This is a genomic window from uncultured Brevundimonas sp. (assembly GCF_963974615.1).
GTDB lineage: Bacteria > Pseudomonadota > Alphaproteobacteria > Caulobacterales > Caulobacteraceae > Brevundimonas.
The window spans coordinates 1-54,131 of sequence record NZ_CAXBDH010000011.1 but is presented as its reverse complement, the minus strand read 5'-3'; the positions used below and the strand labels follow the sequence as shown (position 1 = coordinate 54,131).

57 protein-coding genes, 2 tRNA genes and 1 other RNA gene (1 of these 60 running past the window's edge) are annotated in these 54,131 nt (G+C 66.4%); 30 read left to right on the top strand and 30 right to left on the bottom strand.

Annotation, left to right across the window (positions count from 1 at the left end; translation table 11 throughout):
- The 4 genes from AAC050_RS09100 to AAC050_RS09085 all read left to right on the top strand — a co-directional run.
- Window positions 1–682, top strand: partial view of a GAF domain-containing sensor histidine kinase gene (locus AAC050_RS09100; protein WP_339914766.1) — the 3' portion only. It extends 530 nt beyond the left edge of the window; the window shows 682 of its 1,212 coding nt (coding positions 531–1,212); its start codon lies off the left edge, out of view; its stop codon occupies window positions 680–682.
- A gap of 68 nt (window positions 683–750) precedes the next feature.
- The gene (gene putP / locus AAC050_RS09095) at window positions 751–2,265 is read left to right on the top strand and encodes a sodium/proline symporter PutP (RefSeq protein ID WP_339914765.1); all 1,515 of its coding nucleotides are present in this window, start codon (window positions 751–753) and stop codon (window positions 2,263–2,265) included.
- Between the two features lie 19 nt (window positions 2,266–2,284).
- Window positions 2,285–3,037 (top strand): ribonuclease T2, encoded by a 753-nt coding sequence (locus tag AAC050_RS09090; protein ID WP_339914764.1) that lies wholly within the window; start codon window positions 2,285–2,287, stop codon window positions 3,035–3,037.
- Between the two features lie 43 nt (window positions 3,038–3,080).
- The gene (locus AAC050_RS09085; RefSeq protein WP_339914763.1) at window positions 3,081–3,458 is read left to right on the top strand and encodes a hypothetical protein; all 378 of its coding nucleotides are present in this window, start codon (window positions 3,081–3,083) and stop codon (window positions 3,456–3,458) included.
- On the opposite strand, the gene AAC050_RS09080 is transcribed toward AAC050_RS09085, so the two are convergent.
- The 3 genes from AAC050_RS09080 to AAC050_RS09070 all read right to left on the bottom strand — a co-directional run bounded on the left by AAC050_RS09080 (window position 3,455) and on the right by AAC050_RS09070 (window position 6,071).
- Window positions 3,455–4,261 carry a hypothetical protein gene (locus tag AAC050_RS09080; RefSeq protein ID WP_339914762.1) on the bottom strand — a complete coding sequence of 269 codons (807 nt, stop codon included), beginning with the start codon at window positions 4,259–4,261 and terminating at the stop codon, window positions 3,455–3,457. The genes AAC050_RS09085 and AAC050_RS09080 overlap by 4 nt on opposite strands.
- Window positions 4,262–4,365: 104 nt before the next feature.
- Window positions 4,366–5,133, bottom strand: coding sequence for an ABC transporter permease (locus AAC050_RS09075; RefSeq protein ID WP_339914761.1), 768 nt, complete (start codon window positions 5,131–5,133; stop codon window positions 4,366–4,368).
- Window positions 5,130–6,071, bottom strand: coding sequence for an ABC transporter ATP-binding protein (locus AAC050_RS09070; RefSeq protein ID WP_339914760.1), 942 nt, complete (start codon window positions 6,069–6,071; stop codon window positions 5,130–5,132). The genes AAC050_RS09075 and AAC050_RS09070 overlap by 4 nt, the downstream gene beginning before the upstream one ends.
- 277 nt (window positions 6,072–6,348) lie before the next feature.
- Here AAC050_RS09070 and AAC050_RS09065 point away from each other — a divergent pair, with 277 nt between their 5' ends.
- Window positions 6,349–7,656: a sorbosone dehydrogenase family protein gene (locus AAC050_RS09065; RefSeq protein ID WP_339914759.1), complete on the top strand. Its 1,308-nt coding sequence runs from the start codon at window positions 6,349–6,351 to the stop codon at window positions 7,654–7,656.
- Between the two features lie 64 nt (window positions 7,657–7,720).
- On the opposite strand, the gene AAC050_RS09060 is transcribed toward AAC050_RS09065, so the two are convergent.
- Together AAC050_RS09060 and AAC050_RS09055 are read right to left on the bottom strand one after the other, a co-directional pair.
- Window positions 7,721–8,281, bottom strand: a complete 561-nt coding sequence (locus tag AAC050_RS09060; RefSeq protein ID WP_339914758.1) for a hypothetical protein — start codon at window positions 8,279–8,281, stop codon at window positions 7,721–7,723.
- Window positions 8,282–8,426: 145 nt separating this feature from the next.
- Window positions 8,427–8,885, bottom strand: a complete 459-nt coding sequence (locus AAC050_RS09055) for a peptidase S1 (protein ID WP_339914757.1) — start codon at window positions 8,883–8,885, stop codon at window positions 8,427–8,429.
- Between the two features lie 276 nt (window positions 8,886–9,161).
- Here AAC050_RS09055 and AAC050_RS09050 point away from each other — a divergent pair, with 276 nt between their 5' ends.
- The 6 genes from AAC050_RS09050 to AAC050_RS09025 all read left to right on the top strand — a co-directional run bounded on the left by AAC050_RS09050 (window position 9,162) and on the right by AAC050_RS09025 (window position 15,162).
- A complete protein-coding gene (locus tag AAC050_RS09050; RefSeq protein WP_339914756.1) occupies window positions 9,162–10,961 on the top strand; it encodes a long-chain-acyl-CoA synthetase in 1,800 nt (599 codons plus the stop codon).
- An 82-nt stretch (window positions 10,962–11,043) separates the two neighbouring features.
- Entirely contained in the window at window positions 11,044–11,916 is an 873-nt protein-coding gene (gene motA / locus AAC050_RS09045) for a flagellar motor stator protein MotA (RefSeq protein ID WP_339914755.1), read from the top strand.
- Between the two features lie 145 nt (window positions 11,917–12,061).
- On the top strand, window positions 12,062–12,301 hold the full coding sequence (locus AAC050_RS09040) for a hypothetical protein (protein ID WP_339914754.1): 240 nt from the start codon (window positions 12,062–12,064) through the stop codon (window positions 12,299–12,301).
- Between the two features lie 189 nt (window positions 12,302–12,490).
- Window positions 12,491–12,754, top strand: a complete 264-nt coding sequence (locus tag AAC050_RS09035) for a hypothetical protein (RefSeq protein WP_339914753.1) — start codon at window positions 12,491–12,493, stop codon at window positions 12,752–12,754.
- A gap of 115 nt (window positions 12,755–12,869) precedes the next feature.
- Window positions 12,870–14,714 (top strand): tRNA (5-methylaminomethyl-2-thiouridine)(34)-methyltransferase MnmD, encoded by a 1,845-nt coding sequence (mnmD, locus tag AAC050_RS09030; RefSeq protein ID WP_339914752.1) that lies wholly within the window; start codon window positions 12,870–12,872, stop codon window positions 14,712–14,714.
- A gap of 28 nt (window positions 14,715–14,742) precedes the next feature.
- Window positions 14,743–15,162, top strand: coding sequence for a DUF6491 family protein (locus AAC050_RS09025; protein WP_339914751.1), 420 nt, complete (start codon window positions 14,743–14,745; stop codon window positions 15,160–15,162).
- On the opposite strand, the gene scpA is transcribed toward AAC050_RS09025, so the two are convergent.
- The 5 genes from scpA to AAC050_RS09000 all read right to left on the bottom strand — a co-directional run bounded on the left by scpA (window position 15,159) and on the right by AAC050_RS09000 (window position 19,906).
- Window positions 15,159–17,306 carry a methylmalonyl-CoA mutase gene (scpA, locus tag AAC050_RS09020; RefSeq protein WP_339914750.1) on the bottom strand — a complete coding sequence of 716 codons (2,148 nt, stop codon included), beginning with the start codon at window positions 17,304–17,306 and terminating at the stop codon, window positions 15,159–15,161. The two genes, AAC050_RS09025 and scpA, sit on opposite strands and share 4 nt — an antisense overlap.
- Complete coding sequence (locus tag AAC050_RS09015; protein WP_339914749.1) at window positions 17,303–18,703, bottom strand: methylmalonyl-CoA mutase family protein; 1,401 nt, start codon at window positions 18,701–18,703, stop codon at window positions 17,303–17,305. The genes scpA and AAC050_RS09015 overlap by 4 nt, the downstream gene beginning before the upstream one ends.
- A gap of 98 nt (window positions 18,704–18,801) precedes the next feature.
- Window positions 18,802–19,224: a BLUF domain-containing protein gene (locus tag AAC050_RS09010; RefSeq protein WP_339914748.1), complete on the bottom strand. Its 423-nt coding sequence runs from the start codon at window positions 19,222–19,224 to the stop codon at window positions 18,802–18,804.
- 112 nt (window positions 19,225–19,336) lie between these two features.
- Window positions 19,337–19,411, bottom strand: a tRNA-Val gene (locus tag AAC050_RS09005).
- A 135-nt stretch (window positions 19,412–19,546) separates the two neighbouring features.
- Window positions 19,547–19,906, bottom strand: coding sequence for a response regulator (locus AAC050_RS09000; RefSeq protein WP_339914747.1), 360 nt, complete (start codon window positions 19,904–19,906; stop codon window positions 19,547–19,549).
- Between the two features lie 126 nt (window positions 19,907–20,032).
- On the opposite strand from AAC050_RS09000, the gene AAC050_RS08995 reads away from it, so the two are divergent.
- Window positions 20,033–20,899, top strand: coding sequence for an N-formylglutamate amidohydrolase (locus tag AAC050_RS08995; RefSeq protein WP_339914746.1), 867 nt, complete (start codon window positions 20,033–20,035; stop codon window positions 20,897–20,899).
- A 217-nt stretch (window positions 20,900–21,116) separates the two neighbouring features.
- On the opposite strand, the gene AAC050_RS08990 is transcribed toward AAC050_RS08995, so the two are convergent.
- Window positions 21,117–21,803 carry a DUF599 family protein gene (locus AAC050_RS08990; RefSeq protein ID WP_339914745.1) on the bottom strand — a complete coding sequence of 229 codons (687 nt, stop codon included), beginning with the start codon at window positions 21,801–21,803 and terminating at the stop codon, window positions 21,117–21,119.
- A gap of 134 nt (window positions 21,804–21,937) precedes the next feature.
- Here AAC050_RS08990 and ppa point away from each other — a divergent pair, with 134 nt between their 5' ends.
- Genes ppa through AAC050_RS08975 form a run of 3 tightly spaced genes read left to right on the top strand, consistent with a single transcriptional unit; the run spans window position 21,938 to window position 25,413 of the window.
- Window positions 21,938–22,495: an inorganic diphosphatase gene (gene ppa, locus AAC050_RS08985; RefSeq protein ID WP_339914744.1), complete on the top strand. Its 558-nt coding sequence runs from the start codon at window positions 21,938–21,940 to the stop codon at window positions 22,493–22,495.
- A gap of 39 nt (window positions 22,496–22,534) precedes the next feature.
- Complete coding sequence (gene cobT / locus AAC050_RS08980) at window positions 22,535–24,415, top strand: cobaltochelatase subunit CobT (RefSeq protein ID WP_339914743.1); 1,881 nt, start codon at window positions 22,535–22,537, stop codon at window positions 24,413–24,415.
- Window positions 24,412–25,413, top strand: coding sequence for an esterase-like activity of phytase family protein (locus AAC050_RS08975; protein ID WP_339914742.1), 1,002 nt, complete (start codon window positions 24,412–24,414; stop codon window positions 25,411–25,413). The genes cobT and AAC050_RS08975 overlap by 4 nt, the downstream gene beginning before the upstream one ends.
- Here AAC050_RS08975 and AAC050_RS08970 read toward each other — a convergent pair.
- From AAC050_RS08970 to AAC050_RS08960, 3 genes are read right to left on the bottom strand one after another with little or no spacing between them, the layout of a single operon-like run.
- A complete protein-coding gene (locus tag AAC050_RS08970; protein ID WP_339914741.1) occupies window positions 25,391–25,981 on the bottom strand; it encodes a demethoxyubiquinone hydroxylase family protein in 591 nt (196 codons plus the stop codon). The genes AAC050_RS08975 and AAC050_RS08970 overlap by 23 nt on opposite strands.
- On the bottom strand, window positions 25,959–26,495 hold the full coding sequence (locus AAC050_RS08965; protein ID WP_339914740.1) for a disulfide bond formation protein B: 537 nt from the start codon (window positions 26,493–26,495) through the stop codon (window positions 25,959–25,961). The genes AAC050_RS08970 and AAC050_RS08965 overlap by 23 nt, the downstream gene beginning before the upstream one ends.
- A 43-nt stretch (window positions 26,496–26,538) precedes the next feature.
- Window positions 26,539–27,114 carry a YqaA family protein gene (locus AAC050_RS08960; RefSeq protein WP_339914739.1) on the bottom strand — a complete coding sequence of 192 codons (576 nt, stop codon included), beginning with the start codon at window positions 27,112–27,114 and terminating at the stop codon, window positions 26,539–26,541.
- A gap of 182 nt (window positions 27,115–27,296) precedes the next feature.
- On the opposite strand from AAC050_RS08960, the gene hppD reads away from it, so the two are divergent.
- From hppD to AAC050_RS08915, 9 genes are all read left to right on the top strand, one after another.
- On the top strand, window positions 27,297–28,400 hold the full coding sequence (hppD, locus tag AAC050_RS08955; RefSeq protein ID WP_339914738.1) for a 4-hydroxyphenylpyruvate dioxygenase: 1,104 nt from the start codon (window positions 27,297–27,299) through the stop codon (window positions 28,398–28,400).
- Between the two features lie 251 nt (window positions 28,401–28,651).
- Window positions 28,652–29,725 carry an isoaspartyl peptidase/L-asparaginase gene (locus AAC050_RS08950; RefSeq protein WP_339914737.1) on the top strand — a complete coding sequence of 358 codons (1,074 nt, stop codon included), beginning with the start codon at window positions 28,652–28,654 and terminating at the stop codon, window positions 29,723–29,725.
- Window positions 29,722–30,192, top strand: a complete 471-nt coding sequence (locus tag AAC050_RS08945; RefSeq protein ID WP_339914736.1) for an isoprenylcysteine carboxylmethyltransferase family protein — start codon at window positions 29,722–29,724, stop codon at window positions 30,190–30,192. The genes AAC050_RS08950 and AAC050_RS08945 overlap by 4 nt, the downstream gene beginning before the upstream one ends.
- A complete protein-coding gene (locus AAC050_RS08940; protein ID WP_339914735.1) occupies window positions 30,189–30,461 on the top strand; it encodes a hypothetical protein in 273 nt (90 codons plus the stop codon). Before AAC050_RS08945 ends, AAC050_RS08940 begins: the two co-directional genes overlap by 4 nt.
- Window positions 30,462–30,548: 87 nt before the next feature.
- Window positions 30,549–31,196, top strand: coding sequence for a hypothetical protein (locus AAC050_RS08935; protein ID WP_339914734.1), 648 nt, complete (start codon window positions 30,549–30,551; stop codon window positions 31,194–31,196).
- A 46-nt stretch (window positions 31,197–31,242) separates the two neighbouring features.
- Window positions 31,243–32,253, top strand: coding sequence for a fumarylacetoacetate hydrolase family protein (locus AAC050_RS08930; RefSeq protein WP_339914733.1), 1,011 nt, complete (start codon window positions 31,243–31,245; stop codon window positions 32,251–32,253).
- An 88-nt stretch (window positions 32,254–32,341) separates the two neighbouring features.
- A complete protein-coding gene (locus AAC050_RS08925) occupies window positions 32,342–33,163 on the top strand; it encodes a hypothetical protein (RefSeq protein ID WP_339914732.1) in 822 nt (273 codons plus the stop codon).
- Between the two features lie 216 nt (window positions 33,164–33,379).
- Window positions 33,380–33,916 (top strand): DUF1453 domain-containing protein, encoded by a 537-nt coding sequence (locus AAC050_RS08920; protein ID WP_339914731.1) that lies wholly within the window; start codon window positions 33,380–33,382, stop codon window positions 33,914–33,916.
- An 83-nt stretch (window positions 33,917–33,999) separates the two neighbouring features.
- Window positions 34,000–34,084, top strand: a tRNA-Leu gene (locus AAC050_RS08915).
- 31 nt (window positions 34,085–34,115) lie between these two features.
- Here AAC050_RS08915 and AAC050_RS08910 read toward each other — a convergent pair.
- The 3 genes from AAC050_RS08910 to AAC050_RS08900 are packed head-to-tail and all read right to left on the bottom strand — an operon-like array spanning window position 34,116 to window position 36,329.
- Window positions 34,116–34,919 carry a sulfite exporter TauE/SafE family protein gene (locus AAC050_RS08910; RefSeq protein ID WP_339914730.1) on the bottom strand — a complete coding sequence of 268 codons (804 nt, stop codon included), beginning with the start codon at window positions 34,917–34,919 and terminating at the stop codon, window positions 34,116–34,118.
- Between the two features lies 1 nt (window position 34,920).
- Window positions 34,921–35,343 carry a TIGR01244 family sulfur transferase gene (locus AAC050_RS08905; protein ID WP_339914729.1) on the bottom strand — a complete coding sequence of 141 codons (423 nt, stop codon included), beginning with the start codon at window positions 35,341–35,343 and terminating at the stop codon, window positions 34,921–34,923.
- Between the two features lie 44 nt (window positions 35,344–35,387).
- Window positions 35,388–36,329, bottom strand: a complete 942-nt coding sequence (locus AAC050_RS08900) for an MBL fold metallo-hydrolase (protein ID WP_339914728.1) — start codon at window positions 36,327–36,329, stop codon at window positions 35,388–35,390.
- Between the two features lie 127 nt (window positions 36,330–36,456).
- Between AAC050_RS08900 and AAC050_RS08895 the strand changes: the two genes are divergently transcribed.
- Complete coding sequence (locus AAC050_RS08895; RefSeq protein WP_339914727.1) at window positions 36,457–37,104, top strand: peroxiredoxin; 648 nt, start codon at window positions 36,457–36,459, stop codon at window positions 37,102–37,104.
- A gap of 23 nt (window positions 37,105–37,127) precedes the next feature.
- The gene (locus AAC050_RS08890; RefSeq protein ID WP_339914726.1) at window positions 37,128–37,523 is read left to right on the top strand and encodes a metalloregulator ArsR/SmtB family transcription factor; all 396 of its coding nucleotides are present in this window, start codon (window positions 37,128–37,130) and stop codon (window positions 37,521–37,523) included.
- On the opposite strand, the gene AAC050_RS08885 is transcribed toward AAC050_RS08890, so the two are convergent.
- Genes AAC050_RS08885 through AAC050_RS08875 form a run of 3 tightly spaced genes read right to left on the bottom strand, consistent with a single transcriptional unit; the run spans window position 37,520 to window position 42,183 of the window.
- Window positions 37,520–40,759, bottom strand: coding sequence for an efflux RND transporter permease subunit (locus AAC050_RS08885; protein ID WP_339914725.1), 3,240 nt, complete (start codon window positions 40,757–40,759; stop codon window positions 37,520–37,522). The genes AAC050_RS08890 and AAC050_RS08885 overlap by 4 nt on opposite strands.
- The gene (locus tag AAC050_RS08880) at window positions 40,756–41,811 is read right to left on the bottom strand and encodes an efflux RND transporter periplasmic adaptor subunit (protein ID WP_339914724.1); all 1,056 of its coding nucleotides are present in this window, start codon (window positions 41,809–41,811) and stop codon (window positions 40,756–40,758) included. The genes AAC050_RS08885 and AAC050_RS08880 overlap by 4 nt, the downstream gene beginning before the upstream one ends.
- 18 nt (window positions 41,812–41,829) lie before the next feature.
- A complete protein-coding gene (locus AAC050_RS08875) occupies window positions 41,830–42,183 on the bottom strand; it encodes a rhodanese-like domain-containing protein (RefSeq protein WP_339914723.1) in 354 nt (117 codons plus the stop codon).
- Between the two features lie 153 nt (window positions 42,184–42,336).
- Between AAC050_RS08875 and AAC050_RS08870 the strand changes: the two genes are divergently transcribed.
- Window positions 42,337–43,626, top strand: coding sequence for an FAD-dependent oxidoreductase (locus AAC050_RS08870; protein WP_339914722.1), 1,290 nt, complete (start codon window positions 42,337–42,339; stop codon window positions 43,624–43,626).
- Between the two features lie 32 nt (window positions 43,627–43,658).
- Window positions 43,659–43,862 (top strand): DUF2892 domain-containing protein, encoded by a 204-nt coding sequence (locus AAC050_RS08865; protein WP_339914721.1) that lies wholly within the window; start codon window positions 43,659–43,661, stop codon window positions 43,860–43,862.
- Window positions 43,863–43,948: 86 nt separating this feature from the next.
- On the opposite strand, the gene AAC050_RS08860 is transcribed toward AAC050_RS08865, so the two are convergent.
- From AAC050_RS08860 to ffs, 9 genes are all read right to left on the bottom strand, one after another.
- On the bottom strand, window positions 43,949–44,923 hold the full coding sequence (locus AAC050_RS08860) for a TraB/GumN family protein (protein ID WP_339914720.1): 975 nt from the start codon (window positions 44,921–44,923) through the stop codon (window positions 43,949–43,951).
- A gap of 283 nt (window positions 44,924–45,206) precedes the next feature.
- The gene (locus AAC050_RS08855; protein WP_339914719.1) at window positions 45,207–46,184 is read right to left on the bottom strand and encodes a TraB/GumN family protein; all 978 of its coding nucleotides are present in this window, start codon (window positions 46,182–46,184) and stop codon (window positions 45,207–45,209) included.
- Between the two features lie 50 nt (window positions 46,185–46,234).
- The gene (locus AAC050_RS08850) at window positions 46,235–46,423 is read right to left on the bottom strand and encodes a helix-turn-helix transcriptional regulator (RefSeq protein ID WP_339914718.1); all 189 of its coding nucleotides are present in this window, start codon (window positions 46,421–46,423) and stop codon (window positions 46,235–46,237) included.
- 9 nt (window positions 46,424–46,432) lie between these two features.
- A complete protein-coding gene (locus tag AAC050_RS08845; RefSeq protein ID WP_339914717.1) occupies window positions 46,433–46,876 on the bottom strand; it encodes a hypothetical protein in 444 nt (147 codons plus the stop codon).
- 147 nt (window positions 46,877–47,023) lie between these two features.
- Window positions 47,024–48,274 (bottom strand): DNA recombination protein RmuC, encoded by a 1,251-nt coding sequence (locus tag AAC050_RS08840; RefSeq protein WP_339914716.1) that lies wholly within the window; start codon window positions 48,272–48,274, stop codon window positions 47,024–47,026.
- A gap of 142 nt (window positions 48,275–48,416) precedes the next feature.
- Window positions 48,417–49,025 carry a recombination mediator RecR gene (gene recR / locus AAC050_RS08835; RefSeq protein WP_339914715.1) on the bottom strand — a complete coding sequence of 203 codons (609 nt, stop codon included), beginning with the start codon at window positions 49,023–49,025 and terminating at the stop codon, window positions 48,417–48,419.
- A gap of 1 nt (window position 49,026) precedes the next feature.
- Window positions 49,027–49,356 (bottom strand): YbaB/EbfC family nucleoid-associated protein, encoded by a 330-nt coding sequence (locus tag AAC050_RS08830; protein ID WP_339914714.1) that lies wholly within the window; start codon window positions 49,354–49,356, stop codon window positions 49,027–49,029.
- 48 nt (window positions 49,357–49,404) lie between these two features.
- Complete coding sequence (locus AAC050_RS08825; RefSeq protein WP_339914713.1) at window positions 49,405–51,282, bottom strand: DNA polymerase III subunit gamma/tau; 1,878 nt, start codon at window positions 51,280–51,282, stop codon at window positions 49,405–49,407.
- A 78-nt stretch (window positions 51,283–51,360) separates the two neighbouring features.
- An RNA gene (gene ffs / locus AAC050_RS08820) (signal recognition particle sRNA small type) lies at window positions 51,361–51,456 on the bottom strand.
- Between the two features lie 76 nt (window positions 51,457–51,532).
- Here ffs and nudC point away from each other — a divergent pair.
- On the top strand, window positions 51,533–52,465 hold the full coding sequence (nudC, locus tag AAC050_RS08815) for an NAD(+) diphosphatase (RefSeq protein ID WP_339914712.1): 933 nt from the start codon (window positions 51,533–51,535) through the stop codon (window positions 52,463–52,465).
- On the opposite strand, the gene AAC050_RS08810 is transcribed toward nudC, so the two are convergent.
- Complete coding sequence (locus tag AAC050_RS08810) at window positions 52,462–53,193, bottom strand: 3-deoxy-manno-octulosonate cytidylyltransferase (protein ID WP_339914711.1); 732 nt, start codon at window positions 53,191–53,193, stop codon at window positions 52,462–52,464. The two genes, nudC and AAC050_RS08810, sit on opposite strands and share 4 nt — an antisense overlap.
- Window positions 53,194–53,344: 151 nt before the next feature.
- On the opposite strand from AAC050_RS08810, the gene AAC050_RS08805 reads away from it, so the two are divergent.
- Complete coding sequence (locus AAC050_RS08805) at window positions 53,345–54,019, top strand: cytochrome c family protein (RefSeq protein WP_339914710.1); 675 nt, start codon at window positions 53,345–53,347, stop codon at window positions 54,017–54,019.
- The last annotated feature ends 112 nt before the right edge of the window (window positions 54,020–54,131 follow it).

The window sequence follows — 54,131 nt, the reverse complement described above, 5'->3', positions numbered from 1 at the left end:
GGACGAACGCGAGACCGCCGAACTGCGCGACCAGTTCATCGCCGTCCTCGGCCACGACCTGCGCAATCCGGTCGCCGCCATCCGGGCCGGGGCCACCCTGCTGGCGGCACGACCGCTGGATGACGCTGCCCGCGGCATCGTCGGCCAGATGCAGGCCAGCACCGCCCGCATGGGCCGGTTGATCGACGACGTCCTCGACTTCGCCCGCGGCCGTCTCGGCGGCGGTCTGCCACTGGCGCACCGCGCCGGGGTTCAGCTCCGGTCGGTGCTGGAGACCGTCATCGATGAATTGCGCTCGGCCCACGGCGACCGCGACATCCGTATCGATCTGGTCCTGGACCGCCCCGTCGACTGCGACCCCGACCGCATCGGCCAGCTGCTGTCCAACCTGGTGGCCAATGCCCTGACCCACGGCAGCGCCGACACCCCGGTCCAGGTCACGGCGCGTGCCGACGCCGGCGGCTTCACCCTGTCGGTGGCCAATTCCGGCCCGCCGATCCCCGAGACGGCCCGCGCCCGGCTGTTCCAGCCGTTCAGCCGTCCCGGAGCCGACACACCGCGCCCGGGTCTCGGCCTCGGTCTCTATATCGCCGCCCGCATCGCCGAGGCCCACGATGGCACCCTGACCGTCGAATCCGACACCCGCCAGACCTGTTTCACCCTGCGCATGCCCGCTGCGTGAACCGGCCCGATCGGGTCAGATTTGCCCCCGGGTTGTCGGAGTTGCCGCAACGCTGCTACCCCTAGGGAATGGAAACCGGATCATTCATCACCCTCGGCCTCTATTTCGTCCTGATGCTGGCGATCGGGCTCTACGCCTATCGCGAATCGACCAGCGACGTTTCGGGCTACATCCTCGGCGGACGACGGCTGGGCCCCGCAGTGGCCGCGCTCTCGGCCGGGGCCTCGGACATGAGCGGCTGGATGCTGCTCGGCCTGCCCGGTGCCATGTACCTCAGCGGCCTGTCGTCGATCTGGATCGCCATCGGCCTGTTTATCGGGGCCATGGCCAACTACATCATCGTCGCCCCGCGCCTGCGCCTCTATACCGAACTGGCCCGCGACGCCCTGACCATCCCCGATTATTTCGACAAGCGGTTCCTCGATAATTCCCGGATGCTGCGGGTCATCTCCTCGCTGGTCATCGTCGTATTTTTCACCCTCTACACCTCGTCCGGCCTCGTCGCCGGCGGCAAGCTGTTCGAGAGCGCCTTCGGCCTCGACTACGGCCTGGGCCTGATGCTCACCGCCGGCGTGGTCATGGCCTACACATTGCTGGGCGGCTTCATGGCCGTCAGCCTGACCGACTTCGTCCAGGGCTGCATCATGTTCGTGGCCCTGATCCTCGTGCCCGTCGTGGCCCTGACCCATGTCGGCGGGATCGAGGGCATGACCGAGACCATCCGTGGCATCGATCCCGGTCTGCTGGATATGTTCAAGGGGGCCACTGTCATCAGCGTCATATCGGCCATGGCCTGGGGTCTCGGCTATTTCGGCCAGCCCCACATCATCGTCCGCTTCATGGCCGTGCGTTCGGTGCGGTCCGTCGCGACGATGCGCAACATCGGCATGAGCTGGATGCTGGTCACCCTGCTCGGAGCCCTGGGCACCGGCCTGGCCGGCCTCGCCTATGCCACCCGCACAGGCCTGGTGGTCGACGACCCCGAGACCATCTTCATCATCCTGTCCGACGTGCTGTTCAATCCGCTGGTCACCGGCTTCCTGCTGGCCGCCATCCTCGCCGCCATCATGAGCACGATCTCGTCGCAGCTGCTGGTCTCGTCCAGCTCCCTGACCGAGGATTTCTACGCCATATTCCTGCGCAAGAACGCCTCGCAGAAGGAACTGGTGATGGTCGGACGCCTGACCGTGCTGGCCGTCGCCGTGGCCGCCGGCATCCTCGCCTGGAACCCCTCCAACAGCGTGCTGGGCCTGGTGTCCCAGGCCTGGGCCGGCTTCGGTGCCGCCTTCGGTCCGCTGGTGATCCTGTCCCTGACCTGGAAGCGGATGACCCGCAACGGGGCCCTGGCCGGCATGATCGTCGGTGCCGCCACCGTGCTGTTCTGGACCTATGCTCCGGTACTGGCCGACGGAGCCGTGCTCAGCAGCCTGATCTACGAGATCGTGCCCGGCTTCACCTTCGGCTTCATCGCCATTGTGCTGGTCAGCCTGATGGGCCGGGCCCCGACCGGCGAAGTGGCCGAGACCTTTGACCGCGTCGTCGCCGGCCTGGCCGAGGCCCGCGGCCCCAAACCCACCACCTGACCGGCCGCGCGGGACCGCCATGATCCGTTTGCTGTCCCGCGCCGCCGCCCTCGCCCTGCTGCTGGGTCTGGCCGCCTGCGGGTCGGCGAACCCGCCCGCGCCCGCCGCCGTCGCCGGCACAGCCGTGTGCGACATTCCGGACAGTCTGACACCGGCCCGACCCTATGCTCCCCCCGCTGACGAGGTCGTCCGCGACGTCGACACCGCCTATCATCTTCTGGCCATCAGCTGGTCACCCCAGGCCTGCCGCAGCGGCAAGGACTACCCCGACCCCGCGCTTCAGTGCCGCGACAACCGCTTCGGCCTGACCCTGCACGGCCTGTGGCCCAATGGCCCGGCCAGTCGCCACCCGCGCTACTGTGGTCCGGCACCCGCCCTGCAGCCGGAAACCGTGCGGGCCAATTTCTGCATGACCCCCTCGCCCCGGCTGCAGCAGCACGAATGGGCCGCCCACGGCACCTGCGGCTGGTCCAGTCCCGAAGCCTATTTCAGCCAGGCCGCCGCCCTCTGGAATGATCTGAATCGGCCCGACCTCGAGGCCATCCCGGCCGACCGCCTGACCGCCGGGGCCGTCCGTGACGCCTTTGTCGCCGCCAATCCCGGCCTGCCGCGCGGGGCTATCACCGTGGTCACCGCTGACGACGACTGGCTGCGCGAGGTCCGACTCTGCTATTCGACCGCCTTCGAACCGACCCGCTGCCCACGCGGCACCGGCGTTCCCGACCGCCATAGGATCCGCCTGGCCCCGACCGGCCCGGCAACCGCCCGTTAACAGGTGAAGCGCAGCCTCTCTCCAGGAGAACAGGAAACGCATCATGTCGACCGTTCAGACCTCGAGCTATCGCCGCTCACGCGACCATTTCGAGCCCCAGGACGCCGATCCGCAGGAGCAGCGGCGGCTGCGCGGCCAGCTCGAGAAAATCGACTATTCGACCTATATTGCCAACCGCGAGGTCATCGGCCAGATGCTCGCCGATGTCGACGCCACGGCCTTCCAGCGCCTCGCCGTCTGTACCGCCAACGCCCGCGGCAAATGGGCGGCCGAAGCCATGCGCCTGTCAGAGTCCGGTTCACCCGTTACACCCGACCAGACCGCCCGCCTGATCTCCCACCGTTCCGCCTATGAGGAGCTGGCCGAAGCCTATGAAGCCATGCGGCGCATGGTCGAGCGCGGCTATCTGACCCTGCGTTAGTCGCCTCCCGGACCCTGGTCCAGAGGCTGGGGCCGGGTCACGATCGGCGCATTCGGATCGCTCGGCGGGGGCAGGGCCACTGTCGGAGCCGGACCGACGGGCTCGGGAACACTGACCACCGGATCATTCGCGACCACGATCGGCGGACTCAGTGGTTCGACCGCCACCACCGGCGGTCGAACCACTGCGACCTCAGCTGATCGTTGCACCGGAGCGACCGGTGCTGACGGGGCGGCGGTCGGCACAGACTCCGGCGGGGTGGCCGCCGGAATCTCCTCCGCCCGCCCGGATGGTGCGACCGGCAGGGACGGAACGGCCGGCGGCGGCGTTGTCGGGGTGACGACCTCCGCTACCGCAGGCGCGGATGTCGTCCCGCCCTGTTTGAACAGCCAGGCCGCGCCTGCCACAGTCACAGCTGCCGCAGCCACCGCAGCGAGTGCGAGATATCCCCGCCCGCGGCCGGACGACGGGCGGACGACGGCCGCCCCGACTTCGGGAGTAGCAGCAGAGGTTACCGTATTGGGGCGGACCGGAGCATCGGCAGTCTCCAAGACCGGAGACTGGCCGTCCGGCTGAACCTCCGGCACGGGCAGGTCAGGCGCGACAACCGGCCGTCGCCGCGGGATCATCGATCCACTCAGGATACTGGTTGCGGGCCGGGGCGCGACAGGACGGGCCGGTTCCCGCTCGGCCGGCACCTGACCGGGCAGGGGACCGGCCCGAAACACCGTTTGCGGAGCACGCCCCCATTGAACCTGATGGCGACCGGGGGGCTTTGAATGGTCGTTGGGCGGTGTCGACATGAAAACTCCCGCGCCGGCGAACAGCGCATCTCGGAAACGCGAGGAGCCCTGACGTTGCCGTCCGAGTTCGACGGTTTCATGACGCACGCGTGTTCGCGGGACGATCAGCTCTTCAGCCGATACCCCGTCTTGAACATCCAGCCGACGATAGCCAGGCAGGTGAAGAAGAAGCCCAGGGTCGCTGACATACTGATCACCACCCCCACATCACTGGTCCCGAAGAAGGCCCATCGGAATCCCGAGATCAGATAGACTACCGGATTGAACAGGGTGACCGTCCGCCAGGCGGGCGGCAGCATATCGATCGAATAGAAGGATCCGCCCAGGAAGGTCAGGGGGGTGACCACCAGCATCGGGATCATCTGCAACTGCTCGAAACCGTCCGCCCAGATACCGATGATGAACCCGAACAGGCTGAAGGTAACCGAGATCAGGACCAGGAAGGCCAGCATCCACACCGGGTGCAGGATGTGCAGCGGCACGAACAGGGTCGCGGTCGCCAGGATGATCAGGCCCAGAATCGCCGACTTGGTCGCCGCCGCCCCGACATAGGCCGCGACGATCTCCAGCGGTGACACAGGGGCCGACAGGATCTCGTAGATGGTGCCGGTGAATTTCGGAAAATAGATGCCGAAACTGGCGTTAAAGATCGACTGGGTGAACAGGCTCAGCATGATCAGGCCCGGCACGATAAAGGCCCCGTAGGGCACCCCGTCGATCTCGGTCATGCGCCCGCCGATGGCCGACCCGAACACCACGAAATAGAGCGCCGTGGTGATTACCGGCGTAACGATCGACTGCCAGACGGTGCGCAGGGCCCGCGCCATTTCGAACCGGTAGATGGCCCAGATGCCATAGCCGTTAACGGTCATGCCGCGGTCTCCGTCCGGTCGGAATGTACGAGGCTGACGAAGATATCCTCCAGCGAGCTTTGCTGCGTGTTCAGGTCCTTGAAGGCCACACCCAGCTCGCTCAACCGGCGCAACAAGGATGGAACGCCAGTGCGTTCGGCGTTGGAGTCGAACACATATTCCAGCTCGTGCCCGTCGGCCTTCAACGTCGGCGACCAGTCCGCCAGTTCGACCGGAATCGCCGTCATCGGCTCCTGCAGATTCAGCGTCAGGGTCTTCTTGCCCAGCTTTTTCATCAGGACCGTCTTGTCCTCGACGAGGATCAGCTCACCGTTGAGGATGACCCCAACCCGGTCGGCCATCTCCTCGGCCTCTTCGATATAGTGGGTCGTCAGAATGATGGTGACGCCGCGGTCGCGCAGACCGCGGACCAGGTTCCACATGTCGCGGCGCAGCTCGACGTCGACTCCTGCCGTCGGTTCGTCGAGGAACAGGATGTCGGGCTCGTGGCTCAGCGCCTTGGCGATCATCACCCGACGCTTCATCCCGCCGGACAGGGTGCGCAGCTTGGCATCCTTCTTGTCCCACAGGCTGAGGTCGCGCAGCACCTGTTCGATAAAGGCAGGGTTCGGGGCCTTACCGAACAGCCCGCGGCTGAAGGTGACCGTCGCCAGCACGGTTTCGAAGGCGTCCGTGGTCAGCTCCTGGGGCACCAGACCGATCCGTGACCGCGCCTTGCGATAATCCTTCAGGATATCGAAGCCATCGGCCAGAACCGTACCTGTGGTCGGGGTGACGATGCCGCAGACGACACTGATCAGGGTGGTCTTGCCGGCCCCGTTCGGGCCCAATAGCGCAAAGATCTCGCCCTTGCTGATTTCGAGATCGATCGGCTTCAGGGCCTGAAGTCCCGATTGGTAGGTCTTGGTCAGACCCTCGATAGCGATAACCGGCTGCATTCGGATCTGCCCCCCGGCGGCCCCCGTGCGCCGCGATCCGGAATATGGCTATGATCGGCCAAGGCTCAAGCCATTGTCGAAAAGATCCGCCGGAACGTCGTTGAACCTTTCCGGTCGTCACGGAGTTTCGGAAATCTCATCCTTGTCGGTGACTTCCCCGTACAGCACATGTGCGCTGGCCAGTCACACCGAACGACCTGTCTGGAAACGCGTCCGGATACGCTAAGGTGCACCGTTCACCGGGCCCATGGACCGACCCTGCTGAAGGATAGCCGTCATGCTCCGCCATCTTCTGCTGATCAGCGCGACACTTGTCCTCGTCGCCTGCGTCGACAGGTCCGGCGTCCCCGAGGCGGAGCGGTTCGGACCGGATCCGACCCTTCCGACTCCAACCAATCGGTTACTGCCGCGGGTCAATATCGCGCCGGCCATTGGTTGGCCCGACAACCAGACACCTACACCGGCCGCAGGCCTGGTGGTGAACGCCTTCGCCCGGGATCTTGATCATCCGCGCTGGTTGTACCGCCTGCCCAATGGCGACATCCTCGTCGCCGAGACCAATGCGCCGCCGCGACTGACGAGAAAACCCGTGGGTGTGGTCGGCTGGTTCCGGGGGCTGATCATGAAGCGTGCGGGTGCCCGGGTACCCAGCGCCGACCGTATCACCCTGTTGCGTGACGCCGACGGCGACGGCGTGGCCGAGACCCGCACGGCCTTTCTGGAAAACCTGCGCTCCCCGTTCGGCATGGCGCTGATCGGCGACCGGCTGTACGTCGCCAACGCTGATGCCGTGGTTACCTTCCCGTACCAGACTGGCCAGACAAGCATCCCGGACAGCCCTGTCAAAATCGCCGACCTGCCCGCCGGACGAAACCATCACTGGACCAAGAGTCTGGTGGCGAACGCCGACGGATCGCGCCTCTATGTCGGGGTCGGATCCAATTCCAATGTGGCCGAGAACGGTCTCGGTGAGGAAGTTGATCGCGCCGCCATCCTCGAGATTGATCCCGCCACCGGTACCCGGCGTGTCTATGCCTCGGGCCTGCGCAATCCGGTCGGCATGGCGTGGAATCCCGAGAGCGGCAAACTCTGGGTCGCCGTCAACGAACGCGACGAACTCGGCGACGATCTCGTGCCCGACTATATGACCTCCGTCACTCCCGGTGGCTTCTACGGCTGGCCATGGAGCTACTACGGCCAGACCGTCGACACCCGGGTCGAACCCCGCAATCCCGACATGGTCGCCCGTGCCCTGCGGCCCGACTATTCGCTCGGGGCCCACACAGCCTCGCTCGGTCTGACCTTCTATGACGGAACCCGTATTCCCGCTTGGCGAAACGGGGCCATCATCGGTCAACACGGCTCTTGGAACCGGAGGCCGCGCAGTGGCTACAAGGTGGTTTTTGTCCCCTTCGTGAACGGGACCCCTGCCGGACCGCCACAGGACGTGCTGACCGGGTTCCTCAATAGCAAGGGTGAAGCCATGGGCCGACCGGTGGGCGTCCAGACCGGCGCCGATGGAGCCCTGCTAGTGGCCGACGACGTGGGCAATGTCATCTGGCGCGTGTCGCCGGGCCGCCCCTGACACAATGTTAAAGGCCCCGACGGAATGAACTGCCGGGGCCTTCAGTTGAATCAGCCGGGATTGCTTAGTCGAGCGGTGGGCTCGTTATCGGCTCGGGCGGCAGGACCGGCACGGACTGCGGGGGCAGGGACGTCGCCGCCGGAGTCGCGGTCCCGCTGAGATAGGGCTGCGGCCCGGCAGGTACCGGTGCAGGTTCGGCGGGCGCGACGCTCACAACCGCTGCGGGTCGGACACGAGCGAACGGGGTGGCCGTTCGTGCCGCCGGCCTTGCCGCCGGGGCCGGCGCAGCGATCACAGTCTTGACCGGAGCCTCAGTGCTCAACGGAGCAACGGCTTCAGGCGTGGGCAGGGCCGCCGGAGGCGCGGCGACCGGTACCGGCGCGCCCAGCGAGGAGGTCGTTTCTCCCCCCATCATCATCGCCGCCGCGCCGCCGATCAGGACCACAGCCCCGACCGGGGCCAGGATCATCCAGGTCTTGACCGCCTTGCGGCCATTGCGGGCCTTGCCGCTGCGCGCATAGACCGGCGTATAGGGTTCACGATCGACGACCGCAGCCGTGTCCGCAACGACGCGCCCGCCATATGGATGGCTCGGGATCTCATGATCAGTATATGTAATTGTCATGGTTATTCTCCATAGCGACGCTAATAAAACCGACACCTCGCTTAGGAGTTCCGATTTTATTGAACGGCCATGAAGAAATACCGTTGCGAACACAATCAAGGCAACAATTGATCCGCTTCAGGACCTGTGTGTATTTCTCGAATACCTAAAAACTGCTCAGTTCTGAAATCGACACGACCGCTGGCCGGGAGTTCCCGCTCGAAAAGGTGCCGACCCAGATATCGTACTGGCCGGAAATCGACGGCAGGGCGACGGACGGATTTGAATCCTCTCCGCTGTCGTCATCGCAATACCATTCACCATTGGGCCCGTTGATCACCAGGGTGGTGTCGCTGTTCGACACGGCCGAGATCTTCAAATTCAGCGTCCCGTTACCGTTCCAGCGCAGCCGCAAATCGGGTGCCGAACTGATATAGCCCGAACAGTTTTTCAGCCGGATATTAGCATTGATCGAGCCCCCGGCCTGAACGCTGGTCAGAACCGGGTCCGGCGTAAATCCCGGCGACAACCGGATTTCTCCGTAATTTGGTGTGGCGGTGAAGTCCTGAGCCACAGCAGGAGCGACACAGGTCAGGGCGAGGGCGGCGGCGATCATCAGGCGCATGGCAGTCTCCAGATCCCCGGACGGTCAGTCGACACCATGTCGGCGACCGCCGATATGCGATATGCGATATGATATCCTTGCGGGGCGGACACACAAGTTTCGTCGTCTGCTGGTCTGGATGACGCAACGTCACCGGCGCAACGGCGCCACGCCGGGCGACAATCCGACAGGACGCAGGTGTGAATCGACAAGGGAATTCGCCCCGCAGTTGACCCGGAAGGGCCGGTTGTCCATCACGGGGTTCAGGCAATCCGATTTTATGAGGCGGGCGCGACCATGAGGCTGATGGCGAACATCCGGCGCGACCTTAAGTTCGCGGCCGGATTGCGTCGGCTGTTCAAGCGTATCAAGCCGGTCACCCTCGATAGTCCGGATCTGATCTGTGACGACTTCGAGGAGGCTGTCGACCGGTTTGCTGACAGTATCGCCGTTGAGGACGACTACCGTACCCTGACATTCAGGGAGCTCGACGCCCTCGCCAATCGTTTCGGTCACTGGGCCCAGGGTCGGCGTCTGCATCGCGGTGACGTCGTTGCCCTGATGATGCTGAATCGGGCGGAATATCTGGCGGCATGGATCGGCTTTTCCAAGGTCGGTGTCTCGACCGCGCTGATCAACACCAATCTGACCGGTCATGCCCTGGCCCACTGCCTCACCATCTCCGGCGCGTCCCAGGTCGTCACTGACGAGGACTGCTGGCCGCGGGTCGAGGAGGCACGCCCCTTCGTCAACCGCAATCTGATGCTGTGGGTCGTCGGGCTGAGAGACGAAGGCGAGGCCGACAACAGACGCGGGCTCGACAAACCCCTGAGAGGCGGGTCGTCGGTCCGCCCGAACAGGTCGATCCGGGCCGGTCTCACCAATCGCGACACCGCCCTGTTCATCTATACGTCGGGGACCACCGGCCTGCCCAAGGCCGCGCGTGTGACCCATTCGCGGGCTCGCATCTATATGCGCGCCTTTGCCGGGGTCACCGCCTCGACGGCTGCGGACCGGACCTTCAATGTCCTGCCCCTCTACCATTCCACCGGCGGACTGGTCGGCGTCGGCCCCGCCCTGTTGAACGGCGGCCGACTGATCCTGAGGAAGAAATTCTCGGCAACGACTTTCTGGCCGGACGTGAAGACCTCCGGCGCGACCATTTTCGTCTATATTGGCGAGCTGTGCCGCTATCTGGTCAATTGCCCCGAACATCCCGACGAACGCGACCACAAGCTTCGGCTGGCCTATGGCAACGGCCTGCGCCCCGATGTCTGGGAGACCTTCCAGAAGCGGTTCGCCATTCCGGAAATCCTGGAATTTTACGGTTCGACCGAAGGCAATGTCTCGCTCTTCAACCTTGACGGACGCCCCGGTGCAATCGGTCGGGTTCCCGGCTTTGTAAAGAACAAGATCAATATACGGCTGGTCCGGTTCGACACGGACACCGAGCAGCCAGTGCGAGGCCCGGACGGCCTGTGCCAGTTGACCAAACCCGGCGAGGTCGGCGAGGCGATCGGCCAGATCAGCGACGATATTCGCCACGAGTTCTCTGGATACGCCGACAAGGCCGCGTCGGAAAAAAAGGTTCTGACCGACGTGTTCCAGCGCGGGGATCGCTGGTTTCGAACCGGCGACCTCATGCGCCGGGATTCAGACGGCTACTATTTTTTCGTCGACCGGATCGGCGACACCTTCCGCTGGAAGGGCGAAAATGTCTCCACCACCGAGGTCGAACAACGCCTTACAGAAGCCCCTGGCGTTCAGGAGGTCATCGCCTATGGCGTTCCTGTCCCTGGACAGGACGGCAAGGCCGGTATGGTGGCCCTGATCGTCGAGGGGCGGTTCAGTAGCAGGGCATTCGCCGAATGGGTCGATGCCGAACTGCCGCCTTATGCCCGGCCTGTATTCGTACGGCTGCTGAAGCAGGCCGAAACGACCGGCACGTTCAAATACCGCAAGGTCGATCTGGTCGAAGACGGCTTCAACCCCGCCAGGGTCCAGTCCGGCCTCTATGTTCGCGGCGGCAAGACCGGCTACACCAAGGTGACCCTGGACGGCTATGCCGCACTGATGAGTGGTGCCGCGCGGCTTTGATCTGCCGGGGAATCGCAACTGCCCCTTAAGCATTAACCGCGACTGTATGCGTCCTTAGCTTCCAAGGACGGCCGGGCACCCCATGTTCCAGATCATCGGCATTGTGATGCTGTTCGCTACCGTGTTCGGCAGCTACATCATTTCGGGCGGCAAATTCGCCGTCATCATGCACGCCTTGCCGCACGAGATGATGGCGATTGGTGGTGCCGGCGTCGCCGCCTTCCTCATTTCCAACAGCGTACCGACGATCAAGGCGTCACTGAGCGGCCTTGGAAAGGCGTTCGCCGGACTGAAGTGGAAGAAGGCTGACTATACGGATCTGCTGTGTCTGTTGTTCCAGCTGACCAAAACGATGAAGTCCAAAGGCGTCATCGCCCTGGAAAGCCATATCGAAAAGCCGGCCGAATCCACGATCTTCCAGAAATATCCGAAGGTCCTGAAGGACCATTTCGCTACAGACTTCATCTGCGACACCCTGCGCATGATGACCATGAACCTCGAGGACCCGCACCAGGTCGAGGACGCCATGGAAAAACAGCTGGAAAAACATCATCACGAAGCCCTCAACGCGCCCCATGCGCTACAGAACCTGGCGGACGCCCTGCCCGCCCTGGGTATCGTTGCGGCAGTGCTCGGAGTGATCAAGACCATGGGGTCGATCAGCGAACCCCCCGCCGTGCTGGGCGGAATGATCGGTGGAGCCCTGGTGGGGACCTTCCTCGGGGTCTTCCTCGCCTACGGACTCGTGGGCCCAATCGCGGCCCGGCTTAAATCGATCGTTGACGAGGACGCCAGCTACTACAAGATCATCCAGTCCGTCCTGGTGGCACATTTGCACGGTAACGCCGCCCAGATCTCGGTCGAGATCGGACGAGGAGACATTCCGTCACCGGCTCAACCCACCTTCCTCGAAATGGAAGAGACCCTGTCGAACATGGGGACCGAAGCGGCCTGATCCCGACCGCCGGGTGACAAGAAGGTATCCGGCGGCACGGGAAACACCCCGTTCTGATGAGGGCTTGCGTCCCACCTCACAGACGCGTTACCGAGGTGGATAGCGGGGACTGCCCCCGTTTTGATTCCAACCGAGGGGTTTTCTCATGACCATCCGCCAACTGCTGGCCGTTTCGGCCGCCGCCACCTTCGCCCTGACCGTCGCCGCCTGCCAGCCCGCCGCCGAGCCGGCCGCTGAAGCTGACGCCGCCGCTGACACTGCCGCCGACGCTGCCGACGCTGCCGCCGCCGACGCTGCCGCCGCCTCGACCGACGCTGCTGTCGCCTCGGACGCTGCTGCCGACGCCGTCGCCGCTGCCCCGGCTGAAGCCGCACCGGCTCACTAAAGACCGGTTCCGGGGCATCGCTCCCGGACCAGACAGAAGGGGTCACCCGCCGGGTGGCCCCTTTTTCGTTTCCGATTCCCACTGATCACGAACGCGTGAGAATTCGCTTGCGGAGCGGCTCACAAAGTCGTTACTGTCGGTATTCGGGGATTCATGACCCCGCTTGACCCCTTCCTAAAGGAATTTCCTATGAACATCCGTCAACTGCTGGCCGTTTCGGCTGCCGCTACCTTCGCCCTGACCGTTGCCGCCTGCCAGCCCGCCGCCGAGCCGGCTGCTGATGCTGCTGCCGCCGACGCGACTGCCGCCGCCGACACCGCCGCCGACGCCGCTGTCACCGCCGACGCCGCCGCCACCGACGCTGCTGCCGCCGCTGGCGACGCGACCGCCGCTGCCGACGCTGCTGCTACGGCTCCGGCTGCCGACGCTGCCATGGCTCCGGCTGCCCACTAAGCTTTACAGCTTACTGGATTGGATTACGGACCCTCGGGTCCGTGCCCGGAAAGGGGTCGCCTCGGCGGCCCCTTTTTTCGTGCGTGTCCCTGTCGGGCCGGTGTAAGGCGCGACCATGCCACCATCGTCACCCACCAAGGACCTGTCCCCCGGCCTGCTCTGGACCGATGACGGTTCACCGCGTTCCGGCCGGTTCGACGACGTCTATTTCTCGCGTGAAGACGGACTGGCGGAAAGTCGGACGGTGTTCCTTTCCGGCTGCGACCTGCCCGCCGCCTGGTCCGGACGCAGCCGTTTTACCGTCGCCGAGCTGGGCTTCGGTACGGGCCTGAACATCGCCGCCCTGCTGGACCTGTGGCATCACACGGCCCCGCCGGACGCCCATCTGCACATCTTCTCGGTCGAGGGGTTCCCGCTTTCGGTCGACGAGGCCCGGCGCGCTCTTGGGGCCTGGCCCGGAATCAGGGACGCGGCCTCAGCCCTGCTTGCGGTCTGGCCGACCAGGACGCCGGGAATTCACCGGGTCGACCTGCCCGGCTATCACGCCAGCCTTGAACTGGCGGTCGGTGACGTCGCCTGGGCGCTCGAAACCTGGCAGGGCCACGCCGATGCCTGGTTCCTCGACGGCTTCGCACCGGCGACCAATCCTGACATGTGGTCGTCGCGTGTGTTCGATGCGATCGCCGCCCACTCAGTACCCGACGCGCGTCTGGCGACCTTCACCGTCGCCGGTGCGGTGCGTCGCGGTCTGTCCGAGCGCGGTTTCGACGTCACCAAACGTCCGGGCCACGGCCGCAAGCGCGAACGTCTTGAAGCCCGACGACTCCCGACCGCATCCGTGGCCGTCTCGCCGCCGTCCATCGCCATCATCGGAGCCGGCATCGCCGGAGCGGCTCTGGCCCGGGCCCTGACAGAACTTGGGGCCAACCCGACCGTCATCGAGTCGGTCGGCCCAGGTGCCGGCGGATCTGGCTTTCCCGCCTCGCTGGTGACACCGCGACTGGATGTCGGCGACCCGGTCATCGCCAGCCTCGCGGCCCACGCCCTGAAACGCGCGGGCGACCTGTATGCCGAAGTGCCCGGTGCCGTGCTGGCGCAAGGCGTCATACAGCTGGAACAGACTACCCGGGACGCGGGCCGTTTCACCAAGGTCGCGGCCCAGTCGGTGTGGACGCCGGGAGATATGACCCCCCTGCCCGCCGACCGTGCGGCGGACCGGCTCGGCGAACCTGTCGACACCGGCGGACTGGCGATGCACGGAGCCCTGACGGTGCGACCGTCCGTCATTCTGAATGCGTGGCTGGCAGACCAGTCGCAAATTCAGGCCAATGTCCACCGGCTCGACCTCAAGAGCGGAGTCTGGCGATTGATGGACGCAGAAGACCACGTGATCCTGACCGTCGACCGGGTGATCGTCGCCGCTGGCTGGGGGTCGGCGACCCTGATTGCGGATCATCCTGACGCCCCCGCCCTGACACCGGTCAGGGGGCAGGCAGAATGGGTCGAGGGCCTCTCAACGCCGGCCGTGGCCTGGGGCGGCTATGCGATCCCGACCGCTGACGGCATCCTGTACGGGGCCACCCATGATCGCCATCAGGCCGATACCGACATCCGGACCGACGACAGCGCCCGCAATCTCCAGGCCCTGAACAGTCGCCTGCCGGTACTCGCGTCCCGGGTCGAGGCGACGGGTCCCGGGCACAGTCGTGCGGCTATCCGGGCCACAACCGCCGACCGCCTGCCACTGGCGGGGCCGCTGTCAGGTGCCCCGGGGGTCTATCTGCTGACAGGACTGGGATCGCGCGCCTTCAGCTTTGCGCCCCTGCTGGCCGAGCATGTGGCGGCCCTGGTTCTCGGCGTTGAATCGCCCTTGAACGCGGAACTGGCGGCACGGGTCGACCCGGCGCGGCTGGGTCGCCCGAAGGACCTTGCGAAGTCGACGGCCAGAGCAGATGTTTAAATGTCCAGTCCAACCGGAAGGAACCGTCGTGCCCCCTCTCCAGCACCGAATTCTGCCCACCGCCCTTTTGGCCGCATCTCTGACGGCCCTTGCCGCCTGCGCGCCCGTGCCCGGATCGGGTGACACGGCTCCGCGGACCGGCCGCGCCTGTTTCTATCCGGACCAGGTAGTCAATTTCCGGCAAGGAGACGCCCAGTCAGTCTATCTCCGCGCTCAGGGCTCTGACGTCTTCGAACTCAGGGCCACCGGCTACTGTCGTGATCTGGATTCCGCCAATGTTCTCGGAATCTCGTCACCCGCCGGCATGGCGTCCCGCCTCTGCGCCGGCGATTTCGCCGTGGTCACGACCTCGGCCGGCATCTCTCCCGCCGGTCCCTGCCGAGTCCAGGTCGCCCGCCGGTTGACGGCCGATGAAGTCGCAGCGCTGCCGGACCGCCAGCGCCCCTAGGTTTTCTGAGCGTAGCCGAGGCGCTGGTTCAGCCGGTCGATCAGGTCGATGGCCGTATCGGCGATCACCGAGCCGGGCGGGTAGACGGCCGCCGCCCCCATATCGATCAGGGTCTGGACATCGGAGGGCGGAATCACCCCGCCGACGACGATCATGATGTCCGACCGCCCCAGCCGCTCCAGCTCAGCCTTCAGCTCTGGCACCAGCGTCAGGTGCCCGGCGGCGAGCGAAGACGCCCCGACCGCGTGGACATTGTTCGCCACGGCATCCCGGGCGGCCTCGGCCGGGGTCTGGAACAGGGATCCGGCCGTCGCCTCCAGTCCCAGGTCGCCATAGGCGGTGGCGATGACCTTCTGGCCCCGGTCGTGACCGTCTTGGCCCAGTTTGGCGATCAGGATGCGCGGGGGGCCACCGTCGTTCTCGATGAAAGTGGCGACCATGTCGCGGGCGCGGCTGATCTTCGGATCCTTGCCCGCGGCTTTCGCATAGACGCCGGTGACCGTCTTGACCGTGGCGACATGCCGCCCGAAAGCCGCTTCCAGCGCATCGGAGATTTCGCCGACCGTCGCGTGGGCCCGGGCCGCGCGCACGGACAGCTCCAGCAGGTTGCCGTCGCCGCGCGCGCCCTCCGTCAGGGCGGTAAGTGCCGCCTGCACGGCCGGTTCGTCGCGTTCAGCCCGCAGCTTCCGCAGCTTCTCGATCTGGCGCGCCCGCACCTCGGCGTTGTCGACCTTGAGTACCGGAATGTCGTCGGCGACGGCGTTCAGATAACGATTCACCCCTACCAGCGTCTGCTGGCCGGTGTCGATGCGCGCCTGGGTCCGGGCCGAGGCCTCCTCGATGCGCAACTTGGGCACCCCGGCCTCGATCGCCTTGGCCATGCCGCCCAGGGCGGCGATCTCGGCGATGTGGGCCCGGGCCCGGGTGACCAGATCGGCCGTCAGCCGTTCGACGTAGAAACTGCCGCCCCACGGGTCGATGGTCCCGGTCAGGCCGGTCTCCATCTGCAGGAACAGCTGGGTGTTGCGCGCGATCCGGGCCGAAAAATCGGTCGGCAGGGCCAGGGCCTCGTCCAGCGAATTGGTGTGCAGGCTCTGGGTCTGTCCCCCGGCGGCGGCCATGGCCTCGATCACGGTGCGCGGCACATTGTTGAACACGTCCTGCGCCGCCAGAGACCACCCGGAGGTCTGGCAATGCGCCCGCAGCGACAGGGATTTCGGGTCCTTCGGCGCAAACTCGGCCTGCACCAGCTCGGCCCATAACAGGCGGGCGGCCCGCATCTTGGCCACCTCCATGAAATAGTTCATGCCGATGGCCCAGAAGAAGCTGAGCCGCGGCGCGAAGGTGTCGACATCCATGCCCGACGCCACCCCGGCGCGGATATAGTCGATGCCGTCGGCCAGCGTATAGGCCAGCTCCAGATCGGCCGAGGCCCCGGCCTCCTGCATGTGATAGCCGCTGATCGAGATCGAGTTGAAGCGCGAGGCTTCCGCCGCGGTCCAGGCGAAGATGTCCGACACGATCCGCATCGAGGGTTCGGGCGGATAGATGTAGGTGTTGCGGACCATGAACTCCTTGAGGATGTCGTTCTGGATGGTCCCGGTCAGGGCGCTGTGCGGCACGCCCTGTTCCTCGGCGGCCACGACATAGAGGGCCAGGATCGGCAGCACCGCCCCGTTCATCGTCATCGACACGCTCATCGTGTCCAGCGGAATGCCGTCGAACAGGGTGCGCATGTCGAGGATGGAATCGATCGCCACCCCGGCCATACCGACATCGCCCGCGACCCGCGGATGGTCGGAATCATAGCCCCGGTGCGTGGCCAGATCGAAGGCGATCGACAGTCCCTTCTGTCCCGCCGCCAGATTGCGGCGGTAGAAGGCGTTGGATTCCTCGGCGGTCGAGAATCCGGCGTACTGGCGGATGGTCCAGGGGTTGGACGCGTACATGGTCGGATAGGGGCCGCGCACATAGGGGGCGAAGCCGGGCAGGCCGTCGGTGAAGTCCAGCCCTTCGACGGCGTCCGGGCCATAGACCGGAGCGACGACGATCCCTTCGGGGGTTTCCCAGTCCGGGCGAGTCGGCACCGGTCCGACGGTGCCGGCGTCCAGCTCGATGCGGGTGAAGTCGGGAAAGCCGCTCATCGGGCCGCCTCCGCAAGCGCGGTCTCAAAGGGCGCGGCGAACCGCACCGGGGTCAGGGGCACGCAGGTGTCACCGCCCCCGGTCACGGTCGCCTCCGGTTCCACCTCGACCGGGGCCGCGCGCGTCTCGGCATTGACGAATTTCGTGACCCCGATCAGCTGGACCCGGCCCTCGGCCAGATCGGCTTCTCGCAGGACCCGCGCCGTCGCCACCCGGGCCTGAATGGTGCCGCCCTTCAGGGCCGCAATCACCCCGCCCTCACCCTCGATGCGCTGGAACTCGGCCCAACCGGCCTCAGCCAGATCGCGGGTCCGGGCATCGAGGAACCATGACCCCGCGGCCGGATCGTCGACCCGGCCCAGATGGGCCTCCTCCATCAGCACCAGCTGGGTATTGCGCGCCAGCCGCCGGGCGAAGGCGTCCGGGCGCCCGGCCGCGCGGCTGAACCCGTCCAGTACCACGGCATCGGCCCCGCCGACCGCCCCGGCGAACCCCGCCGCCGTCAGACGCAGCAGATTGGGCCAGGGATCGCGCGCCGACAGCATGCGTCGCGACGAGCGCGCCTCGATCGTTGCGGGAACATTGAGCCCCAGCGCCTTGACCAGCGAGCCCCAGATCAGCCGCAGCGCTCGCACCCGCGCCAGGGCATCGAAATATTCCGCGTCGACCGACACCCCCAGAACCGTGCCGCGCGCCGCTTGCTCGAGACTGAGCCCCGCCGCGACCCCGGCCTTGAGGCTGGCCAGCGCCGAGGCGGCGGCAAAGCCGAGTTCCTGCCCGGCCGACCCACCGGCCTCATGCACCGCCCGACCGCTGGCCAGAAAGAAGCTGGCCTCGGGATAGGCTCCCGCGTGACGGGCCGCCGTGTTGGCGGCCAGGGTCAGATGTTCATCGATCGGTCGGGGCGCGGCCCCGGCGGCGGCAAAGGTCGAGACCGGGTCCATGTGAAAACGCAACTTGGCCCGCGGCGAGCCCTTGCCTACCACCGCCAGCGCGTCGGCCGCGACCGGGCCGTCCAGCCCGGCGTCCAGCCCGACGGCGGCCAGTTCCAGCGTCACCCCGTCGAGCGCCAGCACCAGCAGATCGCTGTCCGACAGGATATTGCCCGACAGGATTACCGAGGCCGCGCCGCCCTCCAGATCGTCCAGCACCGCCGCATTGACCGACTCGGGGGCGTCGCCCTCGATCAGGGTGCGCAGGTCCCAGGCCCGGCCGTCGGCGTCCGCAGACCGCGGTACCGACAGGGACATGACCCCGTCCGTCGCCGAATACAGGGGGGCGATGGTCAGGCCGTCAGCGTCGGTCCGGACCAGGGTGTCAGGCGACCTGCCCCTTAGTGATTTGGCGACCTTCGCCGTCCAGTCGGCGCGAGTGGGCGCGGCAAACAACTCGGACATGGGACCTCCAGCGACAACGAGGGCCTGTATGGCGCGCCGGCCGGTCACGCGTCCAGCCCGCCCCTGCGCGTCGTTCCGGCGTCGGGCCAAACCTCTGGTCAGGCGCGTCGCTGCTCGTGCTCCCGAACCAGCTCTATCATCATATCCAGCGCCTCGCGGTAGGAGGACTCGCACTGGCCGACCAGCCTGTGAAGCAAAGCGGTGTGATCGGGCCTCATCCGCGGCGTCTCCATGATCCATTCGGGAAATCTGCGTTCGCGGGTGTTTTCCGAGCCCAGAACGACGATGTCGCGATGGCGACGGTCAGACTCCAGACGCTTCATCAGCGCATCGACCGCGGTCTTCGGACCTTCAGTCACCTGAATGAATATCCCGTCGGCATAAGCGAGGACACCGGTCAGGCCGTCCCGTCGATTGTTCCGCGCCGCCGCGCCGAGAATTTCGGCGGTGTTCAGCGGGACCTCCATGGGCACGGTTGCGTGGCTGCAATAGAGGACACGGAATAGGGGAAGGTCGGTCATCCCCCAATATATCAGCGTTCAACAAGCGAGAGTATCAAGTTTTCGTTGAGGTTGTGCGCGACGGGACCGGCACGCCCGAAATCCGGCGCTGTTCCGCGGGTCTGGAAAGGAATGGTGGACGCGACAGGGATTGAACCTGTGACCCCCTCGATGTCAACGAGGTGCTCTCCCGCTGAGCTACGCATCCGCCGAAACGGTTCCGGACAGGTCCGGAACGGGAAGGAGCGGTCTATAACCCGGTCGCCGCCGAAACCGCAAGAGCCAAGACGCCGCAACCGTTCACAAATGAATTGAGCGCAAATGCGCCCGATCTACCGGCCTGTCAGGCAGCCGCGACCATTCGTTCGACCTCGGTCACCAGATCCCGCAGATGCACCGGCTTGGACAGCACCTTGGCCTGAGGCGACGCCTGAGCCGCCGTCAGGGCCACGGCGGCAAATCCGGTGATAAACATGATGCGGATACCCGGCTGGCGGGCGGCGGCGACGCGCGCCACCTCGATACCGTCGGCCCCGGGCATGACGATGTCGGTCAGCAGCAGATCCCACGGGCCCTGATCCAGTGCGTCGATGGCATCGTCACCATTCTCGCAATCGACCACCGAATGGCCGGCACGCTCCAGCGCACGCGTCAGGAACCCCCGCAGCGAACCATCGTCTTCAGCCAGTAGAATTCGCGCCATACCCCGGTCGTCCCTTGATCGTGGACCCCAAGGCTAGGCCCGGAACGGTAAACCGGCCATGAAAAACGGCACCCTTTCCGAAATCGAGCTGTGAGCCATCCGGTGGATTGTCCGGAAAAACAGTCTATGGCCTCAGAGATGATCCCCGCCGCGACAGCCACTGACCTGGCCGCCTTTCCCGAAGCGTTCGTCATCACACCGGCTGAGGGCACGCCCGGACGGTTCATATTCGCCTCGCCCCATTCGGGAGATCTCTATCCGGCCGACATGGGAGCCTGCGCGACCCTGGATCGGCTCAGCCTGCAAAGCGCCGAGGACGCGCTGGTTGATCAATTGATCGTCGCCGGGCCCGCCCATGGCGCTGCCGTCATCGCCGGCCGGATCGGACGCGCCTATCTCGACCTGAACCGCGATCCCACCGAGCTGGACCCCGCATTGATCACCGATGCACCCGCCGCAACGCTGTCAGCCAAGGTCGCTGCCGGTTTCGGCATCGTGCCTCGTCTGACGGGGAATGGCCGCCCCCTCTATGTCCGGAACCTGGACCTGGCTGAGGTTCATCAACGAATTTCGCGGGTACACCGGCCCTATCACGAGGCCCTGGCGACCCTGATGCGCGACGCCCGGGCGCGTCACGGCCGGGCGATCCTGATCGACTGGCATTCGATGCCCGCCCAGACCGCCGGCGGCGCGGGCGGGGCCGATGTCGTGCTGGGGGACCGCTACGGGACGTCGTGTTCGGTCCAGCTGACCCGACGGCTGCGGACCCTGTTCGAGGGACTGGGCTGGCGGGTCGCACTCAACCAGCCCTATCCGGGCGGCTATTCCACCCAGCTCTGGGGACAGCCCGCGGACGGGTTAGAGGCGGTCCAGATCGAACTGAGCAGGGCCCTATATCTCGACGAAACTACACGCCAACCCGGTCCGGGCTGGAGCCGCTGCGTCAGTGGACTGCGGCAGGTGATCGCCGGACTCTGCGCCCCCAGCCGATAAAAAAATGCCGCACCCGGGGGCGCGGCATTGAAGTCTATAGGGAGGAAACGCCCAAATTGGGCAAGACGCCCGGAGGCGTCACCGGAAAGTTAGGTTGCAGCGCACAAATCGTCAAGGGTTCATCTCGCACCTGCGATCACGCCCTGTTACGTCAAACCCACCCGGGTCGCGGTCCCGCCGGGACTCCTTTGGTGCAGGAATCGACATCTGACGGAGCCTATTTCAGCTCCAGCAACCGCCGGGCGGTGCGAACTGCCCGGGCCGCAGGCGAGCCGGCCTGCCGCCAGATCAACAGGGCAAAGGCCGACGCTACCCCCGCCGCCAGCCACCACGGACCGAACAGCCAGGCCGCCGCGGCAAGAGCGAAATAATAACCCCGCACCCCCTGGCTGAAGGCGCTCAGAGCCGGATTCAGCAGACTGGCTGCCGCATCGCCCAAGGCGGCGCGATCGACCTCCTCATGAATCTCGGGGGCCGCCCCGATCAGGGCCAGGGTGTAGTTTAGCTGCCGGATGGACCAGATGAAATCCAGCAGACCCCGCGCCAGGCACACCAGAATAAGCGCCAGCTTGCCCTCCAGCAGAGGCAGGGGCACGGCCTCCGCCCCGACAGCGGCTACACCTCTCAGCGCGCCCTCCCCGCCGAACAATATGCCGCCGACGGCCGCGATCAGCAGCAGGTTGGTCGAGGCGAAGAAAGAGGCCGAATTGATCGTATGGCCCATCAGCTGACTGTCGACGATACGGACCTCGCGATGAACCATGACCCGCATCCAGACGCGCCGGACCAAGGTCATATCGTCGTTCAGCGTGCCGCTGCGCCGCGCCAGAACATCGAGCGCCGGCCCGTAGCCGAGCCAGCACAGCATGAAGAGGGTGAGGGCCGCGATATCCGGAATCGTCATCGTCCACTCCTTGCGTCGGGCTTCGCCATTGTCCTGCCGCCGTATGCGTTCAGGAGCAAGTCAGCCTTGCTCCCCGACCCGACCCGGACTATCACGCCCGCCTCTCCTTCGCAGTTGCACAATACGGTTCAACCATGAACATCGACGCCATCCCCGTCGGCCCCAATCCTCCCTGGGACCTGAATGTGATCATCGAGATCCCCCAGGGCGGTCTCCCGGTCAAATACGAGATGGACAAGGAGTCGGGGGCTCTGTTCGTCGACCGCTTCCTGCACACGGCCATGTATTATCCGGGCAATTACGGCTTCGTGCCCCACACCCTGTCCGACGACGGCGACCCCTGCGACGTCATCGTACTGAACCCGACCCCCGTCGTGCCCGGCTGCGTCATCCGTTCGCGCCCGATCGGCGTGCTGATCATGGAAGACGAAAAGGGCATGGACGAGAAAATCCTCGCCGTCCCGGTCGACGCCCTGCACCCCTATTACACCGACATCGCCAGCTACCGGCAGCTACCCAACATCATGGTCGAGCAGATCCAGCACTTCTTCACTCGCTACAAGGACCTGGAGAAGAACAAGGAAACCACGGTCAAGGGCTGGGGCGACGCCGGCGAGGCCGCCGAACTGATCGTTGAGGGCATGCGCGCCCATCAGGCCAAATTGAAGCAGGCGATCGACGCCGCCGCCTAATGACTTCCGCTCGGGCGACCCAGACGCTAACTGGGACGCATGGCCGCCGCCGAACTCCCCATTGAAATCTTCAAGCGCGCGCTCGCCCATGCGGCGCGCGCGCTGGCGGAGCAGTCCGAGCTCGAGGTGACCTTCGGCTCGGACGGCCCACGGCTGGCCAATGGTGTCCTGACCCTGCCCCACCCGCCCCGGGACCCGTCCGGAGCCGACAGCGCCAGCCTGCGTGGCCAGGCCGACCGTCTGGCCCTGCGTCTGGCCAATCACGACGAAGGTCTGCATGCCCGGCTGCGCCCGGCCGACAGTCGCGCCGCCGAGGTGTTCGAGGCCATCGAACAGGCCCGGGTCGAGGCGGTCGGTTCGCAGTCCTTGGCCGGGGTTCGCGCCAATATGGACGCGGCCCTGCTGACCCGGCTGGACAAGAGTGGAGCCCTGCGCACCGCCGAACCCGACCTGGTGTCCGTGCCCGAGGCCCTGGCCCTGATGGTGCGCGAACGCCTGACTGGCCTGCCGGCCCCAGACGGGGCCCGGGCGATGGTCGATCTGGTCCGAACCAACATCGAATCCCGCGCCGGCGGTCCGCTGGACGCCCTTGCGGCCAGCGCCGATGATCAGGAAGCCTTCGCCCTCAAGCTCCGTGACGTGCTGCGTGCGCTGGACATGGACCCTGGCGATGAGCGTGGCGACGACGCCTCCGAGGACCAGGGCAACGAGGAACCCGACCCCCAGGACCCGGACGGTGCCGACGACCAGGACGACGAGGACGAGACCGGTGGCGAGGGCGGTCAGGCGATGGAAGGCAGCACCGACGATCCGTCGGCCGAAGAGGATCGCGACGCCCGCCCCGACGGCAGCCCGACCGATGCGGACGGCGACGCCTCGGAAGACGGTCCCGAGCTGGACGAGGGCGACCTGCCCAACCGCCAGCAAACCGGGGACGACGGCCGGCCGATCAACGCCTACCGCGTCTTCACCACGGCCTTCGACGAGACCATCGACGCTGCCGACCTGTGCGACCCGATGGAGCTGGATCGACTGCGCGCCCTGCTGGACCAGCAGCTAACCGCCCTCAGCAGCATCGTCGCTCGTCTCGCCAACAAGCTGCAGCGCCGGCTGATGGCCCAGCAGAACCGCAGCTGGTCCTTCGATCTCGAGGAGGGGGTGCTGGACACCGCCCGCCTGACCCGGATCATCACCGACCCGACCGCGCCCCTGACCTTCAAGGCCGAGAGCGAAAGCCCGTTCCGCGACACAGTGGTGACCCTGCTGCTCGACAATTCGGGCTCGATGCGCGGGCGTCCGATCATGGTGGCGGCCGTCTGCGCCGATATCCTGGCCCGAACGCTGGAGCGCTGCGGGGTCAAGGTCGAGATCCTCGGCTTCACCACCCGCGCCTGGAAGGGCGGCCAGTCCCGCGAGGCCTGGATCAGCGCCGGCAAGCCCGATAAACCGGGACGCCTGAACGACCTGCGCCACATCATCTACAAGGCCGCCGATTCGCCGTGGCGACGAGCCCGCAAGAACCTGGGTCTGATGATGCGCGAAGGCCTGCTCAAGGAAAACATCGACGGCGAAGCCCTGACCTGGGCGCATGACCGTCTCAAGGCCCGGCCCGAGGCGCGGCAAATTCTGATGGTCATCTCGGACGGCTCACCGGTCGACGATTCGACCCAGTCGGCCAATGCCGCCCTCTATCTGGACAAACACCTGCGTCAGGTCATCGAGGAGATCGAGAGCCGCTCGCCGGTCGAGCTGATCGCCATCGGCATCGGTCACGACGTGACCCGTTGGTACCGTCGCGCCGTCACCATCGTTGATGTCGAACAGCTGGGCGGGGTGATGATCGAAAAACTGGCCGAGTTGTTCGACGCCAAGCCCAAGACCCTTGATCGGGGACGAGGCGCTCGCAAACGGGCGGCATGAGCCTCTACCTCACCGTGCGGGCACTGGCCGCCGCCCTTGCCCTGGGTGCCTGCGCCACCGTACCGGTCCAGCCCTTCGTCCCGGAGATCCCGGATGGCTGGACCCCGGTCACGGCTGTCGTCCGGCCCGTCGGTCTTGGGCTGTTGCCGGGAGCCCGTCTCGCACCCGGCGTGCGGTTCGCCGGCGGGATAGAGATCGACGCCGACCCGGCCTCTCCGCTGCACAGCCTGTCGGACCTCAAGATCATCAACGGTGACCTGTTCAGCGTTTCCGACGCGGGTGATCTGGTGCAGGCGCACCTGCGGCTGGGCCCGCGGGGTCGCCTGACCAGCATCGACGCGCCGCGTCTGCGTCGCCTGACCCTGATGGACGGCAGTCCGATTACGGACAAGACGGACGGGGATGCCGAGGGCCTGACGATCACAGCCTCCGGCGAACTGCTGATCAGCTTCGAACGTCGCCACCGTATCTGGAACTATGGCCCGCCGACGACTCCGGTCGGTTCACCGACCGCCGTTGCCTCGCCAAACTACGCCTTCCCGAACAATACCGGCATGGAAGGTCTGGCCGCAGCGCCCGGAGGCTGGCGCGTCGCCGGCGAGGGGGGCGGCGTCTGGGACTGTGCGCCGGCCGGCTGCGTCACGGTTATCGCACCGCCCGAGCCCCCACTGGCCGACACTGAATACCGCATCACCGGGCTGGATCTGGACCCGACCAGAGACGGCTGGTTCGTGATCCAGCGCCGCTTTCGGGAACCGGCCGACATCCGGGCCCGCATCCGCCACATGTCCGTAGACGGTAGCCTGGGGCCGGTTCTGGTCGAGTTGAAACACCCCGGAACGGTCGACAATTTCGAGGGGATCGCCGCCGTTGCAGGCGCTTCCGCGACGCGGATCTACATTCTGTCAGACGATAATTTCAGCGCACGGCAACGCACGCTCCTGTTGGCCTTCGATCTGAATCCTGCCCGGCGCGTCAGACCTTTTCCGACACCTTGATGGCTACCCGGCAGCCGGCCTTGATCACGGCGCTCAACAACCGGTGACCGGGGGTCTCACGGCTGCCGTGTTCAACGGCATGGTCATGATGCGTCAGTTCCTCGTCCCGGAACCGGGTCAACTCAGCCGCAAGGGCCGGGTCATGATCGGTCAATTCCGAGATCTGGTCGGCATAGTGCTGCTCGATCACGCTTTCGACCGCCTCGGTACAAGCATGGGCGGCCTTCTCACCCATCAGGGCGGTCCCCGTGCCCAGGGCCAGGGCCGCCAGTCGCCAGACCGGGGTCATCACCGTGGGCCGCACCCGTTCGGTCTGCAGCAGGGTGTCGAACCGCGCCAGATGCACGGCTTCCTGTTCCCGCATCTCCTCCATGTCCGCAGCGATCGTCTCGTGCCCGACCCGGCCCCGGAACACGGCCTGCTGGGCCCGGTAGATATGGACCGCCGCATATTCCCCGGCATGATCGACCCGCAGGATCTCGGCCCGCCGCGCCCGTGCCGCACCGCGCCCGGGTCGGGGCAGGGGGATATGTCGGTCCACGGTGTCAGTTTCGGGGGGCACGGGCATCCTTGGGTCGCTTGGCGGCGAGCAGGCTGATGATGGCGAGACCCGCCGAAATCAGGGCATTCCATCCTGCCATGGACACGCCGAGCCAGCTCCATGCCACGGCGTCGCACACCGCGATCCGGGACACAGGCCCGGTTCCGAGAGCCAGCGAGGTCAGGGCCTCAAGGTCGATACCGCCGGTCCCGGCCGCGCAGGTCGCCGGCAGCTCCCACCAGTGCAACTCACCGCCGGCATGAAAGCCGGCCGTAACGGCACCGGTCAGAAAGACCAAAAACAGCAGGAAGGAAGCAATCCGCGGCGTCCCGCGGCTGGCGCGACTGATCAGGGCCCAGAAGGTGGCGGCCAGCGCAATGGTCACCGCCCCCCAGAACACCTCGCGTTGCCGCAGACACAGATTGCACGGTGACAATCCGGCGAACCGTTCGAACGCATGGGCCGTCGCCAGCATCGCCAGGGAAATACCCAGGGCGAAGGCGGTCCACCATCGCGTCATGAGACCAAACAGACTTGTCATCGGCTCTTTCATAAACGTCCCCGCAAGCGTCGTCGATGGATCGCTACAGAAGCTTGACCATGAGGATCACGCTCACCAGAACGAGCACACCGATGACGGAGAACAGGGCCAGGCGTTTTTCCACCACAGCCAGCATGGCCGGGCCGAAACGCCTGAGGATCCAGGCCTCGAGAAAGAAACGACCACCCCGGGTCACCACGGAGGCCGCCATGAAAGCCGGAAAGCTGAAGGCCGCCAGTCCCGAGGCGATGGTCACCAGCTTGTACGGGATCGGGGTCAGGCCCTTGATCAGGATCACCCAAAGGCCCCATTGATCGAACCAGGACTTGAACTGGGCCAGTCCGTCGGCATGTCCGAGCAGCCGCAGGACCAGCAGGCCGACATCGGTCAGATAATAGCCGATCGCATAGCCGAGGATTCCGCCCAGGACCGAGGCCAGAGTACAGACTCCGGCATAGAAATAGGCCCGGTCCGGTCGCGCCAGGATCATCGGAGCCAGCATCACATCCGGCGGAATCGGGAAAAAGGAGCTCTCGGCGAAAGAGATTACGGCCAGCGCGGGTGTCGCGTGGCGGCTCCGCGCCAGGACAAACACCCAGTCATACAATTTGCGAAGCATGTGACCCCTTGCGATCCTTGCTTCGCCTCTAGCAGGCGGCCGGGACGAACGCACCCCCGATCAAATTCCCGCGCGTCGGAGCAACCATTATGCGGCGCGGGTTGGCGAAGGCGACCCGGGTCACTAGGTTCCGCACCATGACGCGGCGTCAGGCCGCCCCAAGATTCCAAGGAGACGCTCCCATGCATGACGCGCCCCAATCCGATGCGGCCGCCCGGCTCGACACGGAAAATCCTCTCGGCGTCGACGGTTTCGAGTTCGTCGAGTTCACCGGGCCCGAGCCCGAGGCCATGGCCAGTCGGCTGGAGCTGATGGGCTTCACCCCGACCCATGTGAACCCGAAGACCGGAGCTGTGCGCCTGAAACAGGGCGACATCACCCTGCTGGTCAATCGCGCACCCAAGGGCCAGTCCGCTGATTTCGCGCGCGACCACGGCCCGTCGGCCAATGGCATGGCCTTCCGGGTCGCGAACGCGAAATCCGCGTTCGACGGCGCGGTCCAGCGCGGCGGTCGCCCGGCCGAAAATACCGGCGGCGGGGCCTTGGGCGACGATTATCCCTACATCCTCCAGGGCATCGGCGGGTCCCTGCTCTATCTGGTCGACCGCTATGGCGAGCAGGGCTCGCTCTATGACGGCTGGGACGAGATCGAGGGCTGGGAGGAGGCCGAGCGCAAGAACAACGTCGGCCTGTTCATGCTCGACCACCTGACCCACAACGTGCGGCGCGGCCAGATGCGCACATGGTCCGGCTTCTACGGCGACGTCTTCGCCTTCGAGGAGCAGAAGTATTTCGACATCAAGGGCAAGGCGACCGGCCTGTTCTCCCAGGCGATGATCGCCCCCGACCGCGCGATCCGCATTCCGCTGAACGAGAGCCAGGACGAGAACTCCCAGATCGAGGAGTTCCTGCGTCGTTACAACGGCGAGGGCATCCAGCACATCGCCCTGGCCACCGACGACATCTTCGAGACGGTGGAGGAGCTGAAGCGTCGTGGCATCCCCTTCCAGGATACGATCGAGACCTATTTCGAACTGATCGACAAACGTCTGCCCAACCACGGCGAGGACGTGGCCCGCATGCGGCTGAACCGCATCCTGATCGACGGTTCCGACGAAGAGGGTCTGCTGCTGCAGATTTTCACCCAGGACACCTTCGGGCCGATCTTCTTCGAGATCATCCAGCGCAAGGGCAACCAGGCGTTCGGCGAGGGTAATTTCCAGGCCCTGTTCGACTCCATCGAGCTGGACCAGATCCGGCGCGGCGTGATCAAGGTGGATGCCTAGGGCGCGGGTTCGCGCCCTGGCTGCCGGGCTCCGGACGCGACTGCGGGTTCCGTCGCGTCCGCCGCACTGGCTGCCCTGGCTCGGCCCCCTCCTCGCCGCGGGCGCGGGGGCAACGGTCGGAGGATACTGGCTGGGCGGTGGTTTCTGGACCGTTCTGTTCGCGGCCCTCGTCTGTGGCTTCGCACCTATCGTCGCCTACCGCCTGTGGAAACGGGCCCATCATCGTGAACCTTGACCGGAAAGATTCTGTCATGAAGTCCGCCTCACTCGCCTTGGGCCTCGCCGCCCTGTTCGCGTATCCCGCCGCCGCCCAGCAGGCTCCACACTGGTCCTTCGCCATTCACGGCGGGGCTGGGGTTATTGAACGCACCAGCCTGTCGCCGAGTCAGGACGCCGAATACCGCGCGGCCCTCAAGGTGGCGCTCGAGGCGGGCGGCAAGGTCCTGGCCGACGGTGGCTCGGCCACCGACGCCGTCCAGGCCGCCATAGAGACGATGGAGGACAATCCGCTGTTCAATGCCGGACGCGGGGCCGTCTTCACCGCTGCCGGCCGCAATGAAATGGATGCAGCCATCATGAACGGGGCCGATCTTGACGCCGGCTCGGTCGCCGGCCTGACCCGCACCCGCCACCCGATCGCCGCCGCCCGCGCGGTGATGGAGCGGTCTCCGCACGTGATGCTGATGGGGGACGGTGCCGATACCTTCGCCGCCGAGGTCGGGCTGGAACAGGCCCCGGCCAACTGGTTCTTCACGGAGCGGCGCTGGCAGGGGTTGCTGCGCACCCTGAGCGACCAGAACCTGCCGCTCCCGGCCCGTCCAGAGGGCGTACCGGTGCCACCGCAGCAGGGCGCGGCCCTGACCGACCAGCCTGGCATGCCGCCGCTGAACGAACGTAAATTCGGCACCGTCGGGGCCGTGGCCCTCGACAGCCAGGGCTATCTGGCCGCCGGAACCTCGACCGGGGGCACCACAGCCAAACAATGGGGCCGGGTCGGTGACGCCCCGGTCATCGGGGCCGGCACCTATGCCTCCAACGCCGACGGCTGCGCCGTCTCGGCCACCGGCACCGGCGAATATTTCATCCGGTCGACCGTGGCTCGCGACATCTGCACCCGCACCCGGGCCGGAGCCTCGGCCCAGGCGGCGGGCGAGGCCGAAATCGCCGACGTCGGCACCATCGGCGGCGACGGCGGCGTGGTGGTCATGGCCCGGGACGGTGTCCCCGGCTTCGCCATGAATACTCCAGGCATGTATCGCGGCTCTATCTCCTCAGACCATCCGGCCGTGGTCGCCATCTACGGCGACGAAGTCCTGCGACCGTGACCACGCGCGACCATCCGGGCGTCGTCCTGCCGCCGCCGCTGATCTATTTCGGCTTCCTGCTGGCCGGCTGGGGTCTGCACGCCTGGCTCCAGGAACCCGGCCTCGGGCTGACCATGGAGATCCGGCGCGGCCTGGCCCTGACCCTGATCATCGCCGGCCTGTTGCTGGATGGCATGGCGGCGGGTCTGTTCCGGCGCTGGGCCACAGCGGTCGAGCCGTGGAAGCCGTCGACCACCCTGATCACCGACGGTCCCTATCGCTTCAGCCGCAACCCGATCTACGTCGGCTTCGCCATCACCTATGTCGGTCTGGCCGTGGCCATGGACAGCTGGTTCGCCCTCGGCCTGCTGTTCCCCTGCCTGCTGGCCATCGACCGTTTTGTCATCGCCCGCGAGGAACGCTATCTGGCGGCCAAATTCGGCCCGGCCTACGAGGCCTATTGCGCCCGGGTCAGGAGATGGCTGTGACCGCCTTTGTCGCCGACGACGAACTGTCCACCATGGCCATCGAGGAGCTGGACTCTGCCTGCGCCCTGAAGTGGCCGGAGCTGAAACGCATCACCCCCTGGGGCGATACCTTCACCGGCTTCGCCCCCTCGGGCCGCGAGGTCGAGATCGAGCGGCGCTACCTCTGGGCCCATGAGCCGGAGGGGGCCGTCGCCGTTGAGATCGAGGTCCGGGTGCCGGGCGGGCATCAGGCCGCCGAGGCCCGGGCCCTGATCACCGCCCCCGACTGACCCCGTTCACCGACCCGCGTTAACCTTTTCCATTGCCAAGCCGGTCCTTGACGGCATCATGCAATCGCACAGCAGGGGCGATGCCGCATGATGCACTATCCGTCCGAGTTCCAGACTGGCGGCCCCGAGTCCGTCGAACCGGATATTTTTCTCAGTCTGCCGCCGATGCTGCTGGCCGGGATCGTCGGCCTGCTGATTCTTGCGGCCCTGCTCGGCTGGTTCGGGCGGGACTGGTTTGTGCCCCGGGAACCCGACGCCACCGAGACCATCTGGCAGGCCATCAACGCGGTCTGCAAATCCGCCATCGCCGCCAACAGCGACACCCTGCTGGTCCACGGCAAGGCCCTTCGCGACGAAATCCGCAACCGGCTGGACCCGGTGTTGACCCTCAGCGACGGTATCAACAAGCCGCTGAAGGAGCTGGACACCGCCATCAAGGGCAAGATTCGCAACCCGTCCGCCGCGGCCACGCCCCCCCACGTCACCGTGATGCAGAACAACCATATCGTTGTGAACCGGGACCAGCCGGCCGGAGCCGGAGCTGCGGAGCCGTCACCCCCACCGCCGCCAGTCGATCGTGACATGACCGATGAGGAGCGGGCCGATCATCTGCGACGCGCCATCGGTCGCTTCCACGACCACTGGTCACAGAAGCCTCAACGTCTGGCCGAACTCGGCAAGGCCCGACGAGCCCTGTGCCATACCGCGCCGCTGAAAACTCTGCGCGGCCATTAGGGTTCAGACAGTTCCCTCCCGCAGGAAAACCGCCTAAGCCTGACTCATGAAACTCGCCTCGCTCAAGCACGGCCGGGACGGCCGCCTCGTCGTCGTCTCGCGGGACCTGCACTGGTTCACGGACGCCTTTCTGATCGCCCCGACCCTGCAGGCGGCGCTCGATGACTGGGAACGCTGCGAGCCTTTGCTGCGCGCGCTGGCCGAGAGCCTCGAACATGAGGCCGTGCCGCGCGGTCGCTTTCATGAACGCGAGGCCGCCGCCCCCCTGCCGCGTGCCTATCAGTGGGCCGACGGCTCGGCCTATGTGAACCATGTCGCCCTGGTGCGTCAGGCCCGCAACGCTGAAATGCCCGACAGTTTCTGGACCGACCCCCTGATGTACCAGGGGGCATCGGACTCCATGCTGGGGGCGCGTGACCCCATCCCCCTGGCCGACGAGTCCTGGGGCTGTGATCTCGAAGCCGAGGTCGTCGTCGTCACCGGCGACGTGCCGCAGGGCCTGTCGCCCGCAGCCGCCCTCGACCATGTGCGCCTGATCGGTCTGGTCAATGACGTCTCACTGCGCAACCTGATCCCCGGCGAACTGTCCAAGGGCTTCGGCTTCGTCCAGTCCAAGCCGGCCTCGGCCCTGTCGCCGGTGTTCGTCACGCCCGACGAGCTGGGCACACGCTGGAAAGACGGCAAGCTGCACGGCACCCTGTCAGTCCAGCTGAACGGGGCCGAGTTCGGCAAGGCCGACGCCGGCATCGACATGACCTTCGATTTCGGCACCCTGATCGCGCATCTGGCCAAGACGCGCAGCCTGTGCGCTGGCACGATCATCGGCTCGGGCACAGTGTCCAACCGCGACACCGACGGCGGCCCCGGCAAGCCGGTCGCCGACGGCGGCCTCGGCTATTCCTGCATCGCCGAGGTCCGCACCGTCGAGACCATCCTGCGCGGCAAGGCCGAGACCCCCTTCCTCAAACACGGCGACACCGTGCGCATCGAAATGCTGGACGATGCCTACCACTCGATCTTCGGGGCCATCGAACAGAAGGTCGCGCCGCTGGGCTGAGGCACGGCGACGGCAGCTCACCCGCTCACAAATCCCCGTTGACGCTGCGCCGGCATCGCGCAAGGGTTGTTTTTTGGGAAACTGCCTGATGCGTATCCTTCTGCTGGCGAGCCTAGTCGCGACCTTCGCCCACCCGGTGATGGCCCGACAGGTGCAAGACTGGGATGTCGTACGCAATCCCGACAGACATCAGACCTTGGTCTACACGCAATTCGACGTCGGCCTCAGCATCGCCGCGCGTTGCGTGGGTAACTCCTATCAGGCTCTGATCGCGGGCCTGCCCCCTGTCGACACTGAGCAACGCCCACTCGGCGTTGCCTTCGGGGACGGGGAAATTGACGATCAAACCTGGAACGTGACCGAGGATTCGCGCATCGCGCTCAGCAGCCTGCCTACCCAATTCGCGCGCCGACTGCGCGAAGGCGGGACGCTGAAATTGCGCATCCCCGGGGGAGCCGAGGGCGGCCGCAACCTCCTTTATGTCCTCGACCTGCCGGCCTCCAACACTGCCATAGACGAATCCCTGACTGCCTGCGGGCGTCCGCTCGTCGATCCACGCGATGAACAGACCGCCGACATCGGTGATGGTTCGCTGCCCCACGGTTTCTCCTGGATGTCACGACCGCGTCCCGAGTATCCCGAGTCTCGCTATGCCAGCGGTTTCGCCGTTCTGAGCTGCCTGAACGATTCCGACGGCAGGCTGCGCGACTGCATCATCGAAACCGAGCATCCGCAAGACGGCGGTTTCGGTGCGGCCGCGCTACACGGCGTCCGCCGCGCCCGTGTCCAGGCTACTGATCTTCCAAAGGGTCCGCTCCTGCCCCGGCTCATCGCGTTCCGTGTGAATTTCAGCCTGAGCGATTTTGAGCCCCTGCTATCGTGTGTCCCCTCGCGATCTCGCCGATGCTGACTGGGAATTCGGTGGTCGATGCCAGCGCCAGTCCAGAGACTGCGCACGAGGCCTCGACCATCAGGACAGCGGGCGGAGACTTGCGGAGCATGACGACCGCCCGGTGTTGACCTGCAACACCCTGGAGCGGCGACGGGGGGCTTCCTGCGGATGCAAAAGCAGGATTAAGCTTTGGCCAGACGCGCCCGGGTCTCATCCGGGGCGAGGGAAATCCGGATGACACCGCAACAACTCGCGCCCCTGATCGCCATCGCGATCGTGCTGCCGCTGGTCCTGCTCCGTAATCGTCGCCCCCGGGTTCTGCGACCAGACCGGATGTGGATACTGCCGGCCATCTTCGTGCCCTTCATTGCCTTCGGCCTGTGGGGCATGCATCAGGGACCGCTGGCCGACCTGTCCCCCTATGCGGCTCTCGACTGGGTCGTGCTCGCGATCGCCCTTGGACTCGGCGTCGTGGCCGGCTGGTGGCGCGGACGAATGATCACCATTCACAAGGACGGTGACGACGTCCTCAAGGCCCAGGCCTCGCCGCTCGGCCTGGTCATTCTCGTCGCCCTGCTGCTCGGCCGCCAGGCCCTGCGCCCCTGGCTCGAAGACCACGCCGGGGCCTTCGGTCTCAACATCACGGCGATCGAACAGGCCTTTCTCGTCTTCGTCATCGGCCTGATCCTGGTTCAGCGGCTCGAGATGTTCCTGCGCGCCCGCACCGTCATGGCCGGGGGCAAGGACGCCCACCTCGCGCTGGACACCTGAGCGCCCCGGTCAATACCGCGTTGACGGGATCGGATGCACCGCGCTACGACCCCACGGGTCCGGCGCGATGCCGCGCGGACACTGCGGGCGTGGTGGAATTGGTAGACGCGCTGGACTCAAAATCCAGTTCCGAAAGGAGTGTCGGTTCGAGCCCGACCGCCCGCACCATCTCTTGAAAGTCAGGCCCCTCGGCCCGGACTTAGATCAGGCCCGCGGCCGCGGCGCTGCGGTACAGCATATAGATGGCCACCACGAAGATCAGGGCCGCGAATACCGTCGTCAGCGCCCCGCGCCGGTCGGACAGGACCTTGGCCAGCCGCGCGCCGCCCAGTCCGCCCACAACGCCCCCGGCGACGAACACGCCTGCCAGCAGCCAGTCGACCCAGCCTGACACCGCATAGTTCAGCGCCGTGGTCAGGCCGAAGGCCGTAACCCCGACCAACGACGAGCCGATGGCCGAATAGATCGGCATCCGCGTCGACCACATAAGACTGGGCACGATCAGGAAGCCGCCGCCGATACCGAAGAAGCCGGACAGGATGCCGGTCGCGGCCCCGGTGCCGATCAGTTTCGGCGCATTGCCCGCCGTCAGCTGCACGGTCGGATCGCCCTCAGTGCCTCTGCCCCTCAGCATCATCACCCCGACCACCAGCATCAGCATGGCGAACAGGGCCAGCAGGGTCTCACCATTGACGGCCTTGCCGAAACTGGACCCCAGCAGGGCTCCGATCACGCCCGCCATGGCGAACAGGCCGGCGATCTTCCATTTCACCGTACCGCCACGGGCGTGGTTGATCAGATTGGCCGCCGCATTGGCGGCCACGGCAAGGGCACTGGTGCCGATGGCCAGATGCGGATCCCGCACCCCGACCACATAGACGATCAGCGGCACGGCCAGGATCGATCCACCGCCACCGACCAGCCCCAGGGAGAAGCCGACAAGCCCTCCGGACGCGGCTCCGAGCAGGTACTGAACCAGGCTGAGATGCGGTATGGCGTCCATGTCAGGCCAGTCCGTTCTCAAGCCGCGGCTTCAGCGGCGACAGATCATAACCGGCGGCGCGAGCCGTCTCGATCAGCTCTCCGGCGGGACATTGTCCGGCATTGGCCAGGCCCCACAGACAGGTGGTGCGGGTGCCGCTGCGACAGAACCCCAGCACCGGTCCGGGCATTTCGTCGAGGGCAGCCCGCATGGCCGCCACGACGTCGGGCCCCATATTCCCGCCAGTCACCGGAACATGTCGGAAACTCATCCCCTCGGCCTCGGCCGCGGCCCGCACCTGTTCAGCACTCGGCTGGCCCGGCTCCTCGCCGTCCGGCCGGTTCGAGATCACCGCCCGATAGCCCAGGCCAGCCAGGGCCTTCATGTCCTCCAGCGCGATCTGGGGCGAGACGTCCAGCCGCGCATCAAGCTTGCGGATATCCATACGGGTCGTCCTTCTGGTCTTGAGATCCGGAATGAGTCGGGGTGTCACAACAGGTTCAGCGGCACCTTCAGATAGCGCACGCCATTGTCCTCAGCGGGCGGCAACCGTCCGCCGTTCATGTTCACCTGCACCGATGGCAGAATCAATTTTGGCATGCCGAGGGTGGCATCCCGCGCCGTACGCATGGCGACGAACTCGTCTTCGCTGACACCGTCGCGCACATGGATATTACCAGTCCGCTCGGCCCCGATGGTGGTCTCCCAGGCGTAGGTCGTGCGCCCGGGCGGGGCTGAATAGTCGTGGCACAGGAACACCCGCGCCTCATCCGGCAGCGAGGTCAGTCGATGGATCGACCGGTACAGGGTGCGGGCGTCACCCCCCGGAAAGTCACAGCGCGCCGTGCCGTAGTCCGGCATGAACAGGGTATCGCCGGGAAAGACGGCATCGCCGATCACATAGGCCAGACAGGCCGGCGTATGGCCAGGCACATGCAGCACCGTCGCCGCCAGCCCGCCAATGGTGAAATTGTCGCCGTCCCGGAACAGCTGGTCGAACTGGCTGCCGTCGCGATGGAAGGCCGCGTCCTCGTTGAAGATTTCGCCGAAGGCCTGCTGCACCCGGACGATCTCGCCGCCGATCGCCAGCCGCCCGCCCAGGGCCGCCTGCAGATAGGGGGCCGCCGACAGGTGGTCGGCATGGGCATGGGTCTCGAACAGCCATTCGACCGTCAGTCCCTCGGCGCGGACATGGGCAATCAAGGCGTCGGCCGAGGTCGTCGAGGTCCGACCCGACGCGGCGTCATAGTCGAGAACACTGTCGATGATGGCGCAGGCATTCGAGCCGGGATCGCGCACCACATGGCTGATGGTGAAGGTCGCCTCATCAAAGAATGACGTCACCTCGGGACGACGGGCCCCGTCGGCCAGGGCCGCGCTCACCACCTCGGCGGCATGATCCCGTGCGGGGTCTGCAGAAAGGTTGGACATGGACTCTCTACCTCCTCAAAGCCAGTTAACGTCTATATCTTTTCATAGTTCACGCAACTATGTAGATTGTGGTCGGCAACCTGATGCGCAAGCCCTCACGGAGGGGGTTATGCCGCCTGGAGAAACCATGCACGAGTCGTCCGAAACCCAGTCCGGGCCGCGCCCCTTGCGACTGAATGATCTCGCCCCGGGCTTCACTGCCCGCACGACCATGGGCGAGCGCAGCCTCAGCGACTATCGCGGGCGCTGGCTGGTGCTGATGTCACACCCCGCCGACTTCACCCCGGTCTGCACCAGCGAATTCGTCGCCCTCGCCAAGCATGCCGACGCCTTCGCCGTTCTTGACTGCGACCTGATGGCCCTGTCGGTCGACAGCCTCTATGCCCACATCGCCTGGCTGGCCGACATCGACCGTCGCTACGGCGTGCGCATCCCCTTTCCGGTGATCGAGGATCCCTCGATGGTGATCGGTGCCGCCTATGGCATGGTTGACGCGATCTCGCCCGACAGTGCCGCCGTCCGCGCCACCTTCGTCATCGACCCCGACGGCATCGTGCGGGCGATCAGCTGGTATCCGATGACCGTCGGCCGCTCGGTCGAGGAATTGTTGCGGCTGGTCACGGCCCTGCAGATCACCGACCGTGAACACGCCTCGGCCCCGGCCGGCTGGACCATCGGCGAATCCCTGCTGGAACCCGCTGCCGTCACCCTCGATGAGGCCCTCGCCACCGAGGCCGGGGGACAGGGCTGGTACACGCGCGAGCGCAAATCATGAGTCCGGACCCCTCCCCCGCAAGCATGGAAATGCTAAAGGCCCGCGCGCCCCAGGCCGCAGATCTGTTGCGTCAGCTCAGCAACGCCAATCGCCTGCTGATCCTGTGCCACATCTCCCAGGCCGAACGTTCAGTGGGTCAGCTGGAACAGGACCTCGGCATCAAACAGCCCGGCCTGTCACAGCAGCTGGCCGAGCTACGCCAGTCGGGGCTGGTCAAGACCCGGCGCGAGTCACGTTCGATCTTCTATTCGATCGCCGACGAGCGGGCGCTGGCCGTCATGTCCATGCTGCACGAGATCTTCTGCAAGGACCCGCGCGCCGTCACCGAACGCCTCGCCGGCGAGGCCGCGCCTGCCGAGCCGCCCCGCGGCGACCGGGCCCGTTTCGCCCGCATGACCCCGCCGCCCGAGCGCCGCTAGGGTACGATCTCGACCGTGTCCGGTTGCGCGGCCGGGGATGTGACCGGCTGATCATCCCTGAGCACGATATAGATGGCCGGAATAACCAGCACCGTCAGCAGGGTCGAGGAGGCCAGGCCGAACAGCAGCGAGATCGCCAGCCCCTGGAAGATCGGGTCGAACAGGATCACCACCGCCCCGATCATGGCCGCCAGAGCCGTCAGCAGGATCGGCTTGAAGCGGATCGCCCCCGCCTCCAGCAAGACCTCACGCAGGGGTCGCCCGTCGCCCTGGCTGTGGCGGATGAAGTCCACCAGCAGGATCGAGTTGCGCACGATGATCCCCGCCAGGGCGATAAAGCCGATCATCGAGGTGGCGGTGAACGGCGCGCCGAACAGGATGTGACCGATGACAATCCCCACCAGGGTCAGCGGGATCGGCGTCAGGATCACCAGCGGCAGGCGGAAGCTCTTGAACTGCGCCACGACCAGCACATAGATTCCCAGCAAGGCAACCCCGAACGCCGCGCCCATGTCGCGGAACGTGACCCAGGTGATCTCCCATTCCCCGTCCCACAGGACCGAAGCGGTGCTCTCGTCATCGGGCTGGCCGTTCATGCGCACGGTCGGCGCGTCGGCGGTGCCCCAGTCAGCGGCGCGGATACGGCGGTTGATCTCGAGCATACCGTAGATCGGGGCCTCATACTGTCCGGCCAGCTCGGCCAGGACCATGTCCACGTCACGACCGTCACGGCGATAGATCAGGGTCGACCCGGCCTGGGTCCCGGCCGTAACCAGTTCGCCCAGCGACACCAGACGTCCGCCACCAGCGGCGCTGGCCACCGGGGTCGAGGCCAGGGTCTCGCTCCAGGTCCGGGCCGACTGCGGCAAGCGCACGGCGATTGGCAGGGGGTCTCGCCCCTCGCCACGATGAGCATAGCCGACCACCTGTCCGTCCATCACCGCGCCGATCGAATCCAGAACCTCCCGTTCCGAGGCCCCGAAGCGCTCGATCTGGGTCCGGTCTGGCACCAGCCGGAGCCGCGGACGCGGCACGCCATAGCTGTCGTCGACATCGACCACATAGGGCACGGCCTTGAAGATGCCCTTCAACTGTTCCGCCACCGCCCGGCGGCTAGCTGCATCGGGGCCGTAGACCTCGGCCAGCAGAGTCGCCAGCACCGGCGGTCCGGGCGGGGCCTCGACCACCTTCAGCGACGTTCCGGTCGGCAACGTCAGGTCTGACAGCCGGGTCCGCAACTCCAGCGCCACATCATGGCTACTGCGCTTGCGCTCGCCCTTGGGGGCCAGACTGATCGACAGATCACCCTGCTCGGGTTTCCGTCTCAGATAGTAGTGACGCACCAGACCGTTGAAATTGAACGGCGAGGCCGTGCCCGCATAGGAATCGATGGCTGTGGCCTCCGGCAGGCCCTGAACGACAACGGCCGCATCGGCCAGAACCCTCTGGGTGGTTTCCAGCGTCGCCCCTTCCGGCAGGTCGGCCACGAGCGTCAGTTCGGACTTGTTGTCGAACGGCAGTAATTTCACCGTCACCGTCTTGGTCGCGAACATCGCCATCGACAGCAGGGTTGCCACGCCGATGGCGATCAGAAATATCCAGGCCGAGCGCCGCGTGGCGATGACCCGTCCGGCGACCTTGCGATAGGTGCGTCCCAGCACGCCTTCATCATGGGCCTGATGCCCACCGCCGTCGCCCAGGGATTTGCGCGCGAACCGCACCATCAGCCACGGAGCGATGACCATGGCCACAAAGAAGGAGAACACCATGGCCGCTGAGGCATTGACCGGGATCGGGGCCATATAGGGCCCCATCAGACCCGAAACGAACAGCATCGGCAGCAGGGCCGCGACCACGGTCAGGGTCGCGACGATCGTCGGATTGCCGACCTCGGCCACCGCTTCGATCGCCGCTTGCTGGCGCGTCCGATCATCGTCCATGGCCCAGTGTCGGGCGATGTTCTCGATCACCACAATGGCGTCGTCGACGAGGATGCCGATCGAGAAGATCAGCGCGAACAGACTGACCCGGTTGATCGAATAGCCCATCAGGTTCGAGGCGAAGAGGGTTAGCAGGATGGTCGTCGGAATGACCACCGCCGTCACCGCCGCCTCGCGCCAGCCGATGGCAAAGCCGATCAGGATGACGATCGACACCGTCGCCAGCCCCAGATGCAGCAACAGCTCATTGGCCTTCTCGTTGGCGCTCTCGCCATAGTCGCGGGTCACGGCAACGTGCAGGCCCTCGGGGATCAGCGTGCCTTCCAGCGCCTCGACCCGATGCAGCACGGCCTCGGCTACGACCACGGCATTGGCCCCCTCGCGCTTGGCCACGGCCAGGGTCACGGCCGGGGCATTGCTCCAATGACCATCGGCGTCGCGGGACCAGCGGCTGACCCGCGACTGGGTCTCGGCCGGGCCGCGCACCACCGTTGCCACATCGCGCACAGCTACAGCCTGGCCGGTCGTCGAGGGCACGGTCAGCAGGCCGATGTCGGCGGTCGAGGTCAGGGTCTGTCCCGCCACCACCGAAACCGCCTGGCCACCGTCGCGCACCGCGCCCGTGGGAAAGGCCCGGTTGGCCTGGCGCACTGTGTCGATCAACGCCCCCAGCGACACTCCGTGCAGCGCCAGCCGGGCCGGGTCGGGCTCAATACGCAGTTCCTCCGGCTGTCCGCCGGTGATGAAGGTCTGGCCGATGTCGGTGACCTTGGAGACCTCGGTCTGCAACTGGTCGGCGATCAGCCTCAACGTCGCCTCATCCCATCGGTCGGCATTGGCGGCGTCTGGCGACAGGGTCAGGGTCAGCATCGGCACGTCATTGATGCCCTTGACCTGGATCAGGGGCGGCGCGATCCCGACCGGAATTCGGTCCATATTGGCCTGGATCCGCTCATTGACCCGGACCACGGCATTGTCGGGATGGGTCCCGACCTTGAACCGGGCCACCACCATGACCTGGTCGTCGTCGGCGAAGGTATAGACGTGCTCGACGTCGGGGATGGCCTTGACGATGCTCTCCAGCGGCTTGCCGACCAGTTCCACCGCGTCCGGGGCCGACAGGCCGGGAGCCATGGCGATGATGTCGATCATCGGCACGCTGATTTGCGGCTCCTCCTCACGGGGGATACTCAGCAGGGCCAGCAACCCCATGGCCAGGGCCGCGATCAGGATCAGCGGTGTCAGCGGTGACTTGATCGTGGCGGCGGTCAGTCGACCGGACAGACCCAGGTTCATCGGGTCGTCCCCGCAGGAGCGGCGATCCGGTCACCGGCGACCAGACCGCTCAGCACCTCGACCTCGGCGGCGGACGGTCCCGGGGCGATCTGGACCGGCGTATCCGCTACGGCCCCGCCCCGCATCAGACGCACATAGTCGACGCCGAACCGGGTCACGACATAGGTCGCGGGGATGATCATGGCCTGACGCTCGCCGACCGGCAGACGCACACCGATACGGCGTCCGATCAGACTGGCGTCCAGGCCCGAGGCATCGATATCGGCGACCACCTGACCTGCGTCCACGGCCGGATAGACCTGGGCCACGGCCGCACTGACAACCGCGCCTCCGGGACCGTCAGGCGTCATCTCGACCCGGGTACCGACCCGGAGAATCCGTGCCTGACCCTCCGGTAACTGGACCCGGACCACCAGCGGACCCGAGGTCACGGTGGCGATCGCCTGACCCGGCATGACCACCGAACCGAGCGGAACATCGGCTTTCAGCACACGCCCGGCTGTCGGTGCCAGAATCGATCCCTGTGCACCCGCTTCGGCGCTGGCGGCGCGCTGGGCACGCGCCGCTTCCAGATTGGCCTCAGCGGCGCGGGCGGCCGCCTCGACCTGATCCAGCTTGGCCTGGGCATAGATACCCCGGTCAAACAGGGTGCGGATTCGCGCCAGATCGGCCCGGGCCCGTTCGGCCTCGGCCGCCGCCGCGCGGACTCCGGCGTCATAGCCCGCCGTTTGCAAGCCGATCCGCTCGTCACGGACGACACCAATCACCTGACCGGCGCGCACCGTCGCACCCTCCCGCACATTCAAGGTCACCAGGGTCCCGCCGATCCGCGCCGTCGCCATACCCATGTCACGGGTGGTCACCTCGCCGGCAACCGGCTTCATATCGACGATGGCGCGCAGCACGACCGGATAACCTCCGGACACGGCCTTCGCGGCCGGAGTGGCGGAGTCCGGAGTCGCGGGCCCACAGCCGGACAGAACCAGCGCGGCCCCTACAACAGCCGCGGCCACCAGACGGGCCGGTACGTTAGTCAGGGACAACCGTATCATGCTCACTCCTGCCAGCGTCTACCGGGTCGCATTCTGAAGGGGGTGCCGCTCTGTCGGCAGACCACAGGCCTTCCAGCCACCAATACCGCCAGCCAAGTGGCTGTCGACCATGATACCAGCCTCGCGACAAGCCCGGATGGCCTTCAACGACCGCACTCCGGATCCGCACTGAAACACGACACTGATCTCATCGACGGACGTCCGCAGGGACGCCGGATTGAACGTCGACAGCGGATGACTGATCGCGCCCGGAATACGCTCGGCCGCGAATTCGCCCGGCTCCCGCACATCAACGATCAGGATCTCGCCGGCCAGTTGACCGGCCCGGACCTCATGGGCCGACAGATTTTTTACGTCCTTGATCTGGATCATCGCGCACACGCTCCCGCTGATTTCGAATGGGTTGACCGACACAGGTCGATCTTTGTTAGTTTCGTATTTGCGTATATTATATTGATATTGTAAACGTCAAGCGACACCGGCGACCCGGAACCCCGCCTCGCCACTGTCAAAGGGAGAAAGTCCATGGCCGACGGTAGAAAGCCCCATGTCGTCATTCTCGGTGCAGGCTTGGGCGGCACGGTCGCCGCTTTCGAGATCAAGGACGCGCTCGGCTATGCCGCGGACGTCACCGTGGTGAATAAGGGGTCACTCTTCCATTTTGTTCCGTCGAACCCGTGGGTCGCCGTCCGCTGGCGCAAGCGTGAGGCGATCGAGGTCCAGCTGGAACCGGTTCTCCGCAAGCGCGACATCCGCCTGCTTTCCCAAGGCTGTTCCCGCGTCCGCCCGGCTGACAATCAGATCGACCTGGGCGACGGCACAGCCCTCGACTACGACTATCTGGTCATCGCCACCGGCCCCGAACTGGCCTTCGACGAGATCGAGGGCCTAGGCCCGACCCCCGGCTTCACCCAGTCGGTCTGCCACGTCGATCATGCTGAAGAGGCGGCGGACGCCTTCGATACCCTCGCCGCCAACCCCGGCCCGGTCATCATCGGGGCCGTCCAGGGGGCTTCCTGCTTCGGACCGGCCTATGAATTCGCCCTGATCCTCGACACCGAGCTGCGGCGTCGCAAGGTCCGCGACAAGGTCCCCATGACCTTCGTCACCTCCGAACCCTATATCGGCCACCTCGGCCTCGACGGCGTCGGCGACACCCGGGGTCTGCTCGAGAGCGAGATGCGTAACCGGCACATCAAATGGATTACCAGCGCCAAGGTGACCAAGGTCGAGCCGGACACCATGCATGTCGAGGCCATCGCCGACGACGGCTCGGTCAAGGCGACCCACGCCCTGCCCTTCACCTATTCGATGATGCTGCCGGCCTTCCGCGGCGTCGAGGCTGTTCGCGGCGTCGAGGGCCTGGTCAATCCACGCGGCTTCATTCTGGCCGACAAGCACCAGCGCAACCCCACCTTCCCCAATGTCTATTCACTGGGGGTCTGCGTCGCCATTCCTCCCGTCGGCCCGACCCCGGTGCCGGTCGGCGTGCCCAAGACCGGCTTCATGATCGAGAGCATGGTCACCGCCATCGCCCACAACCTGCGACAGGAAGTCAACGATCAGGCCCCGACCCATGAGGCCACCTGGAACGCCATCTGCCTGGCCGATTTCGGCGACGGCGGTGTGGCCTTCTTCGCCCAGCCCCAGATCCCGCCGCGCAACGTCAACTGGGCGGCCAGCGGCAAATGGGTCCATCTCGCCAAGGTCGGGTTCGAGAAATATTTCATCGGCAAGGTCAAACGCGGCGAGAGCGTTCCCTTCTACGAAAGACTAGCCCTCGATTTGATCGGGGCCCACCGCCTCAAGGACTGATTTCCCCTCCTCCTCGCACAAGGACCACATCCATGACCCTCGACCGCGCCGTTCTCGCCTTTGCCGGCCTCGTCATCCTGATCGGGGTGGCGCTCAGCCTGACGGTTAATCCCTGGTGGATCGCCCTGACTGTCTTCGCCGGACTGAACCTGATCCAGTCGGCCTTCACCGGCTTCTGCCCGGCCGCCATGGCGTTCAAGGCCTTCGGCTTCAAACCCGGCTGCGCCTTCCGCTAGGGCGACATCCGGCCCCCGCCACGCCAAACGGCAAAGGCCCGGTCGCTTCACAGCGGCCGGGCCTGTCTCGTTCCGCCGAGGTCGGCTCAGTTCGGCGCGATCTCGACCGTGACACCCCGCGCTTTCAGGATTGCCTGAACGCTGTCGTCGCCGGCCAGATGAGCAGCCCCGACGGCGATGAACGCCGTGCCCGAACCGTCCAGCAGAGTCTGAATCTGGTTGGCCCAGTTGGCGTTCCGGTTCACCAGCAGCGACTGATACATCAACTCACTCTCCTGACGCATCGGCTCCACGCCGATGTCGGCGATCGCCGCGACATCGCCCTCGGCCCAGGCGTCGACCAGCTTGTCCAGCTCGACCGTCGCATCCTCAAAATCCTCAAGCGTACTGCGCAGAAAGACCAGTTGCCCGGCTTCCGGGAAGCCGGCCAGAATGCGGATCTGCTCGTCGAGAGTCTCAAAGCCACTGACCGTCTTGCCGGCGGCGGCGGCCCGGGTCCGCAAGATCAGGTCGACGCCCGACTGGGGGTCGTATCCCGCCTTGGCCAGCGGGGCGACCGACAGGGTCAGGGCAGCCAGCCACGGCCGCATCGGGTCCAGCTGGGCGGCGCTGAGCCCCATGGTCTCGGCCGCCGCATTCAGGGCCACCAACTCTTCCGCCGTCAGCAGTGTCGACAGGGGTCGGTCAGGCGTGATGCCGTGCTGCATGATCAACGGCATGGCCGCCGCCTGATCATCGGGGTTGGACACTTCGAGGATCAGCTGCGACGCACTGTCGAAGGCGGCATCGACCCGATCAGAACCCCAGGCCGTGGTCGGACGCAACATATGGACGGTGCCGAACAGATAGAGGGTCGAGTCGGCGTCGCGGATGACCCACAAGGCCGGGCCGGCACCCTCGGCACGCGGGGCCGGCGTAGAGGTTGCCGCCGGAGTCTGGGCCAGAGCCCCCGCCGGCAGGCCCCCGACCAGTCCGGCGATCAGGCCGAGGCCCAGGGCTGCGCCTGCGGCAGTGCGCATCAGGGTGCTGGCTGAGGTCTTGAGGTGGGTCACAAAAGTCATGGTGGAAATCCTGTCCAGAAATTGAAGGCGCAAAAAGGCGGCTCACCCGGCCCGTCACCACCCACGTTGGGGGTTTCGAGACGAACCCTACGAGTTGTCGTTTAGCTAAATAACAAAACGTTGTCAATAAACCCAACGGTCGCGGCAATGAAAAGAGGGGGAGATTTCGGGTCATTCGGAAAAAACGGACTCGATCGTCAGGTCGAAAACCCGGGCAATCCTGAAGGCGAGCGGCCGGAACGGGTCGTAGCGACCGGTCCCGTCTCGTTCCGCCGGGCTCGGCTCAGTTCGGCGCGATCTCGACCGTGACGCCTCGACGCCGCAAAATCGCCTGAACGCTGTCGTCGCCCACCAGATGGGCAGCTCCGACGGCGATGAACACCGTACCCGAACCCTCCAGCAGGGTCTCAATCTGCCCGGCCCAGTTAACGTTCCGGTTGACCAGCAGCGACTGGTACATCAGCTCGCTCTCGCCGCGCAGCGGCTCAACCCAGACCTCCCCGATGGTCTCCATGTCGCCACCCGCCCAGGCAGAAACCAGCTTGTCCAGCTCGACCGTCGCGTCCTCGAAATCCTCGAGGGTGCTGCGCAGGAACGTCAGCTGTCCGGCTTCGGGGAAGGTTGCCAGAATGCGGATCTGCTCGTCGAGAGTCTCGAACCCGCTTACCGGCTTGCCGGCGGCCTCGGCGCGCGCCTTCAGCAGCAGCTCGACTCCCGACTGCGGATCGTAACCGGCCTTGGTCATCGGCGCGACGGACAGGGTCAGCGCCGCCAACCAGGGGCGCATCGGGTCCATCTGGGCCGCGCTCAAACCAATGGTTTTAGCGGCGACATCGAGCGCCGCCAGTTCATCCGCGGTCAGCAGGCTGGACAGCGGGGTCTCGGGCGAGATGCCGTACTGCTGGATCAGGGGCATGACCGCGGCCTGGTCATCGAGATTGGCGACCTCAAGGATCAGACGCGAGGCGCTGTCAAAGGCCGCATCGACCCGGTCCGAGCCCCAGGCCGTAGTCGGCCGCAGCACATGCACCGTACCGAACAGATAGAGAGTCGAATCGGCATCACGGATGACCCACAACGCCGGACCGGCTCCCTCAGCTCGCGGGGCCGAAGCGGTTACGGCGGCGGCCGGAGTCTGGGCCAGCACGGTTGTCGGCAGGCTGCCGACCAGGGCTGCGGTCAGGGCGACACCGAAAGTGGCACCGACGGCCGTGCGGGCCAGGTCGCTTGCGGAGATCTTGAGGCGGGTAATGAAGGTCATGATGAAATCCTGATTGAGGTTGATGGCGAAAAGCCGATTAAAGGTTGGAATTATTCGAAAAAGATGGACTCGATCGTCTGTTCGAAGGTCCGGGCGATCTTGAACGCCAAGGGCAGGGACGGGTCATAGCGACCGGTCTCCAGCGCATTGACGGTCTGGCGCGAGACGCCGAGCTGTTCGGCCAGATGAGCTTGGCTCCAGTCGCGTTCGGCGCGCAGCACCTTGAGGCGGTTGTTCATGTCCGCCCCCTACCGTCGGGCCAGCCACCAGCCGGCCCAGGCGAGGGCATAGCCGATGACCTGAAAGAGAGCCAAAGCGGAGACTCCGTTGATCAGCACAGTGATGGGATCACCACTCAGTATGGCCGGAAGCGGCCCTTCGCGCGTGGCGGTCACCAACGTGATCAGCACAACGCCACCAACGGCGACGCCGCCGGTACTGCCCCACCACCAGGCCCATTTGTGCGCCTCTTGGGCCGCCTCATCGAGAGCGTTCCACCAGAGGATGGAGGCCACCGCCACGACCAGCATGCTGAACGCACCACCGGCCGCCGTAACCAGCAATCCGACAGGACTGGCCGAACCGAAAGCGGCCGCCACTCCCGCACCAACGCCCCCGCCAATGGCACATAGCGCAATTCCCGCGAGGTATCGGACGAGCGGCCGGCGGGCCAGGGTCGTTGGAATGTTCATGTCAAGCTCCCACGTCTATTTGACAAGTGCGCTTTACAACACCTCACCCAAAAGTCAAGCTCCCTTGTCTCAAAAACAAGCTCACTTGACATAACCGCCGCGAGCCGCCGGCTGCGCTACTCAAGAATTGGAATCGGACGGTGGGGATCAATCCTGTTGCAAACCCTGCCTGATCGGCTTGGGTCCAGCGGCTCCCGTCAGCAGTTCGGGCCGGCTCAGCGCGCGGGGGGACTGGTCGACGGGGGCCAGCTCGTCCAGGTTTTTGCCCTCGTGGTCGACGTGCAGATCCTCGAACCGGCGGGCGGAGACCATCACCTGGCTCTCCAGCGAGCCGACGAACTGATTGTATTTGCCGACGGCGGTGTCCAGCGCGCGGCCGACGGCGGCGGCGTGGCCGCCCATCACCGACAGGCGTTTGTAGAGCTCCTTGCCCAGCTTCGCGACCTCTTCGGCGTTCTTGGTCTGCTCCTCGGCGCGCCAGCCGTAGGCCACGGCCTTGCACAGGGCGAACAGGGTGGTCGGGGTGGCGATCAGCACCCGGGCATCCATGGCCTGGGTGATCAGGTCAGGCTCGTGATCCAGCGCGGCCGAGAGGAAGGATTCGCCGGGCACGAACATCACCACGACGTCGGGGCTGGGCTTGAACTGGTCCTGATAGGCCTTGGATGACAGCTGGCGCACGTGGGTCTTCATACTGGTCGCGGTGCGCAGGGAGGCGGCCTTGGCCTGGGCCTCTTCGTCGCCGTCGGTCTCGTCGCCGAAGGCCAGCGGCACCTTGGCGTCGATCACGAACATGCCGCCGCCGGGCATGCGGACGATGAAATCGGGCCGTTGCTGGCGGCCCTGGTCGTCGGCCGCCGAGATCTGTTCCTGAAAGTCGAAGCGCCCGGCCATGCCGGCGGCCTCGAGCACATTTCGGCAGGTCTGCTCGCCCCAGCGTCCGCGCCGTCCGGTATTGCCCTTCAGGGCTTCGGTCAGCCGCCGCGCCTCGTCGCGGGTGGCGGTCGAGGCGGTCATCAGCAGGGCCAGCTGTTCCTTCAGCCCGCCCGTTTCCTCATTGCGGGTCTTCTCCAGCGCGGCGACATGGTCCTGAAATTTCTTCAGCGTCTCGGCGACCGGCTTCAGCTGGGCCTCCATCCGCTCGCGCGCCACCCGGTCCTGGGCCTGAAAGGTCTCGGTGGCGCGGGTCACCATCTGGTCGGCCACCGTCCGCGCCGAATCCGAGGCCTGGGCGGTCAGAAAAGCCGCCATCGATTCGCGGCTCTCCTCGATCAGCTCCAGCCGCGTCTCGGCCGCGCCCAGCGTGTTTTTTGCCTTCTGCCAGCCGAGCCAGGCCCAAAGAAAGCCGAGGCTTGCGATCGCCGTAACGCCGACAAGGAGCATATCGAGACTGTTCATGCTCCGTTCCTTACCGGGAATCGCTGGACGCCGCCACGTCCAGTCCCGAAAAAGAAACCGTCCGAAGCGTCCGGGCGCTGGATAGTCCGGTGCCTCATGACGGCACGATGGCATACCGCGGCGTCAGGTGCGGTCGTGTCGTTCAGGCCGGCCGTCTGGCCCGCATCGCCTGAACGATGGTGCCGTCGTCCAGCCAGTCGAGATCGCCGCCGACCGGCACGCCCCGCGCCAGCGAGGTGACGGCCACCGTATTGCCGGTTCCGGTCAGCCGCTCGGCGATATAGTGGGCCGTGGTCTGGCCATCGACGGTGGCCGGCAGGGCCAGCACCACTTCGCGCACCTCGCCACCGCGCACCCGGCCGCTCAGTTCGGCGATGCGAAGGGCCTCAGGTCCGACCCCGTCCAGCGCCGACAGCAGGCCACCCAGCACATGATATTTGCCGCGGAAGGCCCCGGACCGCTCCATGGCCCACAGGGCCCCGGCCTCCTCGACCACGCAGATCAGCGCGTTGTCGCGTGCGCCGTCGGAACAGATCGAGCAGGGATCCCGCGTGTCGGGCGCGCCGCACACCGAACAGGCGGTGACCTTGTCGGCGGTCTCCTGCAGCGCCGCCGCCAGCGGCACCAGCAGCTGCTCGCGCCGCTTCAGCAGGGCCAGGGCCGCGCGGCGGGCCGAACGCGGACCCAGCCCCGGCAGCTTGGCCAGCAGGCTGATCAGTCGTTCGATTTCCGGCCCGGCCGAGGCGGCCAAGTCAGAACAGTTTCGGCATGCCGGGGATATTCATCCCGGCCATCGGCCCGGCGGCCTCGCGCATCAGGGCACTGTTGACCTCGTCCAGCTTGCGCTTGGCGTCGGCATGGGCGGCGACGATGAGATCGGCTAGAATCTCGCCCTCGCCGGGGACCAGCAGACTGTCGTCGATAGTCACGCCGGTGATGTCGCCCGGCCCCCTGAGGGCCACGGTAACGAGGCCCCCGCCGGAGGTTCCGGAAGCGGTGGTGTCCGCCATTTTCGCCTGGGCGTCCTGCAGCTTTTGCTGCATCGCCTGGGCCTGCTGCATCAGGGCATTGAGATCGGTCATGATATCCAGATAGGTCCTTGAACGGTTTGGCGACAGAGGGTGCGCGGATCAGTCCTCGTCCGTCTCGCCCTCATCCGGGATGGCCGGCATCTCGACCGCCGGGGCCAGGGTGCGGATCTCGCCCAGCACGGCCCCGGGGAAGGTCGTCAGCACCGCCTTGACGAACGGATCGGCCTCAACCGCCGCCCGCTCCTCGGCCCGGCCGCGCTTCTCGCCCTCGATCAGGGTTTCGCCGCCGCCCTGGCCGTTGGCGGCGATCAGCCAGGTGCGGCCGGTCCATTCCTTCAAGCGACTGGCCAGCCGCCGCGCCAGATCGGCCGGAGCCCCCGGTGCACTCTCATAGGTGATGGCCCCCGGCTTGAAGGCCACCGGCTTGACGTAGCGCTGCACGTCCATCTGCAGGCTGATCTCGCGCTTCTCGCCGATCAGGGCCACGGTGGCCTCGAAGGTCTGCGGGTCGGGCAGGGCCGGGGCCGCCGCCGGACGCGCCGCCAGCTGGGCCGACGCGCCCCCGCCACCGCCGCCACGCGGACCGCCCCCTCCGGCTCCTCCGGCCGTCGGATCGCCGTCACGCAACGCCTTCAGCGCCTCTTCCGGACCCGGCAGGTCGGCGGCATAGGCCAGCCGCACAATGGCCATCTCGACCGCGTCGGCGGGACTGGGCGCGCGTCGCACCTCGTCCAGCGCCTTCAGCAACATCTGCCATACCCGCGCCAGCGTCCCGGCCGAGATCGCCGCGCCGAGGGCCGCCAGCTTCTGGGCCTGGTCATTGGGCAGGCGGGTGGCGTTGGGCCCCAGCATCTTGGCCACCGAGGCGGCGTGGCAATGTTCCAGCAGGTCGTTGGCCACCTGCACCGGATCGGCTCCATAGCCGTACAGGGTGCGGAAGCTCTCCAGCGCCTCGGGCGTGCGCCCGGCCATGATGCTCTCGAACAGGGCGATGGTCTGGCTGCGGTCGGCCAGACCCAGCATGTCGCGCACCGTCTCGGTCTTGACCGTTTCGCCGCGCTCGCCCTGCACCAGAGCTTGATCCAGCAGCGACAGGCCATCGCGGACCGAGCCTTCGGCCGCGCGCGCGATCAGGGCCAGGGCGTCGGCCTCGATGGCCATGCCCTCGCGTCCGGCGATCCGCTCCAGATGGCCGACCAGAAGCTCGGGCTCGACCCGACGCAGGTCGAAACGCTGACAGCGGCTCAGGATCGTCACCGGCACCTTGCGGATCTCGGTGGTGGCGAAGATGAATTTGGCGTGCGGCGGCGGCTCTTCCAGCGTTTTCAGCAGGGCGTTGAAGGCCTGGTTCGACAGCATGTGCACCTCATCGAGCACATAGACCTTGTAGCGCGCCTCGACCGGCGCATAGCGGACGCTCTCGATGATGTCGCGAATACCGTCGATGCCGGTATGGGAGGCGGCGTCCATCTCGACGACGTCCATATGCTGACCGGCCATGATGGCCGCGTCGTGCCGCCCGTCGGCGCTCAGGGCCAGCGACGGGCGGTCGATCGCGTCACTCTGGTTGTTCAGCGCCCGCGCCAGTAGCCGGGCGGTGGTGGTCTTGCCGACCCCGCGCACGCCCGTAAGCATGAAGGCATGAGCGATCCGCCCGCTGGAGAAGGCATTGGTCAGGGTGCGAACCATCGCCTCCTGGCCGATCAGATCCTCAAAGGTGCGCGGCCGGTATTTGCGGGCCAGCACTGTATAGGCGGCCCCGTCGTCGACATGGGCCGCCGGCCCGTCGTCGGACCCGGCGACCGGCTTGGGCGGTGCCTTCCCGGCCGCCACAGCCTCGGGCGCGGGCTCGCTCGCGTCGGGGGCGGCAGGCGCGCCGAACATGTCATCTGTGTCGGGGTCGCGCTCGACGACGTCACCGTCGGGAGCGTCTTCTTCCCAGGGAGGGCCATCGAGATTCGGATCGACGTCGGTCATGCTGCAGTCCTACCGCGAGTCAGGCCGTCCCGCGAAGGGCCGAATCACCGACGATCCGGTCGAAATCAGCGTGAATGGAGGTGGAGACCGACACGACCCGAAGGGGAATTCGTTGTGGCTGCTGCCTTCCGGCCCTGACCAGATTGGCGAAACCTTCGCCCGCACCGATCTCCGAGGCCTATATCGCGGTTCGGGCGGCCAGAATCAAGACGTCTCCCCAGCCGCGCCGCATCAGCCTAGTCTCTGGATCATGTCCCTTCCTGCCACCAACACCTTCGCCGGCAATCCGCTCGATCGAGCCGGCGACCTGCGCAACGATCCCCGCTGGCTGGCCGAACAGGCCGAGCGCCCCGACGCCCTAGCCATGGTCCTGTGGGAAGGTCGCCCCCTGATCGAGGATCACGCCGACGGTCCGCGCCTGAGCTGGCTGGCCCTGCCCCACGCCCGCGACATGGTGCCGGACCGAGAACTGTTTCTGGGTCTGTGGAAGGGGGCCCCCGTCTTCGCCATCGAATTCGAAGGGTCGATCGATCCGACCAGCGGGCCCGCCGCCGGTCTCGGCACATTCACCGAGATGCGCGAGGCCGCCGCCCTGCTCAGCGGAGCCGACGCTGCCATGGCCGGGGCGGCCAAATCCCTGTTCGACTGGCGTCGCCGTCACGGCTTCTGCGCCGCCTGCGGCATTGAGTCCGAAAACGCCTGCGGCGGCTGGAAGCGGATCTGCCCGGCCTGCGGCGTCGAGCATTTTCCGCGCGTCGATCCTGTCACCATCATGCTGCCGGTGTTCTGCTCGCCCGACGGGGACCGCTGCCTGCTGGGCCGACAGGCGGCCTGGCCCGAGGGGCGGATGTCGGCCCTGGCCGGCTTCCTCGAGCCCGGCGAATCAATTGAGGAGGCCTGTGCCCGCGAGATCGAGGAGGAGGCGGGCCTGACGGTCACCACAGTACGCTATCACTCCAGCCAGCCGTGGCCCTTCCCGTCCCAGCTGATGATCGGCCTGATCGCCGAGGTGTCTGATGACAATGCTGCGCCGGACCAGACCGAGCTCGAATCGGTCGCCTGGCTGACCCGCGACGAAGCCCGCGCCGTGCTGGCCGGCACCCATCCGTCCATCAAGGCCCCGCCGCGTGTGACCATCGCCCGCACCCTGTTACAGGCCTGGGTCGACGGTTTCGGGGTCTAGACTCGGACGGCCATCGCCCGCGCCGCCGCCAGATCGGCCGGGCTGTCGACCGACAACGGGGCCTCGGTGATCACGGCGGCCCAGATCGACAGGCCCATTTCCAGCGCCCGAAGTTGCTCCAGCTTTTCCCGGCGCTCCAGCGGTGACGGCGGTGCGGCACAAAAGCGCATCAACGCCTCGCGCCGATAGCCGTACAGGCCGATATGCCGCCACACCGGGCCGTCGCCGAACAGGGTCGAGCGGGTGAAATACAGGGCCCGTCCGGCGGTCGCCCCGTCGTCCAGTGCCAGCACCGCCTTGACCACGTCCGGATTGCCGCGATCGCCGACCTCGGCCTCCCGGGCCACCAGGGTGGCAATATCGCAGCCCGACTGTGAATCCAGCAGATCGGCACAGGTGCGGGCCAGCCCGGGGTCGGCGAACGGCATGTCGCCCTGCAGATTGATGATGGCGTCATGCTTGCCGTCGGGATCGATGGCCTCGACCGCGGCCCGGATCCGGTCGGACCCGGACGGCAGGTCGGGATCGGTCAGCACCGCCCGACCGCCCGCCGCCTCAACGGCCGCGACAATCTCCGCATCCCCGGCGGCCACGGCCACCGGCAGACCGGAAGCGACCGCCCGCTCCCACGCCCGCACGATCATCGGCCGGCCGCCGATATCGGCCAGCGGCTTGCCCGGCAGTCGGGTGGCGGCCATCCGGGCCGGGATCAGAATCAGGGGGTTCATGTGCACGATCATGCCCTGCGACGCCCGGACAGCTCCGGACCAGTTGCGAAGGCGGCGCTACCGTGTAAGAGACGGCCACGCAAGGATACGCCCCGAGACCGGCCAGTGGCCGGCCGACTGACGGGGCCCAGAAACGGGATGCGACGACGCTATGAGCGGCGATCTGAAGTGGAACAAAATTTTCGGTGCGGGCCTGGGAACGGTCTTCGCCATTCTGGTGGTCCAGCAGGTGTCTGGTGCGATTTTCCGCACCGAGGCCCCTGAGAAGATGGGCTATTTCGTCGACGCGCCGGAGACGCCGGCCGGTGGAGCCGCCGCGGTCGAACTGGCCCCCGACTGGGGCACCGTCCTGCCCGTCGCCGATATCGCCGCCGGTGAAGCGGCGTTCGCCCGCTGCCAGGCCTGTCACGACATCGCCGCCGGGGGGCCGAACAAGATCGGCCCGAACCTGAACGGGGTCGTCGGACGCGCCGTCGCCAGCCACGCCGGATTCGCCTATTCCGACGCGATGAAAGCCCACGTCAGCGTCGATCCGACCTGGACGCTGGATGCGCTCGACCATTTCATCACCGCACCGCAACGCTATGTGGCCGGTACCAAGATGTCGTTCGCCGGCCTGCGGGACACCCAGACCCGCGTCAATCTGATCGCCTATCTGCGTTCGCAGGGTTCGGCCGGCTTCCCGGTTCCCGCACCCGACCCGGCCCGCCAGCCGCCGGTTGCCGGCGCGGCCGACGCCACCGCGGCTCCGGCCGACGGCGTAGCGGCTCCGACTGATGGGGTCGCCGACACCGCAGCGGTTCAGGTCGCGCCTGCCGCGCACTGAGCCCGATCAACACTGAAATTACAGGAAGGCGGTCCGCACGGGCCGCCTTTTTGTTTGCCTAGATGTGGAGCCTCAACAGGTTGTCCTCGGCGAGGGCGAGTCTGCTGATGGG

What these genes read in the sequence shown, in the direction of transcription:
- putP (WP_339914765.1), top strand. Translation starts at nt 751, where the DNA reads ATGGAAACCGGATCATTCATCACCCTCGGCCTCTATTTCGTCCTGATG.
- ppa (WP_339914744.1), top strand. Translation starts at nt 21,938, where the DNA reads ATGAACATCGACGCCATCCCCGTCGGCCCCAATCCTCCCTGGGACCTG.
- AAC050_RS09050 (WP_339914756.1), top strand. Translation starts at nt 9,162, where the DNA reads ATGAGGCTGATGGCGAACATCCGGCGCGACCTTAAGTTCGCGGCCGGA.
- AAC050_RS08900 (WP_339914728.1), bottom strand. Translation starts at nt 36,329, where the DNA reads ATGTCCAACCTTTCTGCAGACCCCGCACGGGATCATGCCGCCGAGGTG.
- AAC050_RS08930 (WP_339914733.1), top strand. Translation starts at nt 31,243, where the DNA reads ATGAAACTCGCCTCGCTCAAGCACGGCCGGGACGGCCGCCTCGTCGTC.
- AAC050_RS08830 (WP_339914714.1), bottom strand. Translation starts at nt 49,356, where the DNA reads ATGACCGATCTCAATGCCCTGATGCAGCAGGCCCAGGCGATGCAGCAA.
- AAC050_RS08990 (WP_339914745.1), bottom strand. Translation starts at nt 21,803, where the DNA reads ATGACGATTCCGGATATCGCGGCCCTCACCCTCTTCATGCTGTGCTGG.
- AAC050_RS08860 (WP_339914720.1), bottom strand. Translation starts at nt 44,923, where the DNA reads ATGACTTTTGTGACCCACCTCAAGACCTCAGCCAGCACCCTGATGCGC.
- AAC050_RS09090 (WP_339914764.1), top strand. Translation starts at nt 2,285, where the DNA reads ATGATCCGTTTGCTGTCCCGCGCCGCCGCCCTCGCCCTGCTGCTGGGT.
- AAC050_RS09065 (WP_339914759.1), top strand. Translation starts at nt 6,349, where the DNA reads ATGCTCCGCCATCTTCTGCTGATCAGCGCGACACTTGTCCTCGTCGCC.
- AAC050_RS09040 (WP_339914754.1), top strand. Translation starts at nt 12,062, where the DNA reads ATGACCATCCGCCAACTGCTGGCCGTTTCGGCCGCCGCCACCTTCGCC.
- AAC050_RS08935 (WP_339914734.1), top strand. Translation starts at nt 30,549, where the DNA reads ATGATGCACTATCCGTCCGAGTTCCAGACTGGCGGCCCCGAGTCCGTC.
- AAC050_RS08950 (WP_339914737.1), top strand. Translation starts at nt 28,652, where the DNA reads ATGAAGTCCGCCTCACTCGCCTTGGGCCTCGCCGCCCTGTTCGCGTAT.
- AAC050_RS08925 (WP_339914732.1), top strand. Translation starts at nt 32,342, where the DNA reads ATGCGTATCCTTCTGCTGGCGAGCCTAGTCGCGACCTTCGCCCACCCG.
- AAC050_RS08850 (WP_339914718.1), bottom strand. Translation starts at nt 46,423, where the DNA reads ATGAACAACCGCCTCAAGGTGCTGCGCGCCGAACGCGACTGGAGCCAA.
- AAC050_RS08905 (WP_339914729.1), bottom strand. Translation starts at nt 35,343, where the DNA reads ATGGATATCCGCAAGCTTGATGCGCGGCTGGACGTCTCGCCCCAGATC.
- AAC050_RS09015 (WP_339914749.1), bottom strand. Translation starts at nt 18,703, where the DNA reads ATGTCCGAGTTGTTTGCCGCGCCCACTCGCGCCGACTGGACGGCGAAG.
- AAC050_RS08995 (WP_339914746.1), top strand. Translation starts at nt 20,033, where the DNA reads ATGGCCTCAGAGATGATCCCCGCCGCGACAGCCACTGACCTGGCCGCC.
- AAC050_RS08845 (WP_339914717.1), bottom strand. Translation starts at nt 46,876, where the DNA reads ATGAACATTCCAACGACCCTGGCCCGCCGGCCGCTCGTCCGATACCTC.
- AAC050_RS09055 (WP_339914757.1), bottom strand. Translation starts at nt 8,885, where the DNA reads ATGCGCCTGATGATCGCCGCCGCCCTCGCCCTGACCTGTGTCGCTCCT.
- motA (WP_339914755.1), top strand. Translation starts at nt 11,044, where the DNA reads ATGTTCCAGATCATCGGCATTGTGATGCTGTTCGCTACCGTGTTCGGC.
- cobT (WP_339914743.1), top strand. Translation starts at nt 22,535, where the DNA reads ATGGCCGCCGCCGAACTCCCCATTGAAATCTTCAAGCGCGCGCTCGCC.
- AAC050_RS09000 (WP_339914747.1), bottom strand. Translation starts at nt 19,906, where the DNA reads ATGGCGCGAATTCTACTGGCTGAAGACGATGGTTCGCTGCGGGGGTTC.
- AAC050_RS09010 (WP_339914748.1), bottom strand. Translation starts at nt 19,224, where the DNA reads ATGACCGACCTTCCCCTATTCCGTGTCCTCTATTGCAGCCACGCAACC.
- AAC050_RS08885 (WP_339914725.1), bottom strand. Translation starts at nt 40,759, where the DNA reads ATGAACCTGGGTCTGTCCGGTCGACTGACCGCCGCCACGATCAAGTCA.
- AAC050_RS08970 (WP_339914741.1), bottom strand. Translation starts at nt 25,981, where the DNA reads ATGCCCGTGCCCCCCGAAACTGACACCGTGGACCGACATATCCCCCTG.
- AAC050_RS08890 (WP_339914726.1), top strand. Translation starts at nt 37,128, where the DNA reads ATGGAAATGCTAAAGGCCCGCGCGCCCCAGGCCGCAGATCTGTTGCGT.
- AAC050_RS08975 (WP_339914742.1), top strand. Translation starts at nt 24,412, where the DNA reads ATGAGCCTCTACCTCACCGTGCGGGCACTGGCCGCCGCCCTTGCCCTG.
- AAC050_RS08805 (WP_339914710.1), top strand. Translation starts at nt 53,345, where the DNA reads ATGAGCGGCGATCTGAAGTGGAACAAAATTTTCGGTGCGGGCCTGGGA.
- AAC050_RS08960 (WP_339914739.1), bottom strand. Translation starts at nt 27,114, where the DNA reads ATGCTTCGCAAATTGTATGACTGGGTGTTTGTCCTGGCGCGGAGCCGC.
- AAC050_RS09085 (WP_339914763.1), top strand. Translation starts at nt 3,081, where the DNA reads ATGTCGACCGTTCAGACCTCGAGCTATCGCCGCTCACGCGACCATTTC.
- nudC (WP_339914712.1), top strand. Translation starts at nt 51,533, where the DNA reads ATGTCCCTTCCTGCCACCAACACCTTCGCCGGCAATCCGCTCGATCGA.
- AAC050_RS08840 (WP_339914716.1), bottom strand. Translation starts at nt 48,274, where the DNA reads ATGAACAGTCTCGATATGCTCCTTGTCGGCGTTACGGCGATCGCAAGC.
- AAC050_RS09070 (WP_339914760.1), bottom strand. Translation starts at nt 6,071, where the DNA reads ATGCAGCCGGTTATCGCTATCGAGGGTCTGACCAAGACCTACCAATCG.
- mnmD (WP_339914752.1), top strand. Translation starts at nt 12,870, where the DNA reads ATGCCACCATCGTCACCCACCAAGGACCTGTCCCCCGGCCTGCTCTGG.
- hppD (WP_339914738.1), top strand. Translation starts at nt 27,297, where the DNA reads ATGCATGACGCGCCCCAATCCGATGCGGCCGCCCGGCTCGACACGGAA.
- AAC050_RS09080 (WP_339914762.1), bottom strand. Translation starts at nt 4,261, where the DNA reads ATGTCGACACCGCCCAACGACCATTCAAAGCCCCCCGGTCGCCATCAG.
- AAC050_RS08870 (WP_339914722.1), top strand. Translation starts at nt 42,337, where the DNA reads ATGGCCGACGGTAGAAAGCCCCATGTCGTCATTCTCGGTGCAGGCTTG.
- AAC050_RS08855 (WP_339914719.1), bottom strand. Translation starts at nt 46,184, where the DNA reads ATGACCTTCATTACCCGCCTCAAGATCTCCGCAAGCGACCTGGCCCGC.
- AAC050_RS08880 (WP_339914724.1), bottom strand. Translation starts at nt 41,811, where the DNA reads ATGATACGGTTGTCCCTGACTAACGTACCGGCCCGTCTGGTGGCCGCG.
- scpA (WP_339914750.1), bottom strand. Translation starts at nt 17,306, where the DNA reads ATGAGCGGCTTTCCCGACTTCACCCGCATCGAGCTGGACGCCGGCACC.
- AAC050_RS08965 (WP_339914740.1), bottom strand. Translation starts at nt 26,495, where the DNA reads ATGACAAGTCTGTTTGGTCTCATGACGCGATGGTGGACCGCCTTCGCC.
- AAC050_RS09035 (WP_339914753.1), top strand. Translation starts at nt 12,491, where the DNA reads ATGAACATCCGTCAACTGCTGGCCGTTTCGGCTGCCGCTACCTTCGCC.
- AAC050_RS08920 (WP_339914731.1), top strand. Translation starts at nt 33,380, where the DNA reads ATGACACCGCAACAACTCGCGCCCCTGATCGCCATCGCGATCGTGCTG.
- AAC050_RS09060 (WP_339914758.1), bottom strand. Translation starts at nt 8,281, where the DNA reads ATGACAATTACATATACTGATCATGAGATCCCGAGCCATCCATATGGC.
- AAC050_RS08895 (WP_339914727.1), top strand. Translation starts at nt 36,457, where the DNA reads ATGCACGAGTCGTCCGAAACCCAGTCCGGGCCGCGCCCCTTGCGACTG.
- AAC050_RS09075 (WP_339914761.1), bottom strand. Translation starts at nt 5,133, where the DNA reads ATGACCGTTAACGGCTATGGCATCTGGGCCATCTACCGGTTCGAAATG.
- AAC050_RS08910 (WP_339914730.1), bottom strand. Translation starts at nt 34,919, where the DNA reads ATGGACGCCATACCGCATCTCAGCCTGGTTCAGTACCTGCTCGGAGCC.
- AAC050_RS08810 (WP_339914711.1), bottom strand. Translation starts at nt 53,193, where the DNA reads ATGAACCCCCTGATTCTGATCCCGGCCCGGATGGCCGCCACCCGACTG.
- AAC050_RS08825 (WP_339914713.1), bottom strand. Translation starts at nt 51,282, where the DNA reads ATGACCGACGTCGATCCGAATCTCGATGGCCCTCCCTGGGAAGAAGAC.
- AAC050_RS08875 (WP_339914723.1), bottom strand. Translation starts at nt 42,183, where the DNA reads ATGATCCAGATCAAGGACGTAAAAAATCTGTCGGCCCATGAGGTCCGG.
- AAC050_RS08865 (WP_339914721.1), top strand. Translation starts at nt 43,659, where the DNA reads ATGACCCTCGACCGCGCCGTTCTCGCCTTTGCCGGCCTCGTCATCCTG.